Annotated in this window: 33 protein-coding genes and 1 pseudogene; 14 read left to right on the plus strand and 20 right to left on the minus strand. The window is 44.7% G+C overall.

The genetic code is table 11. From position 1 onward, the window contains the following. Positions 1-2,230, minus strand: a 2,230-nt coding sequence (locus A6D97_RS00505) for an Ig-like domain-containing protein (RefSeq protein ID WP_139074282.1), incomplete at its 3' end; no start/stop codon positions are given. 444 nt (positions 2,231-2,674) lie between these two features. On the opposite strand from A6D97_RS00505, the gene A6D97_RS00510 reads away from it, so the two are divergent. From A6D97_RS00510 to A6D97_RS00525, 4 genes are all read left to right on the plus strand, one after another. Then, complete coding sequence (locus tag A6D97_RS00510) at positions 2,675-3,940, plus strand: TolC family outer membrane protein (RefSeq protein WP_065583587.1); 1,266 nt, start codon at positions 2,675-2,677, stop codon at positions 3,938-3,940. Then, positions 3,940-4,557 (plus strand): OmpA family protein, encoded by a 618-nt coding sequence (locus A6D97_RS00515; RefSeq protein WP_010438560.1) that lies wholly within the window; start codon positions 3,940-3,942, stop codon positions 4,555-4,557. The genes A6D97_RS00510 and A6D97_RS00515 overlap by 1 nt, the downstream gene beginning before the upstream one ends. 135 nt (positions 4,558-4,692) lie before the next feature. After that, positions 4,693-5,043, plus strand: coding sequence for a DUF2750 domain-containing protein (locus A6D97_RS00520; RefSeq protein WP_010438559.1), 351 nt, complete (start codon positions 4,693-4,695; stop codon positions 5,041-5,043). A 162-nt stretch (positions 5,044-5,205) separates the two neighbouring features. Then, on the plus strand, positions 5,206-7,233 hold the full coding sequence (locus A6D97_RS00525; RefSeq protein WP_065583588.1) for a diguanylate cyclase: 2,028 nt from the start codon (positions 5,206-5,208) through the stop codon (positions 7,231-7,233). Here A6D97_RS00525 and queC read toward each other — a convergent pair. Both queC and queE read right to left on the minus strand, forming a co-directional pair. Next, on the minus strand, positions 7,193-7,888 hold the full coding sequence (gene queC / locus A6D97_RS00530; RefSeq protein ID WP_017063822.1) for a 7-cyano-7-deazaguanine synthase QueC: 696 nt from the start codon (positions 7,886-7,888) through the stop codon (positions 7,193-7,195). The two genes, A6D97_RS00525 and queC, sit on opposite strands and share 41 nt — an antisense overlap. A 58-nt stretch (positions 7,889-7,946) precedes the next feature. Further along, entirely contained in the window at positions 7,947-8,615 is a 669-nt protein-coding gene (gene queE, locus A6D97_RS00535; protein ID WP_346393663.1) for a 7-carboxy-7-deazaguanine synthase QueE, read from the minus strand. A 184-nt stretch (positions 8,616-8,799) separates the two neighbouring features. Here queE and A6D97_RS00540 point away from each other — a divergent pair, with 184 nt between their 5' ends. After that, positions 8,800-9,609, plus strand: coding sequence for a Cof-type HAD-IIB family hydrolase (locus tag A6D97_RS00540; protein WP_017062301.1), 810 nt, complete (start codon positions 8,800-8,802; stop codon positions 9,607-9,609). Between the two features lie 100 nt (positions 9,610-9,709). On the opposite strand, the gene A6D97_RS00545 is transcribed toward A6D97_RS00540, so the two are convergent. From A6D97_RS00545 to A6D97_RS00595, 11 genes are all read right to left on the minus strand, one after another. Continuing rightward, entirely contained in the window at positions 9,710-11,122 is a 1,413-nt protein-coding gene (locus A6D97_RS00545; RefSeq protein ID WP_065583590.1) for a phosphatase PAP2 family protein, read from the minus strand. An 84-nt stretch (positions 11,123-11,206) separates the two neighbouring features. Beyond that, a complete protein-coding gene (locus A6D97_RS00550; RefSeq protein WP_009846623.1) occupies positions 11,207-11,686 on the minus strand; it encodes a GNAT family N-acetyltransferase in 480 nt (159 codons plus the stop codon). 215 nt (positions 11,687-11,901) lie between these two features. Next, positions 11,902-12,303 carry a glycine zipper domain-containing protein gene (locus tag A6D97_RS00555; RefSeq protein ID WP_017062298.1) on the minus strand — a complete coding sequence of 134 codons (402 nt, stop codon included), beginning with the start codon at positions 12,301-12,303 and terminating at the stop codon, positions 11,902-11,904. A 236-nt stretch (positions 12,304-12,539) separates the two neighbouring features. After that, positions 12,540-12,986: a hypothetical protein gene (locus A6D97_RS00560; RefSeq protein WP_050648228.1), complete on the minus strand. Its 447-nt coding sequence runs from the start codon at positions 12,984-12,986 to the stop codon at positions 12,540-12,542. Positions 12,987-13,133: 147 nt separating this feature from the next. Then, a complete protein-coding gene (locus A6D97_RS00565) occupies positions 13,134-15,038 on the minus strand; it encodes a propionyl-CoA synthetase (RefSeq protein ID WP_065583591.1) in 1,905 nt (634 codons plus the stop codon). A gap of 118 nt (positions 15,039-15,156) precedes the next feature. After that, positions 15,157-16,329, minus strand: coding sequence for a 2-methylaconitate cis-trans isomerase PrpF (prpF, locus tag A6D97_RS00570; RefSeq protein ID WP_017062295.1), 1,173 nt, complete (start codon positions 16,327-16,329; stop codon positions 15,157-15,159). Positions 16,330-16,338: 9 nt separating this feature from the next. Beyond that, a complete protein-coding gene (gene acnD / locus A6D97_RS00575; RefSeq protein ID WP_065583592.1) occupies positions 16,339-18,957 on the minus strand; it encodes a Fe/S-dependent 2-methylisocitrate dehydratase AcnD in 2,619 nt (872 codons plus the stop codon). Between the two features lie 101 nt (positions 18,958-19,058). After that, on the minus strand, positions 19,059-20,270 hold the full coding sequence (gene prpC, locus A6D97_RS00580; RefSeq protein ID WP_065583593.1) for a 2-methylcitrate synthase: 1,212 nt from the start codon (positions 20,268-20,270) through the stop codon (positions 19,059-19,061). 146 nt (positions 20,271-20,416) lie between these two features. Next, positions 20,417-21,313, minus strand: a complete 897-nt coding sequence (gene prpB, locus A6D97_RS00585) for a methylisocitrate lyase (RefSeq protein ID WP_065583594.1) — start codon at positions 21,311-21,313, stop codon at positions 20,417-20,419. A gap of 100 nt (positions 21,314-21,413) precedes the next feature. Beyond that, positions 21,414-22,133 carry a GntR family transcriptional regulator gene (locus tag A6D97_RS00590; protein WP_017071741.1) on the minus strand — a complete coding sequence of 240 codons (720 nt, stop codon included), beginning with the start codon at positions 22,131-22,133 and terminating at the stop codon, positions 21,414-21,416. A 390-nt stretch (positions 22,134-22,523) separates the two neighbouring features. Continuing rightward, positions 22,524-25,697 carry an HD domain-containing phosphohydrolase gene (locus tag A6D97_RS00595; protein WP_065583595.1) on the minus strand — a complete coding sequence of 1,058 codons (3,174 nt, stop codon included), beginning with the start codon at positions 25,695-25,697 and terminating at the stop codon, positions 22,524-22,526. Positions 25,698-26,194: 497 nt separating this feature from the next. On the opposite strand from A6D97_RS00595, the gene A6D97_RS00600 reads away from it, so the two are divergent. From A6D97_RS00600 to A6D97_RS00620, 5 genes are all read left to right on the plus strand, one after another. After that, positions 26,195-27,166 carry a tripartite tricarboxylate transporter substrate binding protein gene (locus A6D97_RS00600; protein WP_017062289.1) on the plus strand — a complete coding sequence of 324 codons (972 nt, stop codon included), beginning with the start codon at positions 26,195-26,197 and terminating at the stop codon, positions 27,164-27,166. A gap of 245 nt (positions 27,167-27,411) precedes the next feature. Beyond that, positions 27,412-27,912: a tripartite tricarboxylate transporter TctB family protein gene (locus A6D97_RS00605; RefSeq protein WP_004733594.1), complete on the plus strand. Its 501-nt coding sequence runs from the start codon at positions 27,412-27,414 to the stop codon at positions 27,910-27,912. Between the two features lie 10 nt (positions 27,913-27,922). Beyond that, positions 27,923-29,443, plus strand: coding sequence for a tripartite tricarboxylate transporter permease (locus A6D97_RS00610; protein WP_065583596.1), 1,521 nt, complete (start codon positions 27,923-27,925; stop codon positions 29,441-29,443). A gap of 195 nt (positions 29,444-29,638) precedes the next feature. Continuing rightward, on the plus strand, positions 29,639-30,397 hold the full coding sequence (locus A6D97_RS00615; protein WP_065583597.1) for a sulfite exporter TauE/SafE family protein: 759 nt from the start codon (positions 29,639-29,641) through the stop codon (positions 30,395-30,397). A gap of 255 nt (positions 30,398-30,652) precedes the next feature. Continuing rightward, complete coding sequence (locus A6D97_RS00620) at positions 30,653-30,844, plus strand: hypothetical protein (RefSeq protein ID WP_065583598.1); 192 nt, start codon at positions 30,653-30,655, stop codon at positions 30,842-30,844. Positions 30,845-30,960: 116 nt separating this feature from the next. Here the strand turns inward: A6D97_RS00620 and A6D97_RS00625 are convergent, their stop codons facing one another. Next, entirely contained in the window at positions 30,961-31,374 is a 414-nt protein-coding gene (locus A6D97_RS00625) for a VF530 family DNA-binding protein (RefSeq protein WP_010438513.1), read from the minus strand. Positions 31,375-31,613: 239 nt separating this feature from the next. On the opposite strand from A6D97_RS00625, the pseudogene A6D97_RS21310 reads away from it, so the two are divergent. After that, a pseudogene (locus A6D97_RS21310) lies at positions 31,614-31,820 on the plus strand (metal-dependent phosphohydrolase); the annotation flags it as partial. Between the two features lie 144 nt (positions 31,821-31,964). Here the strand turns inward: A6D97_RS21310 and gnd are convergent. From gnd to A6D97_RS00655, 5 genes are all read right to left on the minus strand, one after another. After that, positions 31,965-33,413, minus strand: a complete 1,449-nt coding sequence (gene gnd / locus A6D97_RS00635) for a decarboxylating NADP(+)-dependent phosphogluconate dehydrogenase (protein ID WP_065583599.1) — start codon at positions 33,411-33,413, stop codon at positions 31,965-31,967. Between the two features lie 28 nt (positions 33,414-33,441). Beyond that, positions 33,442-34,176 carry a 6-phosphogluconolactonase gene (gene pgl / locus A6D97_RS00640; protein ID WP_065583600.1) on the minus strand — a complete coding sequence of 245 codons (735 nt, stop codon included), beginning with the start codon at positions 34,174-34,176 and terminating at the stop codon, positions 33,442-33,444. Continuing rightward, positions 34,173-35,675 (minus strand): glucose-6-phosphate dehydrogenase, encoded by a 1,503-nt coding sequence (zwf, locus tag A6D97_RS00645; RefSeq protein ID WP_065583601.1) that lies wholly within the window; start codon positions 35,673-35,675, stop codon positions 34,173-34,175. The genes pgl and zwf overlap by 4 nt, the downstream gene beginning before the upstream one ends. A 410-nt stretch (positions 35,676-36,085) precedes the next feature. Then, entirely contained in the window at positions 36,086-36,781 is a 696-nt protein-coding gene (locus tag A6D97_RS00650; protein ID WP_065583602.1) for a response regulator, read from the minus strand. Between the two features lie 69 nt (positions 36,782-36,850). Continuing rightward, positions 36,851-38,503, minus strand: coding sequence for a sensor histidine kinase (locus A6D97_RS00655; RefSeq protein WP_065583603.1), 1,653 nt, complete (start codon positions 38,501-38,503; stop codon positions 36,851-36,853). Positions 38,504-39,127: 624 nt separating this feature from the next. Between A6D97_RS00655 and A6D97_RS00660 the strand changes: the two genes are divergently transcribed. The 3 genes from A6D97_RS00660 to A6D97_RS00670 form a co-directional block, all read left to right on the plus strand. Beyond that, complete coding sequence (locus A6D97_RS00660) at positions 39,128-39,355, plus strand: hypothetical protein (RefSeq protein WP_009846577.1); 228 nt, start codon at positions 39,128-39,130, stop codon at positions 39,353-39,355. A gap of 215 nt (positions 39,356-39,570) precedes the next feature. Beyond that, entirely contained in the window at positions 39,571-41,010 is a 1,440-nt protein-coding gene (locus tag A6D97_RS00665; protein ID WP_017063805.1) for a TolC family protein, read from the plus strand. Positions 41,011-41,013: 3 nt separating this feature from the next. Next, positions 41,014-41,589: biotin/lipoyl-binding protein (locus tag A6D97_RS00670; RefSeq protein WP_139074283.1), on the plus strand; the 576-nt coding region annotated here is incomplete at its 3' end.

Here is a 41,589-nt window from a genome sequence, read left to right on the forward strand (position 1 = left end):
CTTCGTCAACACTGATGTTGCCGTCGCCTACGGTCGTCAAGTCGATTGTCGGTATAACCATATCAATTGAGTATGTTTTGTCGGTGCTAGAACTAAACTCATTCCCAACCCAATCTTGTCCGGTAACAGTAGCTGTCACTGAATTATCAGCTACAAGATCACTGCCCTGAACATCTACACTCCATGTTTTATCACTTTGGACAACAGTCAGATAAGTCACACCATTTACTACGACTGATACCTGGTCACCAGTATCCGCATCTCTTCCAACAGTACCTTTAACTGAAACGGTACTTTCGCTTTCACTTTGATTGATAACATTGTCGTCAGTGATGGATTCAATAAAGATCGTTCCTCTAGCAGCTAAATCAACTAGATAGAACTCTGTCGAAGTAGCCGAGCCAACATTTCCAGCTTCATTTACTACATCTACCTTCGCATCGACGATGTTATCGCTATCGGAGTTTAGGTCAGACCCATTGACGTCAATGCTATATTTCCCGTCGATTACTTGGCCTGTATACACAACGCCATTGATGGTCAGTGTTACTGTTCCAGAAACGTAATCCTCACCAGTAATAGAACCTGTAATCGTAACCGTCCCTTGAGCTTCAGTTGCGTTAATGACTGAGTCTTCAGTAATCGGATCAATATCTATGTTTACATTAACCGGAGTCGAGTCATAAATATGAGTAGAAGTTCCTGAGCTTGAAACACTGTTTCCTGCGCTATCGGTTGAACTAACAGAAACAGTGAACTCGGTGTCTTCTGCTAGGTCCTCACCATTAACACTTAGTTCCCAAATACCATTCTCTTTTACAACACTAGTATATGTCGCTCCATTGATGACAGCAGTTACGACGTCGTTAGGTTGTATGTCTCCACCGGTAGCAGTACCTGTAACAAAAATTGTTTGCTCTTTTTCAGTCTCAGTAACAACATCATCTGATGTAATGCTATCTACGATCACATTTCCTGATTCTGCCTGTGTATCAAGAGTGAACGTCAGCGTTGAGCTGCCTGAGGTATTACCCGCTGCGTCGGTTTGACGAACGGTGATCGTGTTGTCACCTTCCGTTGGTACTGGAGCCGTTGTCGTCCAGTTTCCGTCAACAAGGTATTCGACTGTCGCACCGTCTTCGGTGCCGCCGACTGTGAAGCTGCCGTCGTTGGTTAAGAAGTCATCCGCTGCTGAGCCAGAGTCCGTATCCATTGTCAGTATTGGCGCATCTGGCGCTGTTGTGTCTAGAGTGAACGTCAGCTCGCTGCTGCCTGATGTATTTCCCGCTGCGTCGGTTTGACGAACGGTAATCGTGTTGTCGCCTTCCGTTGGCACGGGTGCGGTTGTCGTCCAGTTTCCGTCAACGAGGTATTCGACTGTCGCACCCTCTTCGGTGCCGCCGACTGTGAAGCTGCTGTCGTTGGTTAAGAAGTCATCCGCCGCTGAGCCAGAGTCGGTATCCAATGTCAGTGTTGGCGCATCTGGCGCTGTGGTATCAAGAGTGAACGTCAGCGTTGAGCTGCCTGAGGTATTACCCGCAGCGTCGGTTTGACGAACGGTGATCGTGTTGTCACCTTCCGTTGGTACTGGAGCCGTTGTCGTCCAGTTTCCGTCAACAAGGTATTCGACTGTCGCGCCATCTTCGGTGCCATCGACTGTGAAGCTGCCGTCGTTGGTTAAGAAGTCATCCGCTGCTGAGCCAGAGTCCGTATCCAGTGTCAGTGTTGGCGCATCTGGCGCTGTTGTGTCACCGATGGTCTCGCTGTCTGTGCCTTGGCTACCAGATTGCTCAATCGAGCGGAAAGCATCTAGCAGACTCAAGCTTTGAGTTCGAGACATGCCTAGCGCTTCAAAACCCGTAGTGATGAACTCAGTACCAGGGATTGTTTCTTCGCCATCACGCTCAATAGTTCCGCTAGTCCCTAAACTCGAGCCATTTTGACCGGCAGCTGTCGCAAACTCTTCACCGAGTTCAGCTGGGTCTTGGCCTTCTTCTAATGCAGCAAAAATATCAGCGATATCTTGGTCAAGTTCGATCTCCCCAGCTTCGGGTGAAAAACGCTTCGCTGATACTTCCGGAGTATTAGGGGCATTTAGGGATTCAAGAATGACATCCCCCGCTTGCAATGGCTGGCCGTCTTCTAGGACTTTAATTGTACCATCTACCGAAACAACAATGCGTTGACCAAGTGCCAATGCACCGCTCGCATTCAATACTGTCATGTCCATATAAACCCCTAAAACTCATTTTTCAATCAAAACGTCAAAATAGTGACATTGTATTTATAATATTAGGTAAAATATAACACCTAACACCATATAATTCATAGTTATGAATGCATATTTTAACAAGGTCGTATACACCATGATGACAATGGTCACACTCATCAATACTTAAAGCGCTCTTAAATTTGATATAAGTTATTGTGCTAACGAAAAATAATTGACATATTAATAGGTGTTCTAAGTGCATTAAAACATCACAATACGCACAGTGATCGGTTAACAAATTTACAACCATTTGCGAGCGCCAGTTGTAGCGATCGTAATTTTTTTGGCGGTTCATCTGAATTTTGTATATCATCGTGCAAAATTAAGACTCAGGTGTGACTCATTTTGGAGAGATGCAAATTGAATAGGATTCAAACGACGACCTTAGGGCTAGCTATAGCAATGACCTTTCCAGCTGCGGCACAAACTCTTGAGCAAGCCGTCGCTTTTACGTTGGAAAGCAATCCTGAAATTAAAAGTGCTTATAATGAGTACGTAAGTAAACGTTACGTTAACGATGCTTCTGGCGGTGCTTATCGTCCAAGTATAGATCTAGATGGTGGGATTGGTTATGAGCATACCGATCTAGTGACCAATACAAATTCAACAGATCTGACGCGTAAAGAAGCGACGATTACTTTGACTCAGTTAATTTGGGATGGAGCAAATACTTCCAACGATATTGATCGTACTGCGGCTGATGCGGAATCAGTGCGTTATCAATTGATATCTAATGCTCAAGATATCGCATTAGAAGTGACCAAGGTTTATCTCGATGCGGTAAAAGCTTATGAAGTGCTTTCACTCTCTGAAAACAACCTCGCAACCCACAAAAAAATATACAGTGATATTCGCAAGCGTGTTGAGTCAGGTATTGGCTCAACGGCAGATATGTCACAGGTAGAAGCACGTATTGCTAAAGCGCACGGTAATTTACTTGCGGCGCAAAACAACCTTTTTGACACTCATACACAATTCAAAAGGCTTGTGGGTCAATCTCCGCTAGGGTTAACCTTCCCTCGCGCAGATGCAGGCGCTATCCCTTACACGGTTGATGGCGCACTAGCAAAAGCGTTTAATCAGCACCCAGTAATTAAGATTGCACAAGCCGATGTTGACTCAGCGAAATTTCAATACAAGCAATCTAAGAGCACCAACTACCCAACGGTTTCTTTTGAAGCCGCTCAAACCTGGCGCGATGATGCCGGTGGCACTCCAGGCAGCAGCGACGAGTTTTCTGCGATGGTTCGTTTAAGATACAACCTTTACAACGGCGGCGCTGATCAAGACCGCGCTGAAAGTGCTGCTTACCAATTAAATAAGGCCAAAGATCTGCGTGAAAGTACATATCGTAATGTAGAAGAGAGCCTACGCTTGTCATGGAGCGCACTTGATTTAACCGTACAACAGAAAGAGTTCTTATCAGATCACGTAGACTCAGCATCAGATACGGTTATCTCTTACGAGAAGCAATACCGCATCGGTAAACGAACACTTCTCGATTTACTTAACACTGAAAATGAGCTCTTTGAAGCTCGTAAAGGCTATTTAGATGCCAAGTACGATGAACAATATGCTAAATACCGGGTCATGAACGCAACCGGTAATTTACTGACAGGTTTACGTGTCGATATCCCCCAAGAATGGAATGAAAAGGTAGAATATTAATGAAGCTGCTAAAAGCTGTATTTCCACTCTGTCTATTGGTTGCTTCTGCCAACATTTTAGCTGAAACAAACGATGAAGAGTTCGAGTATCGAGCGCTCCCAGAGAGCGTACAAAGTTACGATCTAGAAGACGACGACAATGATGGTGTTATCAACGCCCGTGATTTATGTGTTGATACACAGATTGGCGCTGAAATCGATAATGACGGCTGCGGCTCTTATTTCGAGTCAACGGAACAGAAAGAACTTCACATCTTATTTGCCAACAATTCAACAGAAATCAATCCTGTTTTTCTTGGCCAAATTCGTCAAATGGCCGCGTTTTTAAAGCGGTATGAAAGCACAACCATTCGTCTACAAGGCTACGCGAGTAAAGTCGGAAACGCGGCTCACAACTTAGACTTATCGAAAGAACGAGCATCAAATGTAAGGCGAGCCCTAATAAGTAATGGTATACAACCATCTAGAGTGACAATCGTTGGCTACGGGGATACCGTTTCTAATGAAGAGGGAACCAAAATCAACCATGCGCTCAATAGAAAAGTTGTCGCTTCTGTCGCCGGATTCAAAGGCAACATCAAAGAAGAATGGCATATTTTTACAAAAATTGGAAAGTAACCACTCTTAGTTATGCCTCATCTGAAACGTTATCTTTAGGTAGCGTTTCAGTACGCTTATAATTCCTTAAATAGCATATACCTAAGCCGTCTATAATGTTAATCTTGTCACGTTATCAACATAGAGAATTAATCCATGAGCAAACTAACCGCTGATACTCAAGCAAATCTAGAACTTTTCGTTTCTGAAACACAAGAAACTAAACTTGTATGGGGCCTTCGTAACGAAGAAGGTTGGCTAGCATGTGACTCAAGTGAATTCGAAAGCAGCGAAGTGATGCCATTTTGGTCTTCAAAAGAAGATGCTCAGACTCACAACGTTGAAGAGTGGGCTGATTTTGAAGTATTAGAAATCCCACTAGATATCTTTGTAGAAGACTGGCTACTGACTCTTGCTGAAGACGGCGTTCTTGTTGGTACTAACTGGAATGCAACATTAGAAGGCAAAGAACTTGAGCCTTCTGACCTAGCGAAATTATACATCTAATTTCCGATATCGGTCGCACGATTCGCGCGACCGATATACCTCTGATTAGTATCAATAAATTAGAGACCTACCTCGCATAACCACGTAGTCGCACCATTCAAAATTTGAAGCAACATCAAACTAATAATAGAATATCGTTCTTTATCTGATTGATCGTCTCTTGTGAATCACTTCGTTTTTGTTACCTTTCTACTATTCATTAGCTTTTGTTCTTATAGCCAAGTATCAACATCAGATCGTGACCACAATTCACCAGTCTATACCTCCAATCTAAGCTCTACTCCAAATGCTGATTGGAACGCGCTTTATCTCTCTACTTTAAACCACTCTCCTGAGCGCGCATTAAACATGCTGCAAACACGCTACATCGGCTCAACGGTTTATGGAGATAAGCTTTACCTTGCGTCTCTTCTGTATCAATACATGAGCCACCGAGATCAGCCGTTCTACGGAATCGCTTCAAACGACAATGACTACCAAGCGATAGAAACAGCGTTTATTTCTGCTCTGAGGAAAGACGGCAAAGGCCAATATGAACAAGCACAACAAGGCTTTCTAACACTTTTGGCGAAAATGCAATCTCGCAGTGATTTAACTGGTAAAGCCTTACTAAAGTACCAGCTATGCCGATCGCTTAACGAGCAAGCTAAATACCATCAAGCGAACTATTACTGCTCTGCCCTTCAGTCAGATTTACATGACATCGCTGACCCTGTATTACCAAAATTCGGGACTTATCGAGTCATCGCGAACAATCATCATTTCCGCAGTGACTATCAAGCTGCACTAGACACCTACCTATCACTAATAAACGTGTTTCCACAAGGGCATGATATTTCAGGGGTTTACAACGATGTGGGTAACTTGCTCAAAGAATTAAAGCAATATGAAAAATCGGCGGAGTATCTAGAGCAAGCTCTCATTCTCAGAGTAAACGCTTCAGATTTAATGAAAGCACAAGTGCATCACAGCCTTGCGGATCTCTACCTTAACCAAGAGCAAAGTGAACTAGCAATTCACCACTTTCAGACAGCAAGAACACTGCTGAGCTCAACGTCGCATAGCTACGGTATTGCACTCACAAGTCTTGGCTTAGGAAAAGCGTACACTCAAACGAAAAACTATGATGTGGCGAGAACCTACCTAATTGAGTCTCTTTCAGCTTCGAGCGAACTGAGCAATGATGTCATTCGCATCAATGCTTACTTGGCAATCAGCGATATGTTCGAAGAACAGAAATTGCCAACGGAAGCACTCAACTATGCTCAACAAGCGCTAGAATTAGCTGAACAAGTCACAAGGCATAAATACATCGCGCAGTCACTTCTTCAGCTTTCTGATATTCATCAATCACTCAGCGATTACCAACAAGCTTTCTATTTCTACCAGCGATACTCGTCAATACAAATGGAAGCTAGAGATATCGACAATCGACTCGCACTCGAAGCGCTCGGCCTGACGCACGCCAAATATGAACAAGAACTAGAAAGCTCTTTACTGACACATCAGACGAAACTCGACCGCGTTCAAATTGAAAAAATGGAACATCAAAGATGGATGTACAACATCGTTGTTATTCTGTTGCTTTGCGCTGCAAGCTTCACGGTATTGATAAACAAAACGGTTCGCGCAAAAGCAGCAATTGATGGCTTAACGAAAGCATATAGCCGAACTGAGATAATTCGAAGAATCAAAAGAGTGAAACGCTGTAAAGGGACGGACAAACAGCATGTGCTCGTGCTGCTCGATCTAGATAAGTTTAAGAAGATTAATGATGAGCATGGGCACCCTACTGGTGATCGGGCACTGGTCCATATTAGTGATCAAATTAGAAAACACTTAGTGAATGGTGAATTGTTTGGTCGCTTAGGGGGTGAAGAATTTGTCATCATGTTAACCGATACCCCACCAGCAGAGGTACGAGAACGCGTTGAAGAGTTGCACTACGCCATTTCAAGCACTGTCTTTTTATCAGAAAGCAAAAAGTCACTTAATGTGACCGCGAGTTTTGCTTATCTAGCAACCTCAAACGCATTAAGTGACTTTGATGACTTGTATTCAGTGCTCGACCAAGCACTCTATCAAGCCAAAAGCAACGGCCGAAACTGCATTATTGATGCATATAACGAACCGATTGATTTACCTGAAATTATTTATTCTCAGCCTGTTTGCGAACCAACTCAGCCATGATGCTTTCGCGATCACCGAGGTAATCGTTAAGGCCAACTTTACGCAGTTCACATGCCGGACAATCGCCACAGCCATCACCAACAATGCCGTTGTAACAAGTCAGTGTTTTGTTTCTAACAAGTTCAAGTGCTGAGTACTGGTCTGCTAGCGCCCATGTCTCAGCCTTGTTTAACCACATTAGCGGTGTTTTGATATCAAGCTGCTTGTCCATACCTTGTACAAGTGCAGAGTTCATCGCCTTCACAAAGTCATTACGACAATCAGGGTAACCAGAAAAGTCTGTTTCACACACACCTGTAATCACGGTTTCAGCACCGATTTGGTAAGCGTAAATACCCGCTAGAGTCAGAAATAGAATATTACGACCAGGAACGAATGAATTCGGCAGCCCATTCTCTTGCAGCTCATGAGACACAGGAATATCGTCACGAGTCAAAGAGCTGATAGCCAGTTCATTCAACAGAGTCACATCCATCACTTTGTGCGCTTTCACACCAAGCTCTTTCGACAATGACTCAGCAACTTCAATCTCGAGTCTATGGCGCTGACCATAATCAAACGTAATCGCATGAACTTCATCATACTCTTTTAATGCTTGAACAAGACACGTTGTTGAGTCTTGACCACCACTGAATACTACCACTGCTTTTTTCATCTTAAATCCTTACGAGAACCTTCTACTAGCGACTTATCTTGCCCAGTAAAAATACAACCTATGCGATGCTCAAATATTTGTGAGTTTGTATTGATAAGCGCCAATTGCGCTCAATGCAGGTATCAATACAAAGCTGAGTAGCGCGGTCTTTTTGGCTGATTGGTTGCAGAGCGATAACAGTGTCGTTAGGAACTGCTGCTCGCTCCAATAAACCGTCAAGTTGTTCGATGTCTTTGCTTGTACCTACTGGATGCTTAATTTCGTTAGCACGTTGTAAAGCGCTATCTAAAATTTCCAGTTTCGCTTTCATCGCCACCTTCGGTGACACCGTAACCCAAGTATTAAATGTGGCTTTAACTTCTGATGTTCCGCTAGTCTCAATCTGACAGCGACAACCGTGCTGCTCAAATGCTTCAGTAAGAGGAACAAGATCATAAATGCATGGCTCACCACCAGTAATCACAATGTGCTTAGCAGTGTAACCTTGCTTGATATATTCATTCACGATTCCTTGAGCATCGATTGCTGACCAAGTAGGTGAATCTTCTGTCTTAACCATAATATCGCCAAGGCTGGTTTCCTCTTCTGGCAACGCTTCCCAGGTCTGCTTGGTATCACACCAAGAACAGCCCACTGGGCAAATTTGCAGACGAACAAAAACAGCGGGAACGCCAGTAAACACGCCCTCACCCTGAATGGTTTCAAACATTTCATTAATCTTGTACAACTTTCCCTCAGCTCAATCATTTGATGAAATTAATCAACCGCAGACCTTAAAGCACTTCCCCCTTTTGGTCAAACAAATGAGTACTGATAAATGAGTTGATCAAAGCCCTAGCCTGAACTTTCAAGTTCCCTTATCCTTTCGCCCATAGATTTCGTTAGCTTTTAATTTTTTAGTAAGGAACAACATGTACAAACTGATTGCTCTTGATATGGATGGCACACTACTCAACAGTGAAAAAGTGATTTCTCAAGAGAACAAAGACGCAATCGCCAAAGCACGAGCTGCAGGTGTGAAAGTAGTTCTCGCTTCTGGTCGCCCTTTAGAAGGCATGCAAAGCAAATTAGATGAGCTTTCGATTGACGGCGAAGATGACTTTGTACTCTTCTACAACGGCTCTATGGTTCAGAACGTATCGACAAAAGAGATCATTCACAGTGAGATCAGCAACGGTAAAGCCGCAAAAGAGATTGCTGCCCTCGCTGAACAGCTTGGTGGTTATGTCCATGCTTTCAGCAAGATCCACGGCTTAATCACACCTGAGAACAATGAGTACACTGGTATTGAAGCGCGTATTAATTGCTTAGATATAACCGAGTTCGACTTTTCTCAACTAGAAGATGACCACGAAATCATCAAAACTATGATTGTCGCTGAACCAAGCAAGCTGACTGAAATCATCGGTAAGTTGCCACAAGAGCTTAAGACTCAGTTTACTATCGTACAAAGTGCACCATTCTTCTTAGAGTTCCTAAACCCGAAATCAAACAAGGGTGTCGGTATTGAAGCGATAGCGAAACACTTAGGCATTAAAGCGGAAGAAGTCATCTGCATGGGTGATGCTGAAAACGATCACCATATGCTTGAATACGCAGGCCTTGGCATTGCAATGGAAAACGCAATGGAAGAAACCAAGAAACTGGCGGATCACATCACAGCTAGCAACGACGACCATGGTGTAGCGGTCGCGATTGAGAAGTTTATCTTCAACTCATAAACGCTCAACAGGTTCTAATAAGAATTACTTTTTGCTTGTTTCAGAAATGACAAAGGCTGTGCACTGCACAGCCTTTTTGATTTTGTGTTAGTCGAGTCGCTTACTCTCTTTTCCATGGCAGACGAAATGCCACCACACCAAACAGAATCAATATTGGGAAACGTAACGTTTCAATAATAAATGAAGCAATACCACTGAAAGAGACAAAGCTTCCAGCCCAGCTAATCAGCAGATTTCCCGCTAACAGCATCGCCATCACTCCAAGAACGATCTTGAATGAGAACTGACCAACTAAAGGTTTCGAGTCTGTTAACGTCACTAGGCATGCAATCGTCATCAAAATCGCCACCCAGAATGAGAATGTTGGCAGTGGCCATATCACCGTGAGAACAATCGACAGTAAACACAATGCCCACCAAACACCTTTAGAACTCAACAAAGCGCTAATATCAACATCCGGTTTCGCGTCTAATCTCACGATATGCCACGTCGTTAACGCGCCTAATACACCACCCATTAATACATCACTAAAGAACGCACTGCCTGAATAAGACTTAAATAGCATGATCCACAGCAGGCCAGCGAGCACTACCAGAATGGCTTTTTGCTCCAAGAGGCGCTTTAGTTTCCAAAAGACTAACAAGGTTAAACTAACCCATAAAGCAGCCAACAGACTTGGAAAACTATACCCACTGCTCATCACCAGTTTCAATGTTGGCAAGTAAGCGTGTGGACGTGGAAAACCAAAACCTTGGTGCGCGATTAAAGTAAGCAATGTCACCGAGATCAAAGTGAAGCCAAACTTCAACGCGAAGTTACGGCCAAAATACCAAGCAATTAACGGCAATATCACAATGAAAACCCATGGCTTCGCCAACAAGTCAGTCAAAAGCACAGTATTCGCAAACACGCTTGGCATCTTATCGAACGCGTTTTGAAGCGACACAATCCAATTTAATTCAACTTGATGGACTTTGGGTGCTGCGCCCACCAGCTCAGTCACATACGTCACCGGTTGGTCTGTCGCGGATAGAAAGAATTCGTTAATCTCAGACCACTGTTCTGGATAGCGGTATTGGTGATCTTGTAATTCAGTAGGAGGAAGTAACATCGCTCGGCTGACTTCCACGCCGTAATGAGGCGCAAACCAAATCGGCAGCTCAAAGCCACCTAACTCATTTCGAGCCTTGTAACTGATCACTTCCGAGTCAGAAATACAATCAAACACAACGGCACTGTCGGTATAACCCAGTACATCACCGACCGTTACCGACAAGCCTGCCTCTTCCCACGTTTCACGTTGCGCCGCGACTGCTGGCGGCTCACCTGAAACAACAGTGCCTCCCGGTAGAGACAATTGACCTGTGATCAACTCATCAACCAACACGATTTGGTTATCAGCCCGTACTACACATAAGGCGCCCGCGATATGATCGGGCAAAGTGTTGTTTGCCCAAGCGGAAGTAGTACTCAAAAGAGACAGTATGAAAACTAATAGATATCGAATAACCAACGAGTTTACCTAAAAATAATAGAAGAAATTTAAGACTGCTGTTGCAGTTGAACTATTGTAATCAAAGCCACACAAAATCGCTGTCTACGTTTTGTGCAAAGCCTTCCTCATCCATTGAATGTGAGGTGTGAACCCCATTTTTTGATAGAAGTCCTTGGCAGGTGAGTTAAAGTCCCAAACTTCTACAAAGACTTGTTCAACCCCATAATCATCAAAAGTACTTTCAACTTTGTTAAACAACTTTTCAGCAATTGATTCTTTTCGATAATCAGGCAAGACAAACAGCTCATCGACACTACCCATCGGCACTGGTTTGCTGACCGTTGAGATAAGCTCACAAAAATGCCCAGAGATAAAGCCAACAATGAGCTCACCTTTTAATGCCACATAAACCAAACATTCAGGATCATCCAAGTATCGTGCAATGCTTTTTTCCTGCTCAATCTCTTCTGCCGTTTTAAAGTGCTCTGGACTAGCAAGGTGGTGGTGGTGGTGGAGATCGAACATTAACTCGTTAAGTTGTTCCAAATCCGCGTGCTTTGCGGCCCTTAAGGTGACATTCATGACTATTGCGCTTCTCAAACCAAATTAATATCTAAACTGAGTCTAGTTTACTTGGCGTGAGTATCTATACAAGTTATTGAATTAATTCATTGTTTGAAGTGTGTATTTTAGATACAAAAACGGCCACATTACGTGGCCATTCTGTTTGAATGATTTTGAATTAAACGAATATCGAAGCTATGGTTTTTGCTGTGGCTTTTGCTGTAGCTTCAGCTTTATGCACCGTTATCTTCTTTCTCTTCTTTGAGATCAGCAAGCTGTTGTTCTAGTTCAATAAGCTTAATTTCCGCCTCTACTTCCGCAACTCGCTTTTCTGCATCAGTGCGATTGTCTTGCGCTAGACCATCAGCAGTAACTTGGGTTCGTTGTGCGTTTCTTGCATCGTCCGTATCTTTCATTGAACCCGCAACACCACCGGTCACACCACCTAATGCAGCGCCCTTAACGGCTAAACTCGCATCTCCAGTTAGAGCGCCGGCTGTTGCTCCTAATAAAGCACCACCTACCGCACCACGATTACGTGCGGCATTCTCATTTTCGTTATCCATTGCTGGTGATGCGCAACCAGAAAGAGTCACAATCAGTGTCGCTAAAAGAAAAGGTTTAGTGAATTTCATAGGAGTCTCGCTTAGTTCTTCGTTTTGAGTAGAACCATCTTAAGCAGAGCCGTTAATGAGATAAATAAAGCCACGTTTAGACGATACATCATGTTCAGCTATGTATTATTCAGCCATCGCATAACTGATTAATGATATATAGCTTTGAGCTCGCTTTATCCTCACCAACAAAAAAGGCGACCAATAAGGTCGCCTCAATCGCGCTTTCTCTATAATTCTTGCCTTTCACATATCTCTTAGCCTTTAGACCAAAAGTTTTGCATGTTTGCTACGCTAGGTGGTGGCCTAACACCACAATCTCGATAATGATTTTTATCGCCGATCCCCAGTATCTTGCCATTTTCGTCATCAATCATAGCCGCAACTTTAACACCGTCTCCCACATGGCGAGTTAACACGACAATTTCACCAGCTCTTTCAGACCTTACTGCGCCTAATATTTGATATTCGTAGCGGCCTTTCCTTGAATTAACGATCATCTTCGAGTTAATAGGGTCGGCTTCATATCCCACACCAATATCAAAAACCGCTTGATAGAGATCGACGCCAGTCTTTGATACACATTTAAATACCTTGGGATGACTCAAAGGTTCTAACAACGCTCTACTCGCTTCATCCTTTGAAATACTGGCACTAGCAGCACCACTGACCAATAAAGCAATCAACAAAAAGTAAGCTCGCATAAAAAGACCTCAATATGTGGGATTCATAATGAGGTCATAGTAAACGCAATGGATAAGCGGATGAATAAAGTAGAGTTTAGGTAAACCATCACGCCGGATTATGTATAAATCAACAAGCCGAAGGTGAGATTACCTAAACTGCGACGTCTATTTGCCGAGCTTTTCAGCAATTTCAGTTAAGCTGGTAGGGTCGTCAATAGTTGAAGGCACCACATATTGTTCACCTTCTGCGATCTGCCGGATCGTTCTACGTAAGATCTTACCTGAGCGTGTCTTAGGTAACCTCTCAACAACCAAGGCTTGCTTAAAACAAGCTACCGCGCCGATCTCATTACGAACCTTGCCAACCAATTCCCTTTGCAACTCAATGCCATCGACTTTTACGCCATCTTTTAACACAACTAGACCTAAAGGAAGTTGTCCTTTCAAGTCATCGTGAATCCCGACTACCGCACATTCTGCAATGGCTGGGTGACCACCCACGATCTCTTCCATTTCTCCAGTCGACAGACGGTGTCCCGCTACGTTTATCACATCGTCGATACGACCCATAATAAATAGATACCCATCTTCATCGAGATAGCCACCGTCCCCAGAAACATAATAGCCTGGGAATTGGCTCAGATAGCCAGATTCAAATCGATCATGATTACGCCAAACCGTTGGCAGACAACCGGGTGGTAGTGGACGTTTGAGTGCAACAAAGCCTTGCTGATTAGGCTGTGCCGTTTCACCCAATTCATTAAGAATCTCGACTTGGTAACCGGGCACAGGCTTAGTTGAAGAACCTGCTTTCACTGGCAAAGATTCCAGCCCTGTCGGATTGGCAGAAATAGCCCAACCCGTTTCGGTTTGCCACCAGTGGTCAATAACCGGTTTATTGGTATGAGACTCAACCCAATCCAATGTTGGCGGGTCCAAACGCTCTCCCGCCATAAAAATCGACTTGAGCGATGATAAGTCATACTTGGTGAGTAACTCGCCTTCAGGATCTTCTTTCTTGATAGCTCTAAATGCCGTTGGCGCAGAAAATAACACATCGACGTTGTACTCTTCACACACACGCCAGAATGCCCCCGGATCTGGCGTTCTAACTGGCTTTCCTTCAAACAAGATGGTTGTGCAACCATGAATCAATGGCGCATACACAATATAGGAATGCCCCACTACCCAGCCGACATCAGAAGCCGCCCAAAACACACCATATTGCGGCATATCGTAGATAGTGCTCATCGAGTATTTCATCGCGACCGCATGACCACCATTATCGCGCACCACGCCTTTTGGCTTACCCGTCGTCCCTGATGTATACAAGATATATAGTGGGTCAGTCGCTAGAACAGGCACACATACGTGAGGCAAAGCATCCTCAACAGCTTGCTGCCAAAGTACATCGCGTTCGTTGTTCAACTCGGCTAGAGACTGCTCTCTTTGGAATACCACCACTTTCTCAGGCTTCCAGCGGCTGTCCATGATCGCCCTGTCGACCATCGGCTTATATGGCAGGACTTTATTTATCTCGACACCGCAGGAGGCAGTAATCAACACCTTGGGCTCGGCATCTTCAATTCGAACGGCAAGCTCATGAGGAGCAAAACCACCAAACACCACCGAATGCACCGCGCCTAGTCGTGCACAGGCCAACATTGCCATCGCCGCTTCAGGAATCATTGGCATGTAGATCACCACACGATCACCTTTGGTAACGCCTTGCGTGGCTAACATACCAGCGACTTTAGCCACTTGGTTACGCAATTGATTGTAAGTGTACGAGGATTGAGTTCCTGTAACTGGAGAGTCGTAAATCAGTGCGGTATTGTCACCTCGCCCATTTTCACAATGATAATCCAGCGCGAGCCAGCAGGTGTTCATCACCCCATCAGGAAACCAACGCTCAATTCCGTTATCGTCAGTTTGTAATATCGTTTTTGGTGGTTCAAACCAATCTATCGCTTGTGATTGTGTTTCCCAAAACGAATTTGGGTCTTCCCTCGCCCATTGATACTCGGTGATGTAATCTGTTTTTCTAGTCATTCGATTCGTAGCAGACATAGTGCCTCCTCCATGATTTATCCATTAGTCCAAGCGACTAGCTTTTAACAGTTTCACTTGGGTGCACTCTTTTCTCAGCGTTGTATTCGTGAACATTTAACCGTTCACGACAATCGCTTTACTTGGGAAAAGGCACACGAATGGCACCTTCCATGATCACTCGGGCACTACGACTCATAATCGCCCTCTCTATTTTCCACCCACTTTCGGCCTGCAGCGCTTTCGCACCTACCTTTAAGGTTCCTGACGGGTGTCCAAAGGTCACGAAATCACGACTTCCCTCACCGGCTGCCAAGTTCACTAAGGTGCCCGGAACACTGGCCGCTGAAGCAATAGCAACCGCAGCCGTACCCATCATGGCATGGTGCAGTTGCCCCATAGACAAAGCACGCACCAGAAGGTCTGTATCTTCGACAGCAACCGATTTACCACTGGAAGCTTGGTACGCTTGAGGCTTAGCAACAAACGCGACTTTAGGTGTATGTTGACGTGATTCAGCTTGTTCTAAAGAATCAATAAGACCCATTGCTACTGCACCATGTGCTCGTATGGATTCAAACAGAGCCAAGGCTTTGGTATCACTATTGATATCTGATTGAAGTTCAGTGCCTTGGTAGCCAACCGATTCAGCATCAACAAAAATGGTGGGTATCCCAGCATTAATGTATGTCGCTTTGATGCAACCCAGATCGGGAACATCTAAAAAATCGACAACATTCCCTGTTGGGAACATAGAGCCACTCGCATCGGCGGGGTCTAGGAAATCAACTTGGATCTCAGCGGCGGGGAAAGTCACACCGTCGAGTTCAAAATCACCTAACTCTTGAACTTCGCCACCAGCGATAGGTACATGAACAATAATGGTTTTCTCTATGTTCACTTGCCATACTCGCACCTCGACCACACCGTTTTCTGGAATACGATTCGAGTCGACTAGGCCACTATGAATAGCAAATGGGCCCACTGCAGCAGACAGATTGCCGCAGTTACCACTCCAGTCCACAAACGGCTTATCAATGGCAACTTGGCCGAATAGGTAGTCAACATCGTGATCGGCTTTACTACTTTTCGAAACAATCACGGTTTTACTGGTACTGGATGTTGCACCACCCATACCATCGGTTTGTTTGCCATAAGGATCTGGACTACCAATCACGCGCAGAAGTAATGCGTCTCGAGCTTCTCCGGCAACTTGCGCAGCTTCAGGTAAGTCACTTAAGTTGAAAAAAACGCCTTTGCTTGTTCCGCCCCGCATGTAGGTAGCAGGTACTTTTATCTGTTTGATGTTCATAACTAGCTCCTACTGTGAAAGAAAGTCTTTGGCAAAACGCTGCAACACACCACCAGCGCTATACACATTCACTTCATCTGCGGTATCTAATCGACAGGTTACTGGCACATCAAGCTTTTCACCGCTTTTACGAGTGATCACTAAAGCCAAGTCTGAACCTGCTTCAATGTCGCCGTACACGTCGTAAAGCTCGGTACCGTCCAATTCTAAGGTATTGCGATTGGTCCCCGCTTTGAATTGCAGAGGCAACACGCCCATGCCAACCAAGTTGGTTCTGTGAATTCGTTCAAACCCTTCAGCAACAATCACTTCAACACCCGCTAAACGCACACCTTTGGCTGCCCAGTCCCGTGAAGAGCCTTGCCCATAGTCTGCGCCAGCAACGACAATCAAAGGTTGCTTGCGATTCATGTAGGTTTCTATCGCTTCCCACATTCGCGTAACTTGACCTTCAGGTTCAACTCTTGCTAATGAACCTTGCACGACTTCTCCAGCGTCCTTCACCATTTCGTTAAACAGCTTAGGGTTGGCGAATGTTGCTCGTTGCGCGGTTAAGTGATCGCCTCGATGGGTCGCGTAAGAGTTAAAGTCCTCTTCCGGCACTTCCATTTTGGTGAGGTATTCCCCCGCAGCGCTCGAAGCGAGAATCGCATTTGAAGGGGATAAGTGATCTGTGGTGATGTTGTCACCCAAAATCGCTAAAGGTCTCATACCAGATAGGCTTCGCTCTCCCGCCAGAGCTCCTTCCCAATAAGGTGGTCTGCGAATATAGGTACTTTGAGGTCGCCAGTCATAAAGCGGTTCAGTCGTCACCTGTTCCTCGTCTGGCTGGAACATTTTCACGTAGATTTGTTGGAATTGCTGAGGCTTAACGTGCTCACCGACAACGGCATCGATCTCGGCATCACTCGGCCATAAATCACTTAAGTAGATTGGCTTACCATTGTTGTCGGTGCCTAAGCTGTCTTTCTCGATATCAAAGCGAATCGTGCCAGCCAACGCGTAAGCAACCACCAATGGCGGTGAGGCTAAAAACGCTTGTTTGGCATAAGGATGGATTCGACCATCAAAGTTTCGATTCCCCGATAACACAGCGGTAGAGTACAGGTCGCGGTCGATGATCTCTTGTTGGATAGCAGGATCTAGGGCTCCGCTCATACCATTACAGGTAGTACACGCATAGCCGACGATACCGAAGCCTAGCTTTTCCAGCTCAGGTAGCAAACCTGCCGACTCAAGATAGAGCTTGGCAACTTTAGAGCCCGGCGCAAATGATGTTTTCACCCACGGCTTACGAACTAATCCAAGTTGATTGGCTTTCTTAGCCACCAATGCCGCGGCGACCACGTTTCTTGGATTACTGGTGTTAGTACAAGAAGTAATTGCCGCAATGATTACGGCACCATCGGGCATCTGATCATCGCTGTACTGCTTAGCATGCTGCTCTTTCCAAGATGCTTGACTGATACCTTGTTCAGCCAGCTCTCTGGTTGGCAAACGGCGATGAGGATTTGAAGGCCCCGCAAGGTTACGCTCAACTTTAGACAAATCAAACTCAAGCACACGTTCGTATTGAGCGGAATCTAAGTCATCAGCCCAAAGTCCGTTTTGCTTGGCATAGCGTTCGACTAGTTCAACCTGCTCAGGCTCACGGCCAGTGAGTTTTAGGTATTGAATGGTCTGTTCATCGATATAGAACATACCCGCAGTCGCGCCGTATTCTGGCGTCATGTTAGATATAGTCGCACGGTCACCAATGGTCAGTGCACGCGCGCCTTCACCGAAGAATTCCAAATAGCTTGAAACCACTCTCTCATTGCGAAGGAACTCCGTTATTGCGAGCACAATATCCGTTGCGGTTATCCCTTCTTGTCGTTGACCAGTCAGTTTAACGCCCACAATATCAGGCAAACGCATCATTGACGGGCGACCGAGCATCACTGTCTCAGCTTCCAAGCCGCCCACACCGATCGCAATAACGCCCAGCGCATCTACGTGCGGTGTATGGCTGTCTGTGCCGACACAAGTATCCGGAAACGCGATGCCTTCTTTAGATTGAATGACTGGAGACATTTTTTCCAAGTTAATCTGGTGCATGATCCCGTTACCTGCGGGAATCACACTCACGTTTTTAAAAGCGGTTTTACACCATTCGATAAAGTGAAAACGGTCTTCGTTTCTTCGCTCTTCAATCGCTCGGTTTTTATCAAAGGCTTCGCTATCAAAACCTGCATGTTCCACGGCTAAAGAGTGATCAACAATCAGTTGAGTTTCGACCACTGGATTAACCTTGGCAGGGTCTCCACCTTGGTCAGCAATCGCATCTCGTAAGCCAGCTAAATCTACTAAAGCGGTTTGACCCAAAATGTCATGACACACGACACGTGCTGGATACCAAGGAAAATCTAAGTCGCTCTTACGCTCGATGATCTGTTTTAAGCTATCTTCAAGTGCAGCTGGATCACAACGTCTTACCAATTGTTCCGCCAGCACTCTCGACGTATAAGGCAAGGTTTTATAGCTGCTCGGAGATATCGCATCTACCGCTTCACGAGCGTCGAAATATTCTAAATGGGTACCGGGTAAAGGCTTACGGTACTGCTTTGGTTCAAATTTCACATCAGACATACATCCACCATTATCTGTTAAATTCTATTCGTTGGTTCTCGAGGTCTTATCACATGAAGATAAAAGTCACCTCGAGATATAAGTCGGCTCGATATAGAGAACTAACGTAAATGGATTGGCAGCCAGTCTTGATGCTCTGGCCCGGTGTAGTCTGCACTTGGGCGAATGATGCGATTATTTTCTCTTTGCTCGAACACGTGTGCTGTCCAGCCTGTAAGGCGACTCATCACAAAGATTGGCGTGAACAGTTTGGTTGGGATGTCCATGAAGTGATAGGCAGAGGCATGGAAGAAATCCGCATTACAGAACAAGCCTTTCTCACGCTTCATGACTGCTTCAACACGCTCTGAAACGGCGTAAAGCTGTTCATCTCCCACCTCTTGAGCAAGCTCTTTTGACCAACGCTTGATTAAGGCATTTCGAGGATCGCTTTCACGATAAATAGCATGACCGAAGCCCATTATTTTGTCTTTGTTAGCAAGCATCTGCATGATGTTAGTTTCTGCTTCATCAGCGGATTTCCAATCTTGGATCATTTCCATTGCCGCTTCATTCGCACCGCCATGTAAAGGACCTCTTAGTGTGCCAATTGCTGCTGTAACGCACGAATGAATATCTGACAGTGTTGATGCACAGACACGGGCAGCAAAAGTAGATGCGTTAAACTCATGCTCTGCGTAAAGCGTTAGCGAACAGTGCATTACCTGCTTATGCAGTTCACTCGGCGCTTTATCTGTTAGCATTTTCAAGAAGTAGCCACCCAGACAGGCTTCACTTTGATCTTCAGTATCAATTCGCACGCCATCATGGCTAAAGCGGTACCAATAACAAATAATGGCAGGAAAAAGCGCGAGCATTCGTTCAGTCGCAGGCAGTTGCTCGGAGAAGTCAGACTCTTGCTCTAGATTACCTAGCATTGAACAGCCCGTTCTCATCACATCCATTGGATGAGCGTCTGCAGGAATAAGCTCCAACAATGCTTTCAAAGGTTGAGGTAAACCACGTAAACCAACCAACAATGTTTTGTAATCGTCTAGCTCTTTTTCATTGGGCAAATGGCCTCTTAATAGCAGATGTGCCACTTCTTCAAACTGAGCGTGGTTAGCAAGATCGGTAATGTCATAGCCACGGTAAGTTAAACCCGTTCCTGATTTTCCTACCGTACATAGCGCAGTCGACCCTGCACTTTGACCACGTAGACCAGCACCACCGATTGCCGGTGCGCTGGCTGGTTTGTTTGCTGTTTTTTCACTTTTTTGCTCTACTTTTGAAGCATTTTCGACAGCGGCTTTATCACTCAAAGATACAGACATGGTGAACTCCTTTTCTGTGTTAGCCGCCTGCACTCTTTGGTGCTGCCTATTTATATGCCCGATGATCTTTATCATCGGTACTGGATTTGGCGACTAACCATTTCACGTTATTGGATTAAGTTGATTTTTGATTAATTGAAACTGGTTTACCCTTCGCTTGAAAACAACTGATCAAGCTTGTTCTCGTAGTCGTGGTAATTAAGGTGTTCGTAAAGCTCCTTACGGGTTTGCATTGAATCCAACAGAGCTTCTTGATTGCCTTCAACTAGCAAGTGCTTGTAAACATTCTCCGCCGCTTTGTTCATCGCACGGAACGCACTCAATGGATAAAGCACCATGTCGACACTTGATTGGGCTAACTCGTTACAGCTGTAGAGTGGTGTTTGGCCAAATTCAGTGATGTTCGCAAGAATAGGCACGTGCTTGCCCGTTGCTGATTTCAGCGCTGCCGAGAACTTCACGTATTGATCGAGTTGATTCATCGCCTCAGGGAAGATCATGTCTGCGCCCGCTTCAACACAAGCTATCGCTCGCTCAATTGCGCTATCAATGCCTTCAACCGCCAATGCATCCGTACGTGCCATAATCACAAAGCTTTCATCGGTTCTAGCATCGGTTGCCGCTTTGACTCTATCGACCATCTCTTGCTGACTTACAATCGCTTTATTTGGTCGATGACCACAGCGTTTCTGGGCCACTTGGTCTTCCATATGGATTGCTGCTGCGCCTGCCTTCTCCATAGCGCGAATCGTACGTGCAATATTGAATGCGCCACCAAATCCCGTATCGATATCCACCAGCAATGGCAGATCACACGCGTTGGTAATACGTTCAACATCTACCAACACATCGTTCAATGTGGTGATGCCTAAATCAGGCAACCCATAAGACGCATTGGCGATGCCTCCGCCAGACAAATAGATCGCCTGATGCCCCAAGTTCTTTGCCATCATCGCGCAGTACGGATTGACCGTGCCGACGATCTGCAATGGCTCGTTGTCTTGCACAGCTTGTCGGAACTTAGCTCCTGCTGATAACTTCATAATGACGCTCCCTGTTAATTGTTTATTTCTAGCTAATCTTTAAGACTTACGGCTTTTGATTATCGCCAGCACTGATCTGCTGACAGGTTCCAATGGTCGCTTAATCAAGATCTTTGGATTGAATTTGTTGTTCTATAAGCAATCGACTACCCGAGATGTGTCGTCGCATTAGCATTTCTGCTAGCTCTTCATCACGATTACGAATCGCTTGTAGGATGTATTTGTGTTCATCGAGCGCCTCTTTTGGTCGAGACTGAGCCCTAGGCGATTGATAGCGATACATGCGTAATAGGTGATAAAGCTCATCACACAGCAGCGAAATGAGTTTGCTGTTACGACTCGCTTTGATAATGCGGTAATGGAAATCAAAATCCCCATGTTGATGAAAGTAAGAAGAACCTTCGACTTCATCGATGTGCTTTGAGTGTGTCGACAATAATCCTTCAAGCCCGATAAGCTCTTCTTGTGTAATATGTCGCGCTGCTAAGCGAGCCGCCATGCCTTCCAATGCCTCTCGCACCGCGTAAAGCTCTAGCAGTTTGTCTGCAGAAAAAGTAATCACTCGCGCACCAACATGTGGAATACGTTCTATCAGGCCAAGTCCTTCCACACGCATTATCGCTTCACGTAATGGACCTCGACTTACCTCGAAGCGTTTAGCCAGTTCAGGCTCCGAGATCTTACTGCCCGGTGCTAATTCACCGTTAACAATCGCCTCAACGAGGTACTCAGTCAGATTTTCCGACTTGGTGTTTTCTTTGTCGCTCACACGTGTTTTCGTGTTTGCACTTAAGGTGAGATCTTTTATCGCAGTATTCATATTCACGCTGCTCACTTCTGATTGCCGACCCTAACTGTCAACAATTTCATAACATGAACATAAAATACACGATTAAATTGTCGACAATCAAGCAAATTGTCGACAATTTAGACTAAGGTAGTACTTTCTATAGGCGATAAAAACTTACTTAAAAGGACACTAAAAACAATTCAACCACTTGTTATTTATCGATTTAAGCAAAGAAAGAGCCGCTAAACCCTTCCCTACCCTAAAATCACTCGAAACCAATGTGTCGACAACTTATAGACAGACTTGACAAACGCAGAGCACTTTGTGTCGATCTACCTGTTCACCGATAAACAGATATAAAAAAGGCGCACTCATGTGCGCCTTTCATTCATAGACCCCGTTCTAACAAGCCACCTTTACTCAAGCAATCTGACGAGTAACATCTAGGTATTTGCTGATATCAACGAAATCAATTTGTTCCGGCTTCAGATACTCTTCTGCATAACGCAGGTGAGTGCCGCTGGTTAAGAACAATCTAAACAGTTCGATATCGAGATGCTCGTCCAATGCCATTTTATACATGATGTCGACAGCAACACTGATTGGCTTAGCCTTCTTATAAGGCCTATCTGCAGCGGTTAATGCCTCAAAAATATCAGAGATCACCAGAATACGTTCTGGGATTGAGAGGTCATCACCAGTCAGCTTCCTTGGATACCCTGTACCTTTAAGTGTTTCATGGTGAGTTGAAGCGTAGCGAGGAACACGACTTAGCTCTTTCGGGAATGGCAGGTTCTCAAGCATCTTAATCGTGCCAAGCATGTGCTCGTTTATCTTAAATCTATCTTCAGCAGTCAATGTACCGCGTGCAATACTCAGATTGTAGACTTCGCCTAGGTTGTATAAGTGCTCAGGCACATCCATTTTAATTTGATGTTTCGGGTCAAATTCTAACGGCCTATCTCTTTTCACTATGTGCTCTGGCTTATCACTCAAAAGTGGTTCTGTGGCTGGTAAACTTGAACTCGGCTCTCGATTCATTGCCTCTATCGGTGATAGACCAAGTTGATCATCAAAGTGACGCGTCCAGGTCGTCTCAGCTATCGAGCGAATACGAGTGACTTTGTCATCACTCATGAACTCACCACCAACGTTCGACGTAGCGATAAAGGCAAAGTCATCTTGTAGCTGCTGCTTCGTTGCCGTAAGTTCATCGGCTATCAGTTGCGTTGATAGCGTACCATCAAGTTGTTTTCTCAAAGCGGTGATTTCCGCATCACGCCAAAGTACTTCAAATCGAGTTCTCACCTCGTGGATTCGGTTGTAGTTCGCTTCTAACTTCGTACCTTTATCGACGATGTGTTCCGGTGTCGTGATCTTGCCACAATCATGCAACCAAGCCGCAATTCTAAACTCACGGCGTTCGTCATCATTTTTAAACTCAAAGTCTTTGAAGTGCTCAGACTGCGATTGTTCCGCCGCGTCAGCCAGCATCAAGCCGAGTTCTGGTACACGATTACAATGCCCAGCCGTATAAGGGGACTTGTCATCGATAGCTTGGGCGATAAGCTTGATAAACGACTCTACAAACGCCTCTTGCCTCTGTTCATGTCGTTTAAGCTCCATTGCCATTTCTTTTACAGCAACAGATAACTCCCACACTTCTTTAATACGAGTATTAAGCACAGCTACGTTGTCATAGTCACGCAACTTAACCTTGTGAGTCTCTTTCTCTAATTGGCGAATAGGACGTACTATCGGTGTACCAAAGACCCAAGCCACAGGCAAGGTTAAACTCATCAGTAAAATCGTTACACCGACAGAGGTTGCTAGACGCTTATTGACTGTACTGAAGACTTCAGATTCGGGAATCAATACCGCAAAATACTCAGAGTAGTGTTCGCCCGTGTCTATTTTCTTTAAATAGAGATGCTTAATCTCACCATTCAACTCGACCCTTACCATACTACCTTCAACCGTTGCTTCCTTAGTCAAATCATAAAGTTCAGTATAAGGAACCGTCGTATTCGTATTAAAGCCGGTATCATGCAGCCACTTTTTTGCTAAGGCATCAAGTTGTTCACCACTTAACTTGCTGATAGCTTGATCAATAATTGGAAGCAATTGTTTATGCTTGCTCTGCAGCACCAAATGGAATTGATTTGAGTAGTTCTGTTTTAGATCTTCTAGAGTCCCATTGACAACAAGGCCTGGCTGGAAAAACCTATCTAATGCAAACGAGAGTACGGGTTCAGCTTCTAAGAAAGCAAAGTTCTCTTCGCTTTCAATTGAATTAAATGCAGACTCTAGGTTTTCAAATTCAACTAAATCAATGTTCGGAAAGTCCTCTCTTAACTTAGGAATAATTGACCACCCAGATAAAATGGCAACTTTTTTACCCTCAAGCTCGGCATAATTAGTGACAACCTTCGCACCGACCCTTGTCACGACAGAAAATGGCAATTCATAAATTGGAGTCGTGTATAGGCCATCTATGCCATTATTTTTATAATTTTGAACCGATTGCAGGCCATCAATACTTCCTTCTTGAAACTTACTGACAAGCTCGCCCCAAGAGAAACCATTAACAAATTCAAACCTGATCCCTGTCATCTCACCAATCATGTTAAGAAGGTCTATCGCATAGCCGTTTGGCTTTCCCGCCACTGAAAAGTCCATCGGCCCCCAATCATTTTGATTAGACACTAACAGCGGAGGGGTATCGTTAATCAAGGCTTGCTGCTCAGACGATAGCATTAATGTTGATACATCAAACTCCGATTCCTGATTGTTAACCTTGAGGTTAGACGCAATAATATTACCCGATTTCGAATATAAGAAAGACTCAACCTTACTGTCTTCTGCTAAGCCAAGCGCCGTACCTGATAGTTTGCTAGCTAAAGAAGACAACACAATATCAATACCAATCACATGTTGAACTTCAGATTCGATTTTCGAATCAAACGCTAAAGAATAAGTTTGCCCGGTAATTTGTAAATGCTGGAAAAGATATGGCTGAGTTTTTTCGACCGACTGAACATTGGCAGAAACATACCAAGGCCTGGTTGTTGGAAGGTAGTTGCTCTGCTCCGTAGTTGAGTTTCTTAGCGTAAACTCTTGGTCAAAATATTTCGTCGTACGGACGCGCTCCTCCCCTATATTATGAATCTCAACCACAACCCAACGGTCCTTTTGTTGTGCACCGATTTTTTCTCTAACGACAGGGGCAGATTCTAGATTAATAATTTGGAAGAAGTTTTCATTAGATGAGCCAATGTAAATACTATAAAAGAGAGGGTTATCTTTAATTGCTTCTGAAAGAATACTACGCGACTCTTCTTTCGATATTTTGTTACTTATAGAACGTTTCACTGAAGAAAGTAAACGCGCGGTATTGGCTGCGTCAGAATCAACCGCGCCGATATAGTTACTCAGCTCTTGGGACACCATCGTCAACTTTGATAGGGTATTCTCAGTCGCCATTTTTTTACTGAAGTAATATTGCAGTGAAACCGCAACAACAGCGGTAAGAAATGTCGCGAGTAAAAACATTCCTCCAACAGTAAATCGTAACGAAATTTTTTTTAATGCCATTATTTCATCCTTGAATAATCGCCAACTCCAAAGTTAACAGCCTAGCGCAATCAATACCGCTTAAGTTGCATATCAACTATAGTAACTCTATTCCACATCTAAAATCTAACACCTCTATACACCTGACTCTTTTGCAGAAATAGTTATCGTAGTCACATCTAACAATATAGACCAACAACCAATGCACTCGAGTAGAAAACGCTAGTTAAATCCAACCTTTGTCAATGAATTCAATCATTCTGAGACAATAACTACGATTTTAGAATCCAGATATCATTCAACAGTAAATGGACAAAAACACGTTACCGTGAACTTTATGAACAATATTAATCCAATGTTCTTTATTCTCAATATCGCCGCATTACAGACATTTCATTAACACACCGTTAACTTTAGCTTCATCTGCTAAGCAATATCCTACTCATCTGTTTAGTAGCTGGAAATAAAACATAAGTTTCTCTCCATTGAAGAGATCCCCTACATAAGGAACGTGAACCATGTTCAAGGCACTGAAACCTACTCTTGCGGCTTCTATCATCGCAGCAACCTTTTCTTTCAACACTTTTGCTGCTGACGTAGAAAAAATCCACTTCCTAATCCCTGGCGGCGCTGGTGGTGGTTGGGATATGACAGCTCGTGGTACGGGTGATGTATTGGTGAAATCAGACATCGTAGAAAATGTCTCTTTCCAAAACCTGTCTGGTGGCGGTGGCGGTAAAGCGATTGCTCACCTAATCGAAACAGCACAACGCCAAGAAGACACGCTAATGGTGAACTCAACGCCTATCGTTGTTCGTTCACTAACAGGTATCTTCCCTCAATCTTTCCGTGACCTAACTCCGGTAGCAGCAACCATTGCCGATTACGGCGCAATCGTCGCTCCTGCGGATTCTAAGTACGACACTTGGGAAGACGTCGTTAAAGAGTTCGAAACCAACCCACGTAAAGTGAAGATTGCTGGCGGTTCAGCTCGTGGCAGCATGGACCACCTTGTAGTAGCGGCAGCGTTCAAAGGCGAAGGTTTTGATGCGAAGAAAGTACGTTACATTGCCTACGATGCTGGCGGTAAAGCGATGGCGGCACTGCTTTCTGGAGAAACACAGCTTCTTTCTACTGGCCTTGGTGAAGTGCTAGAGATGTCTAAATCTGGCCAAGTGAAAGTGCTTGCTGTAACGGCACCAAAGCGTCTTGACGCTGCACCTAACATCCCAACACTGACTGAGTACGGCAACGAAACCGTATTCGCTAACTGGCGTGGTTTCTTTGCAGCACCGGGCACAAGCCAAGCGAAGATCGACGAATGGAATGTAGCGCTTGGCAAAATGTACAAAACCGATGAGTGGCAAGTGGTTCGTGACCGTAACGGTTGGATCGACAACTACAAAGCTGACAAAGATTTTTACGCCTTCCTAGAAGATCAAGAAAAACAGATGGGCGACCTAATGCGAGAGCTTGGTTTCTTGAAATAACCAACAACCATAGAGGGCCTATGTGCCCTCTTACTCTTTCCTTGTTTCGCCGTGCATGAGTTAACTTCAAACTCCTTTGTTTATTCGTAGACGTATTACTAACGCTTGCCGATTCGTTGTAAACGCAAGTGGCTGATAAACCAGTACCGTAATTCGCTTACCTTTGGTTAGTGATCCCAGACATTTCATTGACTCGCTCATGTACGGCTTTTTTACTTTTTATACCACCCCAAATGGAGTTGGATATGTCGGACTTACCAACCAAATTTCTGAGTAAGGAATCTTTGCTTTCGAAGGATCGCATCGGAGCCATGCTCTTTATGCTTGCATGTTTATGCTATGGCTACCAAACCACGCTGATTCCTTTGTTCCCCGGTGACGAGTACGAACCCTTCACAGCAAGAACCTTACCTATCCTGCTAACGTTTATCGGCATTGGCCTTTCGTTGATCCTGCTTATAACCGGACAGCCGGATAAAAAAGTCACATGCGACACTACGCCGCTGAACTGGAAACTGCTGATTGGCTTCTTGGTGTTAATGGCTCTGTACGGTGTTGGGCTGACTTATCTTGGCTTTGTTTTAGCAACCAGCTTCTTCTTACTTGCAGGCTTTTACCTACTGGGTGAGCGCCGCAAAGCTGTCTTATTTGGCGCGTCGTTTCCTTTCGTTATCGCGTTCTTTCTTTTATTAACTCAAGGCTTAGATATCTACCTAGAGCCGGGGTTAATCTTCACTCTTTGGTAGGGATAACATTATGTTAGACGGAATTTTACAAGGACTTTCGACCGCCGTGATGCCAATGAACATCATGATGGTAATTGTTGGCTGTTTTGTTGGTACCTTTATTGGGATGCTACCGGGACTCGGTCCAATTTCAGCAATCGCGTTGATGACCCCGATTACATACGGCCTAGACCCTTCTTCTGGCCTAATCTTGATGGCTGGTGTGTACTATGGCGCTGTATTTGGTGGCTCGACGTCATCAATATTAATCAACGCTCCAGGTTGTTCTTCAACGGTAGTAACCGCATTCGATGGCTACCCGATGGCACAAAAAGGCCAAGCGGGTAAAGCACTTGCACTCGCGGCTTACTCTTCTTTCACTGGTGGCACACTTTCGGCAATCATGCTTTTGATTGCCGCACCGGCTCTAGCCAGCGTGTCATTGAGCTTCCAGTCTTCAGACTACTTCGCATTGATGTTGTTAGGTTTATCGGCAGTAGCGGCGTTTGCGGGCCCAGGTCAGGTAATCAAGGCATGGATGATGACCATTCTTGGTTTGATGCTATCTACTGTTGGCATCGACAAAGGGGTTGGTGTTGAACGTTTCACGTTTGGTCTAACAGACCTGATGGATGGCTTTAGTTTCCTACTTCTTGCTATGGCAACCTTCGCTTTAGGTGAGACTTTAATGGGTATTCTAAAACCAGAGCAAGACACCAGCGCGGAAGAAAGCCAAAAGATGTCGGATATTGGTAGCATGAAGGTCACCAAAGAAGAGTTCAAAGAAGTGGCACCAGTTTCAATTCGATCTTCTATTCTCGGTTTCTTTACCGGTGTTCTACCGGGCGCAGGTGCCACTATTGCGGCATTCCTAAGTTACGGTATGGAGCGTAGCCTCGCGCCAAAAGACAAGCAGAAAGAGTTCGGTAAAGGCAGTATCCGTGGTCTTGTTGCTCCTGAATCAGCAAACAACGCCGCTTCAAGTGGTTCATTCGTTCCGCTACTAACGCTGGGTATTCCGGGCTCTGGTACAACTGCGATTATGCTTGGTGCATTGATTGCCTACGGTATTCAGCCTGGTCCTCGCTTGTTCGTTGAACACCCAGACGTATTTTGGTCGGTGATTATCTCGATGTACTTTGGCAACATCGTGCTGGTTATCTTAAACCTACCGTTGATCCCATATATCTCTAAACTGCTAGCGGTACCAAGAACGGTACTACTGCCAATGATCATTTTCTTCTCAATCACAGGCGTGTACTTGGTGTCTTTCAACACGATGGATGTGTTTGTGATGCTAATTGTGGCAATGGCGGCGATAGCGTTAAGGCTGGCCAACTTCCCGCTCGCACCGTTACTGCTTGGCTTCATATTAGGTGGTTTGATGGAAGAGAACTTGAGACGCGCACTGATGATCAGTGATGGTGAACTCAGCTTCCTTTGGGAACGCCCTATCACTATGACCTTCACTATTTTAGCGGTATTGGTTCTATCTAGTCCTATTCTGGTTAAGCTGTTCAATCGCTTTAGAGCAAAGCCTGTTGAAGTATAAACTTGGCTTAGCCTAGAAAACAAAACGAAATAAAGGGAGCCTCAGGCTCCTTTTTTCGTACCAGCTATTTCAAAAAACCACAGCTCTAAGGTGGTAGCAAACTCACAAACCTATCTTTACAACACACATGGCGCTGATATTCATAACAAATTCAAGTAAGGTAACCAGTTAGTTAACGTATTGGATTCTAAAACTATGGATTGGTTGATTCTATTCTTATCAGGGGTGGTTGGCGGTGTGCTTAACTCCATTGCGGGTGGCGGCAGCTTCATCACTTTCCCTGCTTTGTTATTTGCTGGCGTTCCACCAATAGCAGCCAACGCGACCAATACCTTTGCTTCGTGTGCTGGATACATTAGCGGAGCCTACGCTCTGCGCCACGAAATTCAATCTGGTACTAAGCAGCTAAAACTGACTATAGCTTTATGTGTGATTGGCGGTGGTATCGGGGCATTTTTACTGCTGCACACACCAGAAGCTCTGTTCACTCAATCTGTCCCTTGGCTGTTGCTGTATGCTGCTCTGCTTTTCACGTTTGGCGGCACGCTCAATAAATGGCTTAAACAAGCTACAGCAAAACATAAGCACGCCACTAGCGCAGGCGCATTCTTTTCCGCTTTATTACTTTTGATTGTCTGTATCTACGGTGGGTATTTTAATGCAGGTTTGGGCATTGTGACATTGAGCTATTTGGCGCTGGCTGGTTACACCAACATCAACGTGATGAATGGCATCAAACTGCTCGTGTCCGCGTGTGCTTCCCTCGCAGCGATCGTGTTTTTTATCGTAAATGGTTCGATTGATTGGCCGTCTGGCATGGCTGTATTATTGGGTACATTGGTTGGTGGTTATTATTCAGCAAAAATCTCTCGCCGCATCCCTCAACACTATGTTCGAACCACAGTGATCATCGCGAGTTTCTTAATCACCGCTTACTTTTTCTATAATAACTAGGTTTTATGCTAAGTCGGTTTGACACTAATTAAACCCGAAACTGAATCTAATTCTAACTGGAAAACACAGCGGGAAAGCTGACTCTCGCATTACCTATCTCGCTATTTTATTACTTATAAAATAACCGTGTCGATATGTGTGAGACGAGTCCTTTAATTAGTAAATTTGATAACAATTTAGACTGTTTTTTAGCCTTTATTTTTCCAAGGGTGGGATACTTCTCCTGTCGAAAGTGAGACTTCATTAGGAGGCGTTATGAACATTAAACTCGGTCATGTCATGTCATCAAGTCGACTCATTTGCTTTGTCGCTTTTCTTGCTGCCACATTCGCGTGGATCTTAAAAATGCCCGCTCTGTTTTCTGTGTCAGCGCTATTCTTACTGGTCAGTGCGATCGTTTATGTCACCGATCTTTGGAAGAATCAAAGAAAGAACCGCGAAGCTTAGCCAATTACGGTTTAATCGAACGAATTAAAAAAGGAGCTCATAGGCTCCTTTTGTGTTTTTCGCTTATCTAATTAGGCGTACTAATCGTCGACGCCTTATCTAACGACGCCTTCTTATTAACGACGGAAGTTACGACCGTTACCGCCGCGGCGCTCTTTAAATGCAGACGCAGCTTTAGCTTGAGAAGCGTGGATAGACTCAACCGTTAGTTCCATTGGCTCACGAGGCTCTAGCCCATGGCGGAATGTACGTGAACGCGGAGGCATCTGGTATTCGATGTCCGATGCTTTAGGCATACGCTTGAAACGGTAAAGGTAGAAGTTTTCAACCTTTTCACGAGCCCATTCGGTTTTCTTCAGGTATTTAACTGCACTTGCCACTGTAGGCTTAGTGTTAAAGCAGTTCATACGCATGGCCGCATCTAAAATTTCCCAACCATAATGATCCACTAATTCAGTGATCATGGTTTCAAGCTTTAAGCCGTGTAGCGGGTTATTTTGTTGCAGTTCGATTCTTTCTTCTTCAGTCATAACATTACCTTTTTCAAGGCAACTAAAGGCCTTGAATTTACTCTAGAACACCGTCATCACTGACCGCTTCTAGCTCAATCATTTGGGCATTATTTCCATTGCCCTTGTTTATGTCTTTATGATGGCATAAAGCATGTGCGTTATCCTATTTATCTTTTCATTTAATTTTAAAATGGTTATTTAACGTCCAGATCATCATTAACAGCACTTTAGTTAAGCAATAGCGCATACGCTATTAACTGGCAGACGTATTCGATGCGTTAATGAGTAAAAGAGCCTATAAACACGCTTGGTCACTGAATGAGGTGATGGCCTATATAGAAGCAAACACTGGTTCAATGTTTGACCCAGAGTGGGTTGAAGCGCCTAAACAAAACCTAGACAGCTTTATGGCCATTCGAGATCAATATAACGACGACATTCAACTGCAAGCCATGACAGCTTAGTTCGAACTTATCTTGCAAGATCCCAATCTAATATCAAGCGTTAGCTAAATCAGAACCAACAAAAAAGGATGCCAATCGGCATCCTTTTGATTTTTAGCTTTCACCTTTAAGAGCGTCGGAGCTCTTAACAACTTCTCACTACGATTATACGTCGTAAGTTGTAGAAGCAGTGTCGCCGCCTGTACCAGTCCAGTTTGTGTGGAAGAATTCACCACGTGGACGGTCAGTACGCTCGTAAGTGTGAGCACCGAAGTAGTCACGTTGAGCTTGAAGCAGGTTCGCTGGTAGACGTGCAGTTGTGTAACCGTCTAGGAAAGATAGCGCAGAAATCGTACATGGCATTGGGATACCAGACTCTAGAGATTTCGCTGCTACTTTACGCCATGCCACTAGGCTGCCTTGTAGGATGTTTTTGAAGTACTCGTCAGAACCTAGGAACGCGATGTCTGGGTTTGCTTCGTACGCATCACGTATGTTGCCTAGGAATGCAGAACGGATGATACAACCACCACGCCACATTAGCGCTACGTTACCGTAGTTTAGGTCCCAGCCGTTTTCGTTCGACGCTTCACGCATTAGCATGAAACCTTGAGCGTAAGAGATGATCTTAGAAGCCAGTAGAGCTTGACGTAGTGCATCAACCCACTCTTGCTTGTCGCCTTCAACTGGAGTGATTGTCTTCTCAAACAAAGCTTCAGCTTCAACACGTTGGTCTTTAAGAGCAGACAGGCAACGAGAGAATACAGACTCAGAGATCAGTGTTAGTGGGATACCTAGGTCTAGTGCGTTGATACCCGTCCACTTACCCGTACCTTTTTGGCCGGCAGTGTCTAGGATCTTCTCAACTAGCGCTTCACCGTCTTCATCTTTGTAGCCAAGGATGTCAGCAGTGATTTCAACTAGGTAGCTGTCTAGCTCAGTCTTGTTCCAGTCAGCGAATACTGCTTGCATCTCGTCAGCAGACATACCTAGGCCATCTTTCATGAACTGGTATGCTTCAGTGATAAGCTGCATGTCACCGTATTCGATGCCGTTGTGTACCATCTTAACGAAGTGACCAGCACCGTCGTTACCAACCCAGTCACAGCAAGGCTCACCAGCGTCAGTTTTTGCCGAGATACCTTGGAAGATTGGCTTAACCGCTTCCCAAGCTTCAGCCGCACCACCTGGCATGATTGAAGGACCGAAACGAGCACCTTCTTCACCACCAGATACACCAGTACCGATGAAGTGGATGCCTTTCTCACGACAATGCGCTACACGACGGTTAGTGTCTGGGTAGTTAGTGTTACCACCATCAATGATGATGTCGCCTTCGTCTAGAAGTGGGATTAGGTTTTCGATGAACGTGTCTACAACGTCACCAGCACGAACCATAAGCATCACTTTACGTGGCGCTTCTAGCTTCTCAACTAGCTCTTCTAGAGAGTAAGCACCAACAATGTTAGTACTTTTAGCTGGGCCTTCTAGGAACTCGTCTACTTTAGCAGCAGTACGGTTATGAGCCACAACTTTGAAGCCGTGGTCGTTCATGTTTAGGATAAGGTTCTGACCCATTACTGCTAGGCCAATTACACCGATATCACCTTTCATTATTTTATCTCCTTGCGGCTATTCGCACTTATGCGATAGCACTTGCTGCATTTGAATCTAGGAACCACTCTGTTTCGCCAGTTTTAGACTGGATTTTCGCTGCCGGGTAAGGCAGTTCTGAAGCAGGAGTTGTATGAATTTCTTTAACGATCTCAACTTTACCTGCACCCAGTACTAGGTAGCTGATTCGTTTTGCTGCTTCTAAAACTTTCGCTGTTTTAGAAACACGGATTTGACCAGACTCAGGGTGAGAAGCTAATACAGATAGGTTCTCATCTTGGTAGTTGGTTGCACCTGGGAATAGTGAAGCTGTGTGGCCGTCTGCGCCAACACCAAGCAGAATCCAATCGAATACAGGCGTGCCGTTTTCTGTTGGGATTACGTCTGCCATCTCTTTTGCGAAACGCTCTGCTTCTGCTTTTGGTTCATCTTCACCACGGATGCGGTGGATGTTCTCTGCTGGAAGGTTTACGTTTGTAAACTCTTTTAGTTTCGAAAATAAGAGTGTATTCGCTTCACCGAAGTTGCTTTCAGCGTCGTCTGGTGCAACGCAACGTTCGTCGCCCCACCAAAAGTGAAGGTTATTCCATTGAATACCTTCTGCGTATGGTGCTTGAGCTAAAAGCTTGAAAAGCATTTTTGGCGTGCTGCCACCAGACAATGAAATGTGAACAGGTTTACCCTGCTCGCTGTACACTTTCATTTCGTTTGCTAGGTTTTCAACGACCAATTCTGGCGTTGCAAAGATCTTGTGATTGATCATAGTTCGCAGTAATCCGTGTCTGTTAAGTTTTTGCATGGGAAACGCCATGCGCGGCCATCACGTTGCAGAAGTTCATCCGCTTCCTGTGGGCCCCAAGTACCACAAGCATAGCCAAACAGCGCTTGAGGATCTTGCTTGAAGTCTAAGATTGGTTGAACGTACTTCCAACAAGCTTCTACTGCATCGGTACGAGCAAACAAAGTTGCATCACCGTTTAGTGCATCAAGAAGAAGACGCTCGTAAGCCGTTAGCATTTGAGTTTCAGGCAAGTCAGAGTAAGAGAAGTTCATTTTCACTTCTTTTGCTTTGAAGCCTGCGCCCGGCTCTTTCAAACCAAAGCTCATCTGAATTCCTTCATCCGGTTGGATACGGATAATCAGTTTGTTCTCTGGTGCATCTTGACCAAATACTGGGTGTGGCGTGTTCTTAAAGTGAATCACGATTTCAGTCACACGTGTTGGTAAGCGTTTACCTGTACGTACGTAGAAAGGAACACCATTCCAACGCCAGTTATTGATGTGAGCTTTCAAGCCGATGTAAGTCTCGGTACGAGAATCATCCGCTACACCGTGCTCTTCACGGTAACCGAGCAAATGCTGGCCGCGAACATCAGACGCTGTGTATTGACCTAAGACTAGATCTTTACGCAGGTATTCTTCCTCAAGAGGCTTAAGACACTGAAGCACTTTAACCACTTCATCACGAATAGAATCAGCGTTAATTTGTGCAGGCGGCTCCATGCCCACCATTGCTAGCACTTGTAGCAGGTGGTTTTGGAACATGTCACGAACAGCGCCAGAACCGTCGTAGTATCCGCCACGCTCTTCAACGCCAAGGAACTCAGCACCTGTGATTTCAACGTATTCAATGAAGTTACGGTTCCACAGTGGTTCAAACATCGCGTTTGAGAAACGAAGCACTAGAAGGTTTTGTACCGTTTCTTTACCAAGGTAGTGGTCAATACGGTAGATCTGGTGTTCTTGGAAGTGATGATGGATCTCTTCATCCAACGCTTGAGCTGATGCTAAGTCGTAACCAAATGGCTTCTCGATGATCAGACGACGCCAGCCGTTCGTTTCATCGTTCAGGCCATGCGCAGCAAGGTTTGCTGGAATAACACCGTATAGGCTTGGCGGGGTTGCCAAGTAGAACAGTGTGTTATGGTTTTCAAATTGGTAGTCTTGCTCAAGCTTATCTAGACGTTGTGCTAAACGAGCGTAGTCGTTTACATCTGAAGTGTTGATCGCTTGGTAATGCAGATGTTCAATAAATGCATTCAGCGTCTCTGGCTCAGTTTTTTCCATTTCCTGAAGAGACTTCTTCAGCTTCTCACGGTAAGACTCATCGCTGTACTCAGTACGGCTCACTCCAAGAATCGCAAAGGATTCTGGTAGTTGATTGCTAGCATACAGGTGGTATAGAGCAGGAATTAACTTGCGGTAAGTTAGATCTCCCGACGCACCAAAAATAACGATGCTGCTGTTTTCAGGTATTACCATCATCTTTCCTATAAAAACAAGGTTTTTAGTATTCGCCAAAGGTATCAGCGACATACGAAAATAGATAATAGGTCTTAACTATTACATCAATAGTAAGCGCCTATTAAATTTGAGAATGCGTTTGGTAAACGAGGGTGAAAGCTATCACCTCTATTCGGGACAGTATTGTCTATGACTATTTGATTTACATCAACCACTGTGAAAGCAATCGATTAAATATTGACTCATTTCGAACAAATTCTAATCGATAGTTCCGTTCATTTGACCCGAGGGAGAAGCAAATCGGCATTCTCAAACAGTGTAGTCAAGAAAGAACGGTATCTGGTCGGTGGAGTGAGCAATAGGAAAGGGAGAAAAAGGTAAAACCAGCTTATTCAACTGGCTTTATATTTATTTTGATGGTGTCGTGTTTATCTTTGCGCTTTGTTGTAGCAGCGCTCCGGGCGACCTACGGTACCGTAATTTAAGTCTGCGACTAACTCACCAGTGGTAATCAAAAATTCTAAATAGCGTCTGGCGGTGGTTCGGCTAGCACCAATCCGTTCTCCGGCTTCATCGGCGGTAATATTAACGGCATCAGCTTGCTGAAAAATGGCTCTGATCTTATCCAACGTTACGCCATCAATTCCTTTGGGCAAGGTTGATACTTTTCCTGAGTCCGCTTTGGCATTGGCTTGCAGCATCTTATCAACCAAACCTTGGTTCAAATCAGACACGCTTTCGAACTCTTGTAACTGTGACTGATACTTCTTCAGTGCTGCTTCCAAACGAGGAAACATTACTGGTTTCAATAGATAATCGACCACCCCACCACGCATTGCTTGCTGCAGCGTATCGACATCCCGAGCAGCAGTAATCAAGATAACGTCGCAGCCTTGATTGCTCCCTCTTACGTGATTAAGAATATCGAGCCCACACCCGTCCGGCAGATACACATCCAATAACACCAAATTCGGTTTTAAGATGTCCAGTTGCATCAGCGCTTCAGACTGTGTAGTGGCAATGCCGACCACGTCAAAGCCACCCATCTGTTCTAAATAACGATGGTGTAGCTCTGCAATCGCAATATCATCTTCAATGACCATGACTCTCGTGATTGCATTCATTTATGTTCTTCCTTTAACCATGTTTTTTCCGTCACGATGATCTTCACAAGATCGCTTCGTGCTTAATTATTATTGTTCTTCTTTTGGCAAATAAACCGTCATTCGCGTGCCAAAATCTTGGTTGTCGACCATTTCAAGCTGCCCTTGATATCGGTCTGCCAGCTGCTTTATCAGATACAAACCCACACCACGATTTTGCTTCGCTTTGCTCGATACGCCTTTTTCGGTAAGTGCTTTGGTCGCCAACTCTTTCGGCAAACCGCACCCTTTGTCTTCTACTTCTACGATAATTTCATTACCAAAATCACTGATTGAAACTTCAATAACCCGACGCGCTGGCGCAATTTGACCCTCTTGCTTAATCGCCGTCATGGTGGCGTCAAAGGCGTTATCAATCAGGTTGCCAAGAATTGTGACAACGTCATCCGCGTTTAACCAGCTAGGCAGAGCTTCAAGCCTTGATCCCTCTTCCACTTTAAGCTCTAACCCAATCTCTCGAGCTCGCTCTGTTTTGCCTAAAAGCATGCCTGCAATAAGAGGGTCTTTCACCGTCTCTCTTAAGAACTCAATTAAGCTCTGGTAATGAGCGGTTTCTTGACCAATCAATTGTTGAACAGAGTCCAGCTCGCCCATCTGAATCAAGCCACTAATGGTGTTGAGCTTGTTTTGATGCTCGTGGGTTTGTGAACGCAATAGATCAGCATACTCTTTGGTTTGTGAGAGCTGGTCGGTTAAATCGTTGATTTCATTTCGTAATCGGAAACTCGATACCGCCCCGACCACCTCACCTGCCACTATAATCGGGCTACGGTTAGCAATGATTCGCTTATTGTTCAAATACAACTCTACATCGTGGTCGGTGTCGCCCGTTGATAGCAGTTGTTCTAAATCACTGCCTGGCAATACGTCAGAAAGGCGCTGTTGATTGAGTGCTTTATCCCTGTCTATCGATAAAATATCGCAGGCACTTTTATTAATAGAACGCAAAATGCCGTGCTTGTCGATGCTCAGAATGCCCTCTTTCACGGTACTCATGGTTACATCTAGCTCAACATAAAGTCGCCCTATCTCTTCAGGCTCAAAGCCTAAAATAGCGCGTTGAAAACGGCGAGATACATAACTCGAAATCAAAGCGTTGACCGCAACCACCAGCAACGCCATCACAATCAAAAAGGCTAAGTAAGGTTCGATTCGATCTTGCAACGAATCCAATAAGTAACCAACTGACACCACACCAATAACGGTACCTTGGGTGTCTTTTACCGCGGATTTACCACGAACTGAAAAACCCAGCGATCCTTTGGCTGTCGACACATAAGACTCGCCCAATACCAATGCTTTTTGGTTATCGCCACCACGCATGGGTTTACCGAGCCTGTCATCATAAGGGTGAATCAGGCGGATACCTTTATCATCTCCAACAACGATAAACGCCGCGCCAATGAGCTGAGTAAGGTTACGAAATTTAACTTGGGTTTCTTCAGACAAAACGTAGGGAACGCCATTAGGGTCCAACGTTCCATTTTCTTGAATAATGCTGGTGACAAGCGGCGATTCAGATAGAAATTCAGCAACACCTAACGCTTTCAAACCCATCTCTTGTTCTTGAGATTGTTTGATGTAGTAAAAACCAGCAGCTGCAAGAATCAAAAGTTCAACGAGGCCAGTGACCGTCATGATAATCAGTAACCTTTTACGGAAACTGATACTGCTCCATTTCATATTCCACCGTCCCTAGTGTTAGACGATCAATGTTAACACCAAGTTAATCGCATGACCTTTCTAGGGGCGTGAATTTGTGACTGCTACTCAACTAAATAATTGAGCAGATTGTTAATTGATAATCCTTTACGTTGTTCATCTCGATTAATCGTTCATTTTTAGGACTGATTAGCTTAAAAACCAAAATAAACGAATAAATATTGAGCTAGATCACTAAGCTTTTAGGTGTTTTTTAGGTTGTTTAAAATAAATACAATTATAATGGTTGCATATGAAGAAGTTTATTGTTGCTAAGCCATAGGTCATGATTTTCAGACCGCGCTTTGAATCGAAACTTCGATTAACAAAATAGCAACAACCCTTCGCTCGCTGGACGTATCTATAACTAAAAGTTGCACGCTCGCCGTTACGAATGATGAACAAACGGATTAAGTATTCTCCCCTATTCATCCATCGCTATTTCAAACTCGGCTAGCCAGACAACGAAGAGGTGACTGATAAAAGCATCACCCAATAATAAAACATTGATGAGCAGGAAGTATCGATCAGTGGCCAGTGGCAACGTCCAATAGAAACAGGATAACAAACATAACGTATAAACATTGTTGAAAAGGAAACAAGGCAATGAAACGCGATAACTTTGGAATTTGTCTTACTAAGACTATGCTGTTCAAACACTTACAATCGACTTTTACTCACGTAAGAGCCTATGAGAAAGATGGCACCTCCCCACTCGATCTCAAGGTATTGTTAGCATTCCCGCAAATGTCAGGTAGAGATTTATTACAAACAATGCAAGGTTCAAGACAATTGGTATGGCGCGCCGATCACCATTGTCCTAGCTTTAAATAAGCCACTTCATTTTGTAAAAACACTTCTATACTGAACTTAAAGAGCATGCTTATGCGTGCTTTTTAAGTTTCATTTATCTTTGATATTCACGTCACTCAATCTTATTTACACTTGATTAACGAGTTATGAGAATTTCTATTCATATGAGACAATCTATTCAAGACAAATGACTATCGCCCTGTTAACATTAGAGTTAATGCTCTAATTGGTATTTAATGCAGATGACCAAACCAAAATTCCGATACCTTGCGATCGCCAGTATGCTTCTCGGCACTATGGCTTCGCCAGGCTATGCAGCCCCGCTCACTTTTTCTGAAGCGTGGCAAATTCTCCAAGAGAACAACAACTCTCTTGCGGCTCAACAAGCCAACGTTGAACGTTATCAACACCTTCAGAACTCAACAAGTAGCCTCAATCTTCCTTCTATTACCTTAGGGGCTAACTACACGCACCTTGATAGTGATGTGACGATTAATGGTGAACAGTTTTCAGATAGCTTGAGTGGAGTAAACCCTGCTATATCCGCGATTTTGCGCCCTCTAGTTGGTGGCGTTACCTCAACGATTACCGAACAAGACATCTTTAGCTCTTCCATTCGTGCTGTGTGGCCTATCTTCACTGGTGGTCGAATAACCGCTGCGCAAAATGCGGCTGAAGGTAAAAGCGAAGAAGCGCAAAGCCAACTGTTGATGGAGAAACAAGCTCGCTACGAAGACTTAAGTAAGTATTACTTCTCGGTGATCTTAGCGGAAGACGTTGTGAGAACGCGTCAAGCCGTTGAAGCAGGCTTAACTCAGCATCGTGATTTCGCCATCAAGCTTGAACAGCAAGGACAAATCGCCCGAGTAGAGCGCCTACAAGCCGATGCTTCTTTAGATAAAGCGATTGTAGAGCGCACGAAAGCTCAGAACGATCTTAAAATTGCGCAATTGGCGTTGACCCAAATCCTTGGTCAAAATGAAAGTGTAGAACCCTCTGAACAACTGTTTATCAATAAGAACCTGCCTCATATGGACGTGTTCATTGACCAGACACTCATGACCTACCCCGGCCTTAAGATTCTTGATGCAAAAGAGAAACAAGCAAGCAGCTTAATTAAAGCCGAGAAAGGTAAATACTACCCAGAGGTTTACCTTTATGGTGATTACAGCCTGTATGAAGATGACTCTCTAGCCAGTGAAATGAAACCCGATTGGTTGGTTGGCATTGGTGTGAATGTGCCACTGCTTGATACCTCTGGCCGTTCCGACAAAGTCGCTGCGGCTCACAGTGCCGTATCACAGGTTCAATTCCTTAAGTCACAAGCTAAGCAAGACTTAACCGTGTTGGTACAAAAGACTTACCTTGAAGCAAACCAAGCCATTGAAGAGGTTCAAGGCCTGAACTCGAGCTTGTCTTTAGCTCAGGAAAACCTATTACTTCGTAAAAAAGCCTTCACACAAGGGTTATCTAACTCATTAGAAGTGGTTGATGCCGAGCTTTATCTTGCGAGCATTAAAACCCAGCAATCTGCTGCTCGCTTCAAATACCTAATCTCTCTCAACAAGCTGTTAGCGCTAACCAGCGAAATGAATGCTTACTCCAGTTACTTAACCTCCTCTGTTCCGTCTGATTTCGACTCAAAAACAGACACCGTTAGCCAGTCAAAAGGATAATTCATGAAACCTATTAAGCCCCTTCTTCTATCTTTAGTTGGTATCGGCGTTATTGGCTGGGTCGGATACAGTTTCTATCAAGCTTATCAACCTCAGCCGGTTAAGCTTCAAGGTCAAATCGATGCGCAGCAATACAGCATCTCATCGAAAGTACCTGGCAGAATTGATGAAATATTCGTGCGCAAAGGCGATTCGGTTGAAAAAGGCGAATTGATCTTCTCTCTACTAAGCCCTGAGATTGATGCGAAGCTAGAGCAAGCAAAAGCTGGTCAGAAAGCCGCTGGTGCATTAGCACAAGAAGCAGAGAATGGCGCGCGTACTCAACAGATCCAAGCGGCTAAAGACCAATGGTTGAAAGCCAAAGCAGCTGCCGATCTGATGGACAAAACCTACCAACGTGTAAACAACCTTTACAACGATGGTGTGGTTGCCGAGCAGAAGCGTGATGAAGCCAAAACACAGTGGCAAGCGGCGAAGTACACCGAAAGCGCTGCATTCCAAATGTATCAATTAGCGCAAGAAGGTGCGCGTGACGAAACCAAAGTGGCCGCCACTCAAAAAGCGTTAATGGCAGCGGGT

Origin of the sequence: Vibrio sp. ZF57 (assembly GCF_001691235.1) — a bacterium.
Lineage (GTDB): Bacteria > Pseudomonadota > Gammaproteobacteria > Enterobacterales > Vibrionaceae > Vibrio > Vibrio crassostreae_C.

What these genes read in the sequence shown, in the direction of transcription:
- A6D97_RS00510 (WP_065583587.1), top strand. Translation starts at nt 2,675, where the DNA reads ATGACCTTTCCAGCTGCGGCACAAACTCTTGAGCAAGCCGTCGCTTTT.
- A6D97_RS00515 (WP_010438560.1), top strand. Translation starts at nt 3,940, where the DNA reads ATGAAGCTGCTAAAAGCTGTATTTCCACTCTGTCTATTGGTTGCTTCT.
- A6D97_RS00520 (WP_010438559.1), top strand. Translation starts at nt 4,693, where the DNA reads ATGAGCAAACTAACCGCTGATACTCAAGCAAATCTAGAACTTTTCGTT.
- queC (WP_017063822.1), bottom strand. Translation starts at nt 7,888, where the DNA reads ATGAAAAAAGCAGTGGTAGTATTCAGTGGTGGTCAAGACTCAACAACG.
- A6D97_RS00540 (WP_017062301.1), top strand. Translation starts at nt 8,800, where the DNA reads ATGTACAAACTGATTGCTCTTGATATGGATGGCACACTACTCAACAGT.
- A6D97_RS00550 (WP_009846623.1), bottom strand. Translation starts at nt 11,686, where the DNA reads ATGAATGTCACCTTAAGGGCCGCAAAGCACGCGGATTTGGAACAACTT.
- A6D97_RS00555 (WP_017062298.1), bottom strand. Translation starts at nt 12,303, where the DNA reads ATGAAATTCACTAAACCTTTTCTTTTAGCGACACTGATTGTGACTCTT.
- A6D97_RS00560 (WP_050648228.1), bottom strand. Translation starts at nt 12,986, where the DNA reads ATGCGAGCTTACTTTTTGTTGATTGCTTTATTGGTCAGTGGTGCTGCT.
- A6D97_RS00565 (WP_065583591.1), bottom strand. Translation starts at nt 15,038, where the DNA reads ATGTCTGCTACGAATCGAATGACTAGAAAAACAGATTACATCACCGAG.
- prpF (WP_017062295.1), bottom strand. Translation starts at nt 16,329, where the DNA reads ATGAACATCAAACAGATAAAAGTACCTGCTACCTACATGCGGGGCGGA.
- acnD (WP_065583592.1), bottom strand. Translation starts at nt 18,957, where the DNA reads ATGTCTGATGTGAAATTTGAACCAAAGCAGTACCGTAAGCCTTTACCC.
- prpC (WP_065583593.1), bottom strand. Translation starts at nt 20,270, where the DNA reads ATGTCTGTATCTTTGAGTGATAAAGCCGCTGTCGAAAATGCTTCAAAA.
- prpB (WP_065583594.1), bottom strand. Translation starts at nt 21,313, where the DNA reads ATGAAGTTATCAGCAGGAGCTAAGTTCCGACAAGCTGTGCAAGACAAC.
- A6D97_RS00590 (WP_017071741.1), bottom strand. Translation starts at nt 22,133, where the DNA reads ATGAATACTGCGATAAAAGATCTCACCTTAAGTGCAAACACGAAAACA.
- A6D97_RS00595 (WP_065583595.1), bottom strand. Translation starts at nt 25,697, where the DNA reads ATGGCATTAAAAAAAATTTCGTTACGATTTACTGTTGGAGGAATGTTT.
- A6D97_RS00600 (WP_017062289.1), top strand. Translation starts at nt 26,195, where the DNA reads ATGTTCAAGGCACTGAAACCTACTCTTGCGGCTTCTATCATCGCAGCA.
- A6D97_RS00605 (WP_004733594.1), top strand. Translation starts at nt 27,412, where the DNA reads ATGTCGGACTTACCAACCAAATTTCTGAGTAAGGAATCTTTGCTTTCG.
- A6D97_RS00610 (WP_065583596.1), top strand. Translation starts at nt 27,923, where the DNA reads ATGTTAGACGGAATTTTACAAGGACTTTCGACCGCCGTGATGCCAATG.
- A6D97_RS00615 (WP_065583597.1), top strand. Translation starts at nt 29,639, where the DNA reads ATGGATTGGTTGATTCTATTCTTATCAGGGGTGGTTGGCGGTGTGCTT.
- A6D97_RS00620 (WP_065583598.1), top strand. Translation starts at nt 30,653, where the DNA reads ATGAACATTAAACTCGGTCATGTCATGTCATCAAGTCGACTCATTTGC.
- A6D97_RS00625 (WP_010438513.1), bottom strand. Translation starts at nt 31,374, where the DNA reads ATGACTGAAGAAGAAAGAATCGAACTGCAACAAAATAACCCGCTACAC.
- gnd (WP_065583599.1), bottom strand. Translation starts at nt 33,413, where the DNA reads ATGAAAGGTGATATCGGTGTAATTGGCCTAGCAGTAATGGGTCAGAAC.
- pgl (WP_065583600.1), bottom strand. Translation starts at nt 34,176, where the DNA reads ATGATCAATCACAAGATCTTTGCAACGCCAGAATTGGTCGTTGAAAAC.
- zwf (WP_065583601.1), bottom strand. Translation starts at nt 35,675, where the DNA reads ATGGTAATACCTGAAAACAGCAGCATCGTTATTTTTGGTGCGTCGGGA.
- A6D97_RS00650 (WP_065583602.1), bottom strand. Translation starts at nt 36,781, where the DNA reads ATGAATGCAATCACGAGAGTCATGGTCATTGAAGATGATATTGCGATT.
- A6D97_RS00655 (WP_065583603.1), bottom strand. Translation starts at nt 38,503, where the DNA reads ATGAAATGGAGCAGTATCAGTTTCCGTAAAAGGTTACTGATTATCATG.
- A6D97_RS00660 (WP_009846577.1), top strand. Translation starts at nt 39,128, where the DNA reads ATGAAACGCGATAACTTTGGAATTTGTCTTACTAAGACTATGCTGTTC.
- A6D97_RS00665 (WP_017063805.1), top strand. Translation starts at nt 39,571, where the DNA reads ATGCAGATGACCAAACCAAAATTCCGATACCTTGCGATCGCCAGTATG.